We start from the raw sequence: 57,671 nt of genomic DNA on the forward strand, positions 1-57,671 counted from the left end.
CATACATATCCCCAAAAATCTTGATTTCCAGCTTTTCTTTCTCCTTCTTGTATAATTTTTGCTTCTCTTTCTAATTCATCCCATGTAGTAGGAACTTCTAAATTATATTTATCTAATAAATCGCTTCTATAATATAATAATCCTGCATCTGTAAACCAAGGAATAGCTACTAATTTACCATCAACTGTATTATTTTGAATGATTGGTTCAAAATGTTTTTTGGCTGCTTCTTTTCCTCCATATTGATTTAAATCTAATAAATGGTCAGCCATATCTCCTGGCCAAATTACATCAATTTGATAAATATCTACTTTTTTTGATTTTGCTTCTAAAAATTGTAAATATAACCCTAATCTATCTGAAGATGAATCTGGGGTATCCCAAAGTTGAATTTCTACATTTGGATGTTCTTTCATGTACATTTCTGCTGCTTTTTTATTAATTTCTAACTCTTGTCCTACTGCACCTGATGCTAAAGTAATTACTACTTTTTCATCTTTCATTTTTGGTTCTTCTGTTTTCTTTTTAAAAAATAATCCTGCTTCTGCCGAAGTTGCCATTGTCCCTAATAATGCCGCTGTCATTAAACCTGTCATTAATTTTTTGTTCATAATGTCCTCCTTATATTTTTTTGTTTATATCAGTTTTCTTTTAGAAAATTATGTTTATTTAACAAATTATCCTTTCACTGCACCTGCTGTAAGTCCCGCAACAATTCTCTTTTGGAAATAAAGAACTAAAATAATTATTGGTATCGTAACGATAACTGCTGCTGCCATTATTTCTCCAAATGGTTCTTGTCTCGAAACTGCACCTGTAAATAATGCTATCGCTACTGGTATTGTTCTTGCGCTTGGCTCTATTGAAGTAAATGTTAATGCAAATAAATATTCATTCCATGCAGCAATAAACGCTAAAAGTCCTGTTGTTACAAGTGCCGGCGCTGTCAACGGTAATAAAATATATTTAAAACTTTGAAATGGTGTAGCTCCATCTACTTGTGCAGATTGCATAAGTTCTACTGGTAATTCTTTAAAAAATGATGTGAGTACCCATGTTGTAAATGGCAATGTAAATAACATATAAGATAGTATCATACTTGCCATTGCTGGTAATCTAAGTGCATTAATTACTGCATATAATCCTGTAAGTACTGTTACTTGCGGAAACATTGTCATAGCTAATATTATGTAAAGAGATGCATTTTTCCCTTTAAATCTAAGCTTTCCTAGTGCAAATGCTGAAAATGAACCAACTGCTAAAGCAAGTAATGTAACCGAAGTTGCAACTATTGTACTATTTAATAATCCTCTTAAAAATGTCCCATCATTAAATATAGATCTATAATTCTTTAAATCAAAGAATATTTTATTTGTCACTGGATCTCTTGGTAAAAATGTTGCTGGTACCATTTGTAATTGAGCTTCATTTTTAAAAGATGAAACTACTGCCCACCAAAATGGAAATAACATATAAAATGCAATAAATATAACTAATATATAAAGTAATAGTTTATTTAAAAATTTTTTTGTTTCTTTATTAATCATTTGCATCAACCCCTAAAAACTTGATATATCCTATTGCAAATCCAAAGATAATAATAAATATAATCACTCCAATAGCTGATGCCATTCCCATATTTTTATATTTTATAAGTTGTGTATAGTTATAACTTGCCATCGAATACCTTCTATCAGCTAATAATACTTGGAATACATCAAATGCTCTAAGTGCATCTAAAGTTCTAAATATAAGCGCCACTGCAATAGTTGGCTTCAATAAAGGCAGTGTTATTGAAAAAAACTGTCTAATCGGACCTGCTCCATCAACTCTAGCTGCTTCATATAATGATGTAGGTATAGTTTGTAATCCTGCTAATAATAACAATGCCATAAATGGTGCTGTTTTCCATACATCAACTGCAATGATTGCTGGAAGTTGTAATGCTTGATCTGTTAAAAATGATGCTTGCCCATCTCCTAAACCCAAATTTGATATAACTGTATTAAATAATCCCGTTCTATTTGCTTTAAACATCCATTCCCAAATTCTAGCACTTACTACTGTTATTACTGCCCACGGTACAAGCATTATGGCTCTCATTGGACCTTTCCCTTTAAAATTTGAGTTTACAACAAGTGCTATAATTAATCCTATTATTAATTCTAATAATACAGACCAAAGAGTAAAATAAATTGTATTTCCTACTGATATTAAAAAGTCAGGATCTGATGCTCCTATTACATAATGAGTATTACCAATATTAAACCTTTTTAACTCTTTATATCTTATTGGTTTTTTTGGAAGAACTTCTCTAGAACTTTGATTCTCGTTTTCTAATTTTTTTATAGTAACTGAAAGTAATTTTTGATAATTTTTTAATCCTATTACTTTTGTTTTTACTGTAGAAGCAAAACGTTTATTTGTAAAACTTGTATAAAAAACATTAAATAGTGGATATGCTGCAATTAAAAGCATTATTAAAAAACTAGGAAAAAGAAGCTTATATGCTAATATTTGTTCTCTTTCAGCTAGAGTTTTCTTAAACTTTCCCATTTGACTCCTCCTTAAATATTTTTTGTGCACACGTTAGCACAACTCTTACATTAGTAACTATACCCCAAAAAAATTATAAAGTCAATATTTTTTTGTTTTTTGTTTTGTTTTTTTACATTTTTTTCTTTTTACGCTTATTTTTTAATTATTTTTTAATTATAAACTTTTATTTTGATTGTTTTTTTTAAAAAAATATAGTATAATTTATTTGTGTGCACAAGTGTGCATAAATATGGAGGTGAAAAATGGCTATAACAATTAAAGATATTGCTAAAATTGCTGGAGTTAGTCATTCTACAGTTTCTCGTAGTTTAAATGACAATCCTAGAATTTCAAAAGCAACAAAAGACAGAATTAAAAAAATTGCTAATGAACTTGGCTTTGAATACAATTCAAATGCAAGAGGCCTTAGCTCTTCAAATATAACAAATACTATAGGAGTTATTTTCCCTAAAACCTTTGATGATGTTGTTTCTGGACTTTTCTTAAATTCAATGGTTAAAAGAGTACAATATAACATTGAAAAAAATAATTTCGATACTATTATTGAATTTGCTGAAAATAGATTTAATAGAAAAAGCAATATTCAGAGATTAATTGATAGAAAAAAAATTGACGGTCTCGTACTTACTACCCCTGAAATTACTCATGATGATTATAAATATATTTTATCCCATAATATTCCTCATATATTTTTACATAATAAACCAAAATATTTTTCTCAAAAATCAACTATAGTTTTTACAGATCATAAAGAAGGTGGTTATCTCGCTACAAACCATCTTATAAAAAATAATCATAAAAATATTCTTACTATTACAGAAAAAGCTCAAGAAATAGAATTCCAAGAAAGATGTCAAGGATATGAAAAAGCATTAAAAGAAAACAATATTAAAATTGATAAAAATCTTATGCTTTATTGTGATATTACTTTTTATGACGGGTATAATATTATTATGGAAAACAAAGATTTATTAAAAAATATTTCGGCAATTTTCTTCCAATCTGATATAATAGCATTAGGAGGTATAAAAGCTCTTAAAGAGTTAGGATATTCTATTCCAGAAGATATTTCTGTAATTGGGTATGATAACTTAGAATTAGGTACTTATTATCATCCTTATCTTACTACTGTGCATCAACCTAAAAATGAGATTGTTGATATTGCTATAGAAAAACTTTTTCATTTTATTAATACAAAAGAAAAAATAAAAAATGAAGAGATTATAGCTGAACCTACTTTAGTTATAAGAGAATCTGTAAAAAAAATATAGTGAGGTTATTTTATGAATATAGATATAGTAGATATTCAAAAAAAATATGAAAAAAATTTCAATGATTATGAAAAATTTGCAAATTTTTTAAAAGAACGGTTAAATTATCTTTTTTTAATTAATAATTTTACACCTGCTAAATTTGAAACTCGAGTAAAATCTATAAAAAGTTTTATCAAAAAAGTTGAAAAAAAATATCCTAAATATAAAGATCCTTTTCATGATATCACTGATATTATCGGACTTAGAATAATAACTTATTATAATACTGAAATTGATGATGTTATTAAAATATTAAAAGATAATTTTGAAATAGACTATGAAAACTCTTCTGATAAAGAAAATCTTTTAGATTATGATAAAATGGGATATATCTCTGTTCACTATGTATGTAAATTTTGTGACAATAATAATAGTTTCCCTTATAAATTTGAAGTCCAAATAAGAAGTTTACTACAACATGTTTGGGCATCTATTGATCATAAACTTCGTTATAAAACATATATAGAAATCCCGAAACAAATAAAAAGAAAACTTTTTAGACTTAGTGCTCTATTAGAAGTAGCTGATAGCGAGTTTACAAGTATAAAAGAAGAAATAGAAATGCTTGAAAAATTTTATGAAAACAAATTTGATAATAAAAAATATAATTTAAGAATTGATATTTCTTCTATTAATTATTATTTGAAATATAATAACGACAGGATTAAAAATATTGCAAAAAATTTTAATATAGAAAGATTCAAATCTTTTGAATCTGCTAAATTAGATAATTTAGAAAGAAAACTTTTACACTTTTTATTAAAAACAAATAGACATTTTATTTATGATTTAGATGATTTTTTAAATATCATTGAATCAAATCAATCATTAATAGCTGATTTATTAGATAACGAAATTATAAAAAAATTAAGTATCATGATTAATTCTAGTTGTTCTTTTTTAATTGCTTTTATTATTTTAATTGATTTAGAGATAGATCGAGTTAAAAAAATATTAAATCTTACAGAGACACAACTATTAAAAATATTAAAGCTAAGAGAAACTCTTAACTCTTTAAAATGTAGAGATATTGTTATAAAAAAATGAGGTGTTAATATGGATAAAAAAAATATATATGAAAATATTTTAGTTTTTATAGAAGGTATAATTGCTGATGAGAAAAATTATATTGCTAATCTTGCTAATATATCTGCTATACTTTTTGAAAATCTTCCTAATTTAAACTGGGCTGGATTTTATTTATATGATGGAAAAGAATTAGTTCTTGGTCCTTTTCAAGGAAAATACGCTTGTATTAGAATTCCTATTGGAAAAGGAGTATGTGGTAATAGTGCAAAAGATAAAAAAACTTATATTATCGACAATGTACATGAATTTAAAGGCCATATCGCTTGTGATTCTGCTTCGAATTCTGAAATAGTTGTCCCTATTATTAAAGATGATAATTTAATTGGTGTTCTTGATATTGATAGTTATAAATTTTCAAATTTCGATAAAATAGATAAATTATACTTAAAAAAAGTTATTGAAATATTTTTAAAATATAGTGAGATTTAAAAAATAAAAAGGCTTCTTAAATTAAGAAGCCTTTTTATTATTGTTTGAATCTATGAAGCATATTATCTAAATGATTTGATGTTTCTGTAAGTTCTGTTGCTCCTTCTCCTAAGGTATTTATTACTTCCGATGTTGACATAACAGCATCATCAATTTCTTTTACTCTTGTATTAATTTCTTCAAATGAGTTTGTTATTTCATTTGAATTGTTAAGTAATTGTCTTAAATCTTCTGTTTGATTAGATATTCCTAAATGAATATCATTTAAATCATTTATTAGTGTCTCAAATGAAGAAACTATTTTTTCTATTGTAGATGATACACTATTTACTTCTTCATTTGTTTCTGATAATTTTTCTACATTTTGATTGGATATGTTTACTGTTTCATCAATTTTTTCAGTTATATGGTTTATTTTCCCTTCTATGTCTTCTGCTGTTTCTCTTGAAGTATTAGCTAATTTTCTAATTTCTTCTGCCACCACTGCAAATCCTTTTCCAGCTTCTCCCGCTCTAGATGCTTCTATTGCAGCATTTAATGCAAGCATATTTGTTTGCTCTGTTACTTTATAAATTTTATTTATAAATACATGTATTTCTGATGATAATTCTTTTAAAATATTTATCTCTTTAGCGCTATTTTTAATATCTTCTCCAATTAATGATATTTTTTCTAATGTTTTTAATAAATTTTTCTTTTCACTTAAAGTTTCTTCTAATACTAAACTATTGTTTGTACTTATATTATCTACTAAACTAAGCATCCCTTGTGCATTTTCTGATATAGCTTTTACTTTATTATCTACTTCGTGTAAATTATTAAATGATACAGATACTGAATCTGATATATTATTTATTGTAGCAGATAATTCTTCTGTTGTAGCAGCTGTTTTTAGTGCTGAATCTGATATATTTCCTGATTGATGTTTTACATTTTTTGATACTTCTTTTATTTCAGCTATAGTTTCTTTTAATGTATCAACCATTGTTTTAAATGATAAAGTTAAAACTCCTGTTTCATTTTTCTCTATTTTTTTAGGAAATACTACTGTTAGATCTAAATCAGATAATTTTTTACCTACAGTTGTTAAATTTTTAAGTGGTTTTGCTATACTTCTAACTAGTATTATAAATACTAGAATAGAAAATAATACTATTACAATTATATATACTCTATTTCTTATTGCTACTGATTTTATTAGCTCAACATTTCCTTCTGAAATACTTTTTACATTATCTATCGTCCAACTATTCTCTTTATTTTTCTTATCTACATATGGAGCTAAAGAATTATATACTGAATCCATACTTATAGCTACTTTTCCCAAATACGTATACTTTTCTTCTCCTAATATTTTCATAAACTCTTTATTTTTTTCTTCTAAAATATTTATTAACTCTTTTGATTTATTTATATTCCCATCATTTATAACTTTTTTCAATTCTTCATTTAAAAGAAAAATTTCATTTCTTATTTCTAATTCTTTTTCTTTTTTTTCTATTAATACGTCTACATTTTTTCTAAGTGATTTTATAACTAAATCTAATGTCCCTTTTAATCCTAAACTATCTGATACTTTATACACATTATCTATATTTTTTTTAAGTTTTTTTATCAACCTATTTTTTTCTTCTTTATTTTCAATATAGATAAATTCATTAGCTGATGCAAACAATTTTATCAATGAATCTTGAATTTTTTTTACTTCTATACTTTCATTTGATATTTGTTTCAATGTTTCTACATTTTGATTTATTTCATCACCTTTTTCTGCAAATAACTTTGTATTTACTGAAAGATTGTACGAAATCCCAGCTAATCCTAAAAAAATAAATAAGAACCCTATAAATAACTTTGTACTAATTTTCATATCATACCTCCTAAATAATATAGCACTCTATATCTATTATATTCTATTTTATCTGCTATTTCAAATTATATATTTTTTTTTATCAAATATTAATTTTTTGTAAATAAAAAAGAGTAAAACTCTTAATTAAGTTTTTACTCTTTTTTATTTAAGATTATTACTTATAAGTATATCAATAAGTTCCGAATATGCTATACCTTCTTTATTCCAAAGTTTTGGATACATGCTTATTTTTGTAAAGCCTGGTAAAGTATTTATTTCATTAACATAAATATCCCCATTTTTACATAAAAAACTATCTATTCTAGCTATATCTTTGCATTCAAGGATTTTAAAAACTTCTTTTGCTATCTCTTGCACTTTATTTACTATTTTTTTTTCTAATTTTGCTGGTATTTCTAAATTTGCACCATTTTCATCTATATATTTAGCTTCATAAGAATAAAATTCATGTTTATCTAAATTTGGAACAATTTCTCCTATTCCACTGGCTAACACTTCTCCATTTTTTTCTAAGATAGCACATTCTATTTCTCTACCTTTTATAAATTCTTCTATAATTATTTTATTATCATATTTAAATGCTTTTTCTATAGATTCCTCTAATTCTTTTTTGTTTTTTGCCTTACTTATTCCTACGGATGAACCCATATTTGCTGGTTTTACAAACATTGGGTATCCTAGCGTCTCTTCCAATTTATTATAGTCAATAAGTTCATATTTTCGTATTGTTATATATTTTGAGGTTTTTATTCCTGCATTTACTAATAATCTTTTCATTATCTCTTTATCCATACCTACAGCAGATCCTAATATCCCTGCTCCTATAAAAGGTATATTTAAAATTCTTAGCATTCCTTGAAGTGCTCCATCTTCTCCTATTGTTCCATGAATTATCGAAAAAACTATATCTATATTTATCTCTTTATAAGTTCTTAAATCTATTAATTTACTATTTTTACCTTTTAAAGAAAATCCTAATTCTATTCCTGTATTTTTTAATTTTATATTTTTAGGATTATTCTCATTTTCTAAAAAATTTTTATTAAATAAAAACCAATTCCCTTTTTTATCTACACCTATAAGTTTTACATCATATTTATTTTTATCTATCGCATCATAAATATTTTTTGCTGATTGAAGTGAAACTTCATGCTCTTGTGATTCCCCACCAAAAATAAGTCCTAATGATATTTTTGACATATCTCCCTCCTAGTAAATTTTATTTTAAAAAATTTGCTACTCCTACTAAAATCATTTGTGCTGACATAGCTGATAAAATAAGTCCTGTAAGTTTTATTAATATATTTAATCCTTTTTGCTTTAATAACTTCTCTATTATATTACTTATATATAATAATATTCCTAATGATACAATTGATAAAATCAATGATATAAATAATAATATTTTTTCACTATATTTTGTAATTTCTGCTCCCATTACAAGTAAAGTTCCTACAGTAGCAGGCCCTACTGCTACTGGAATAGCTAACGGTACTACTGCTATATCTTCTGTTTCTGTATTTGGAGTTTCTATATTTCCCTTTACTAAATTAATTGAAGATAATAAAAGAAGTATTCCAGCTCCTACTCTAAATGAATCTACTGTTATTCCAAATAATTTAAATATTGCATTTCCTGCAATTAATAAAATAACTGTAGTTATAGTTATTGCTATTGTTACTTTTACTGCTAATGCTTTTCTATCATGTTTAGTCCATTTACTTGTTAGTGATAAAAAAGTTGATAAAATAAAAAAAGGTGTTAATATAAAAAACAATTTTAAGTAATTTTCAATTATAATTCTAAACACTTTTCCTCCTTAAATATAAATATTCATATTTTATAAAAATATCTCTTGTTGTCGTAATTACTTAATTTCATTTGATTTTACAAAAAAATAAGAGGCTTATTTTGCCTCAATTAAAAATAGCTTATCTCCTTTTTTTACTGCTTGTCCATCTTCTATAAGAATTTTTACTATTTTTCCTGATATATTTGATTTTACTTCATTCATTAGTTTCATGGCTTCAACAATACAAAGTGTATCGCCTTCTTTTACTATATCCCCCTCTTTTACAAATGGTGCTGCTCCTGGAGAAGGTGCTTTATAAAAAGTTCCTACCATTGGAGATATTATTTCATCATAATTTTCATTATCTTGATCAAGTATTTCTTCTGTTTCTAGGTCATAATTTGTGACTTCTTCTACATATTCAACTTTCTGTGGTACAACTGTCTTTACTACCTCAGAACTACCTCTTTTTAATATTACTTTTGCTTCCTCTGTTTCTAGAATAAATTCAGAAATATTATTTTTTTCCACACTTTTAGCTAGTTCTTTTAAATTTTCAACAGTAATTTTCATAAAAATCCTCCGTTTTAGTTATTTCCAATTATCCTTAAATCTTTCACTCCTTTTATACCTCTTATTTCTTCAAGAGTTATTTCAATATCACGAAGTTTTTCCTCTCTTGCTTGTAGAGATATAGTGGCAGCTGCTAGATTGTCTATTGGTATATTTTGAATAATTGTTAAAATATTCAAATTTGATTCTGCTATTGCATCAAGTATTTTTGATAAAATACCTGGATGATCATCCATAAGTAAATAAAGATTAAAAACTGTATCTCTTCCACTTTCAAAAAATGGTCTAATATAATCTTTATATTTATAATACGTACTTCTACTTATACCAACTCTTTGAATAGCTTCATATTTAGATATTCTTTCACTTTGAATAAGATCATTTACTTCTATAACTTTTTGAATAGAAGTAGGAAGTATCTCTCTATCTACAATAAAATATTCTTTTTTATTTTTCATCATATCACCCTATAGTATTATTTTTTAATACAATACTATCATTTTTTTAATATTTTTTCAAGCTTTTATACATTAAATAAAAATTCCATTAAATCTCCATCTTGTACAATGTATTCTTTTCCTTCTATTCTAAGAACTCCTGCTTCTTGAGCTCCTTTCCAACCTTTATTTTTTATAAAATCATCATATGCTACTACTTTTGCCCTAATAAAACCTTTTTCAAAATCTGTATGTATTTCTGAAGCCGCTTTTGGAGCTGTTGCACCTATTTTTATAGTCCATGCTCTCACTTCTTTTACTCCTGCTGTAAAATATGTTTGAAGTCCTAAAAGTTTATATCCTGCTTTTATTAGTCTATTAAGTCCTGCTTCTTCTACTCCTAATTCTTCTAAAAACATTTGTTTATCTTCTTCTTCCATTTCTGCTAATTCTGCTTCTACTTTTGCAGATACTATAACTACCTCTGAATTCAGAGCTTTTGCATATTCTTTTACTTTATCTACATATTTATTTCCAGTAGCTAAGTCATCTTCTGATACATTGGCAGCAAACATCATTGGCTTTAAAGTTAAAAATTGATATACTTTTATTAAATTATATTCTTCTTCTGTTAATTCAAGTGTTTTTAATAACTGAAAATTTTCTAAATGATTTTTACATTTTTCTAATATTGGCATTATTTGAAGTGCTTCTTTATTTTTAGCTCTTACTAATTTACCATATTTAGTAATTGCTCTTTCTACAGCCTCTAAATCAGATAATATCAATTCTGTGTTTATTACTTCTATATCTCTAATAGGATCTACACTTCCATCTACATGTACTACATTTCCATCATCAAAACATCTTACAACTTGACAAATTGCAGCAGTATTTCTTATATTACTTAAAAACTGATTTCCTAGTCCTTCTCCTTTTGATGCACCTTTTACAAGTCCTGCTATATCTACAAACTCAACTGTTGCATTTACTACTCTTTGTGGATTTATAATTTTAGCTAATTCTTCCATTCTTTCATCAGGTACAGTTACCATTCCTACATTGGGCTCTATTGTACAAAATGGATAATTTGCAGCTTCTGCTGCTCCAGCTTTTGTTATTGCGTTAAAAAGTGTTGATTTTCCTACATTGGGCAATCCAACTATTCCAATACCTATCATTACTTATTTTTCCTCCTAATTTTTTAAAATTACACTAAATATTATCATAAAACACTCTTTTTTGCAATTAATTAAAAAAGTTATATCTAATTATTAGATATAACTTTATTTCTTTTTAAATTTATTAAACAGTCCTGATAATCCTGATATTTCTTTTGGTGTTTCTGCTGCTTTTCTATTTTCTGCTTGAATTTCCTCATAAACTTCTGCTCTGTGTACACTTACACTTCTTGGAGCTTTTATACCTAATTTTACTTGATCTCCCTTTATATCTACTACAATTACTTCTATATCGTCACCTATAATTATACTCTCATTTTTTTTCCTTGATAATACTAACATATCTCCTCCTACCCTAAATATTTCTGCATTTCTTCTAAAATATAGTGCTTCAACTTATGTTTTGGATTAGTTGAAATCACTTGTTTACCTATTTTTTTCTTAGTATTTATAACTATAGGTCCTTGAAGATTTGCAGTCATTTTTGAAGGATCCTCTGGCACTACTACAATAGCAAATATATCAGAATCTTCTGGCGCTTCTAAATCTAACTCTTCTGCATCTTTATCAGCTAGATTTAAACTGTAATTAGGATTAAATTCAAAAGGTCTAATTATAACAAAAGCAAGTTCTGGATCATCTATAGCTAAGAGCCACATTAATGGATTATTTTCTTCTATATTTAATATAGTAAATCTTTTTATATTTTCAAATCCGAAAATTCCATCTTTAAAAATTACTATATCATCTTCTAATATTTCTATTTCTCCAAATCTTGAAGTATTTAGCTTCATATATTCCTCCTATATTTTTGTATCAATTTTATTATCATATGTAGTTATTTCAACTTTTGGATATCTATCTACTCCAATATTTAATGTTCCTTTTTTACTATTAATATTTAAATTTTTTTTAACATTCAAATCAATTTTATAAGGTTTATAATTTATATTTACATATCCTTTTTTTACTCTAATTCGAATAGGTTCTTTTGGAAAATATCCTACATTTATCTCTTTTTTACCATTTCTATAAAGTTTTTCAAGAGATATATTTGCAATAGCATTTTTTTCGTTATTTTCTATTTTCATCATTCTATCGCCATCTTGAACATATTCACTAATTGCTTGATTTCCTTTTTGAAGGCTATAGTTTGATATATCTTTTTGTAAATCTACTGGATTTTTTCTATATAGTTGCTTATCTGCTGGATAATTATGTATTTCTACTGTATCTGATTTAGTTTTTATATTAAATTTAGCTTTAGTTTTTCTAAGATTCATAGTAGCATCTTGACCTCTTATTTTCATTTGTGGTCTTGTACTACTAATTCTTATATTACTATTTATAGTATTTATTTGTATCATTTTTGACATAATTATCACAACCTATTATTACAATGTTAAAATTATTTTACAAAATCTACTAAAGTTGGTTGAATAACTTTTGCTCCAACAGAAAGTGACATTCTCTGTACATTTTCTTGTGTTTTTAAATCCATTATAGATTTAGTTATATCTGTATCTTGTGTTCTTGACAATAAGTCACTCATACTTATTTTGTTATCTTCAAGTCTCGCCTCTACTTGCTCTATTCTTCTCATTTTTGCTCCAACTTGAGATCTATATTTCATTATCATATTAAAAATTCTATCTAATTCACCTATCTGTGATTCTATTGTATGTCCATCATTATCTTTATCGCTATTTACATCACCTTTATATATACTATCTCTTAAATATAATAGTTCCTTAAAAAGGTCTCCTTCTTTATTTTTAAAAATTTTATCACCTGTAACATTATACTCTAATGTTACTCCTTTGTCTACTTCTGTCATCATCATTCCTTGATCACCAGTATAATCTATTTTAACTGGAACATCTTTTAATATGTTTTTTCTAAGGTTACCTTCTACGTCTGTTAAATCAAGTGTCGCTTCTTCTCCTTCTTTTAATAAATCATTCCCTGTGAATATTTTAAAAGGCTTTTCTTGGGTATTATATCCCGCAAAAATATATCTTCCCCCTATACTTGAATTTCCTACGACAACTAATTGCTCTATTAATTCATTTATTTCTGATGCTACTGCGTCTCTAGCAGTTTGCTCAAAACTATCATTTGCTGATTGTACCGCTAATTCTCTTATTCTTTGAAGTATTTCACTTACTTGAGTTAATGATACATCTGTTGAGTTAAGATAAGTTTTTGCATTATCCACATTTTCTAAATATTTTTCTATTTCTGTCAATGCTGTTTGATAAGACATAACTTTTACAGCACCAATTGGATTATCTTGAGGAAGATTAATTTTAGTTCCTTTTGACAATCTATCATTAGTAATATCCATTTTTTCCATATTATTTTGTATATTACTAATTGCATTTGTTGACATCATTTTTCCCGTTACTCTCATTTTTTACACCTCTATAGTTTATTAATAAGTGTATCCATCATCTCATTAACAGTAGTTATATATTTTGCTGCAGCATCATATCCATGTTGATATTTTATCATATTAGCCATCTCTTCATCTAATGATACACCTACAACTGCTTCTCTTCTTTTTTCTAAATTATCTATCATTACCTTTTGATTTTTCATAAACTTTTTAGCTTCTTGTGAACTAACTCCAAGATCTGAAATAACTGATTTAAAAAATTCTGCATATGTAAAATCACCAATTGATTTTTTATCTTTTAAAGAAGCTATTCTAAGTGCATTTCTCCCATCACCCTCATTTCCTGGTGAATCCGGTATTCCGTCTCCATCACTATCTACTCCTATAGATGCTGCTATTTCATCTACATTTTCAATAGCAAATCTCATCCTAAAAGCAGCTCCTTCTCGCGGCTGTCCTGTTATTTCCTGACTCAAACTACTTATACTATCCGCTTTTCTAAAATCAAAATCTGCATTTTCTGTTGAAAGAATTCCTAATTTATTTAACAATGTTCCTGATTTTTGATTTAATGTTTTTATATAATAATCTTCATCTTTTAAAGCTCTTAATTTTAATTTACCATTTGGCCCAGCTGATGCTACTACTCCTGCTTTTGATTTATTTATTTCTTCAATAATATCTGTTAAACTATCTTGTGATGTATTATAACTTATTCTGACACCATTTATTTCAAAAAAACCTTCTTCTTCAAATGGCGCATTAGTTGTTACTGTATTACCATTTGCATCTGTTGTCTGAGTTTCTATTTTCAAAACTTCAGAAAGAGGCTTTTTTAATTCTGCAATCTCTTTTGTCCCAGATAATTTATATACTAAAGCTTCATTTCCACCATCATTATTTATATCTCTTATCAAAGGATATGTTGAAAAATCTTCAAAAAAATCTTGTCCTTTTCTACCTTTTAAATCAAATCCTGCTCTATTCATTTCATTTGTAGTATCTATTATTCCTATTGCTAATTCATCTAAATACTTCATGTATTTTACGCTTTCTTTATCTCTAAGGTCTATTAACCCTTTTAAATTACCATTTTCTACTCTTACCGGTTCTTCCAAATCTGCCCACAATAATTGCGCCATACCATTATTTATTTTTGAATCTCTTTTTACTGTTATCTCTTTATATTGATCTTTTTGAACAACTACTCTTCCACCTAAAGAAACAACATTCTCTCCATCTTTTCTTATTACTTTTATACTTACTATTTTCGAAAGTTCTTCTGTTAACAAATCAAATTCATCTCTTAAATCATTAGCATTTTGCCCTCCGGCTTCTGCTCTTTGTATTTGTGAGTTTATTTCTGCTAATCTTTTTAAATAGGAATTTATAGAAGTCACCGTTGATTCTATATCACCATCAAAACTTGTTTGAAGAGCTTGAAATCTTTCATAAGATGTAGAAATTGCTGTCGCCAATTCTTCTGCTCTCTCTTTTACGTTTGCTCTAATAGCCATATCTTCTGGATTTTTACTAAGCTCTTGCATAGCTCCCCAATATTCATCCAAAGTATTTCTTATACTTTGTTCAGAAGGTTCATTTATTATGTATTCCATATGCTTTAAATTCAATTCTTTTGTTTCCCATTTACCACTTTCTGATTTTTCTTTCATTATTCTATCATCAATAAAGCTATCTCTTACTCTTTTTATTGTTTCTACTTCTGAACCTATTCCTACTCTACCATATCTTGGATCTTGCATGCTTACAGTTTCCATATCTACCATTTGTCTACTATATCCTTCTTTATTCGCATTTGATATATTATGACCAGTAGTATCCATGGCTAACTTATGACTAACTAAACTTCTTTTCCCTATTTCTAAACTATTAAACATTCACGTTCACCTCTATTAAAAAAGCAGCTCAATTAGCTGCTATATTTTAGTGTTTAATAAATTGTTACTTGATACATTTTCTTTTTTCTTATATTTGTTATATCCTATTTCTTTTTTTCCCGATAATTCTTTTAATACTTTTTCTAACATCTCATTAGAAATCTCTATTATATTTTTACAGTCATTATTTTTTTGAACAATATCTTCAATAATAGATTTTAATTCAGTTCTTATATTTAATAACTTTTTTTTAATTTCTTCATCAGCTAAATCATTAATATAATCTATTAATTTAATATGTTTTTTATCTTCAAAAAGTTCTAATCTCTGGTTTTCAAGGTTTTCTATATTTTTTGTAAGTTCACGCTCTTCTAATATAGTTTTATTTAACTTTTTTATATCATTTTTTTCTATTGCATCAAATCTATCACAAGCTAATTTATATTCTTTTTTGTGAAATTCTAATTGTTTTTGCAATATCTCAACTAATTTATCCAAAAATTATCCCCTCTTTGAATTTAAAATTGCATCGGCTAATTTATCTAATGAAACATTATAAGTACCAGCTTCAATTCTAGATTTAATATCTGCTATCTTATCTGATCTTTCACCAGAAGCATTTAATTTTGCTTTTAGATAATTTACTTCTGCTTTGTCTACTGTAGTTTTTTTAGCATTAAAAGAAATATCAACTTTATCTTGAATAACTTTTTTATTATTGTTTATTACATTAGCTTTTTTAGTCGATGTCACATCTTTTGTATATTTCCCATAAATGCTATTGATATTTCCTACAATTTTCATCATAATTCACCTCTCCTTCTAAAAAAGCCTATATATCCTCCTACTAAATATATCGACAATTCACTTTAAAACATTAGTATTTTATTTTCTTTTTTCAGCTATATGCATTGATAGTCTTTTAGCTTTATTTTCTTGTGTTGAAGACCCGCCTAAACCACTTTTCATTTCCTCTTGACATCTTTTACATATTCTTCCTGCAAGTATTGATCTACCACATATTTCACATTTAGATGCTGGGGTTACATCTGATTTTTCTATTCTTCCTTCTTCATACCATTTAAGTATAAGTTGTTCACCTACCCCTGTTTCTCTTGCTATTTCTTTTGCAGTAGCTCCTGGATAATCATATAAATAATCTTTTACTATTCTAAAATTAGCTTCTGCATCTTTCATACAATCTGGACATAAATCAAGATTTTTTCTCACTTGTAAAAAAGTTTTCCCACAACTAATGCATTTTGTATGTTTGTGTAACATTCTAATCTCTCCCATCATTTAATATTTTTTTTGCTGTCTTTGTTAATGATAGCGTAAAAATATAGACCTCTTTAATCATATATTTTTTATTAATTGTTTTTATTAATTCATTTACTGTTGTTCCTGTGGTAATTACATCATCAAATATTAAAATAATTTTATTTTCTAAATCACCTTCTATTTTAAAAGCATTTTTTATATTTTTTTCTCTCTCTTTTTTGTTTAAAATTCTACTCATTTTTTTAGTAGCTTTTATTCTTTTAGCTTTTAAATATTTAATATTTAATTTTTTTAAAATTTCCTCTGTTTGATTAAATCCACGTTCTCTAATTCTATTATTATTTATCGGCACAGGTATTATTATTTCTATATTTTTTTTATTTAAAATTTCAAAAAAATCATGTTTTATTAATTTAACAATAATATTTTCTAGATTTTTTATACGATTTAATTTATAATTTTTTAATAATTTACTAAATATAGTCTCATAATCCCATATATAATATATATTTTTTATGCTTCTTAGTTTAGCTATTGATTTTAATTGTTTAAAACAATTATAACATATATACATATTATTGTCAGTAGATTTTTGACATAAAATACATCGGTCATAAAAAAATCCTCTAAAAATTTTATTATAAAAATTTTGGTGTAAGTTGTTTATTATCATCAATAATTTTTGCATTATATACCTCTGTAAAACCACATTGAATACAAGTTTTAAAATAATATTTACCTAATTCTAGTTTTATTCCCGGTTCCTTTTCAGGTAAAAAAACTGTTTTTACAATATATTTTTCTGAGCCACATTTAATACATTTATAATCCAATATCATCACCCCAAAATGCATCTTTTATCCAATTTATTTTATTATTATTAATTGCTATTATATCAAATCTAATATAATTATTTTGTAGATTATTTTTTATTAAATAATTCATGGCTCCCTTTAATATTCTTTTTTGTTTTCTATAATCTACACTTTCTTCTGCATAACCAAATTTTTTATTTTTTCTATATTTCACTTCAAAAAAAATAATTTTATCATCTTTTTTTCCTATTATATCTATTTCAAATCCTTTTCCATAATAATTAGTATCCATTATTTTTATTCCATTATTTTTAAGATAATCTAAAGATAATTTTTCATACTTTTTCCCTACTTCTCTTTTATTCATTATATTTCATTTACCTCAAACTCTTCATCTTCATCCAACTCTTTTAAGAATTCTATCATTTCTGAAATTATTTTAAATATGTCTTCTTCCATAACTTACCCCTTTAAGTTCAGATTATCTATCTTTTGTATACTATCTATTTTTATAAAAATATCTTTTACAATTAAATTATACCCTATTTTTTTTAATTTCTCCTTAGTTATTTCTATTTTTTTTAATATTTCTGATTTTGATAACATTTTTTCAAATTCAAAATTTATATAAATATTTTTATTTTTAATTACAAGTTCTAATTTTATTTTTCCTAATTTTTCAAATTCTATTATAATTATAAACTCTTTATTTACTTCTTTCTCCTCTTTATTTTTTAGATTTATTTTTTCTTTTATTATTATAGGTTTATTTATTGTTTTTAATCCAAACATATATACTAAATAATTATACTTTTGACTATATTCATTATAACTTTTACAAGCTTTATACAATTCTTCATTATTTATTTTAAAATTACTATACTCTTTTTTTAAATTTTCAAATAATTTTTTATTTATATCTATTTTTTTTATTTCTAACTTTCCATTTTCATATAAAAAATATTTTCTTAATAATTCGATTTTATCATTATTGTTTAATTCATTTAATTCATTTGCTATTATAAGTGATTTTTGTAAATAAATATCCTGCTTTTCTTTACTAAATAATCCATATTTTTTTACTAATTTTTTTATTTCATCTGATTTTAAAAAAATTTTCTCTTTTACCAAAATAGTCATAAATTCTTTTTGAATATCTATATCTGTTTTAATTTTATTAATAAATTCTACATTATTTTCATCTATTATTTTTACAAATATCTCATTATTTTTTATATCTACTATTTTTAATTTTACCACACTATTTATTTTTATATTTTTATTACTTTTGGCTTCGATTTTTATCCCATTCATATATAAAATCACACTATTTTTGTTATTGTTTAATACTCTAGCATTTACTATCATTCCAGGCTTTAGATGTGTTATATCTTGTTTGTCAATTATTTTATTAGCTATTTGTTCTATAAATTTAAACATCTTACTCACCCTTCAAATGCAATATTATAATTTTTTTTAATATGAATGTTTTGAATTGATATATAAATAATTCGACTTAATTATTAAAAAAGTTTAAGATTTTCTTCTCCTTTATTTTTATTTTTCTCTAAAATTTTATTTAAAAAACTTTTCCTATGAATTGGAGATTTTCCATATTTCAATAATAACTCTCTATGTTCTTTCGTCCCATAACCTTTATGTTTTTCAAATTTATATATAGGATATTTTTTTGCTTCTTCTATCATTATTTTATCTCGTGTTACTTTTGCAATAATAGAAGCAGCTGCTATAGCTAAACTTTTACTATCACCTTTTACTATTGTTTTTTGATTATAATTACAGTTCTTTATTTTTTTATTTCCATCAACAAGAATAATAGAATTTTTTATCTCGATATGTGAAAGTGCTATATTCATTGCTAAAAATGTAGCATTTAATATATTTATTTCATCTATCTTTTTTTCATCTACTATTCCTATCCCTACTTCACAATTGGCTAATATTGTGTCAAAAAGTTCTTCTCTTTTTTTTTCTGTAAGTTTTTTTGAATCATTTATTAGCTCAAACTCTTCTATATAATTATTTATTCTAACACATGCAGCAACAACTGGACCCGCTAAAGGCCCTCTTCCCGCTTCATCTACTCCTATTGGATAATTATAATTATTGTCAAATTCATAAAGTTTATTCATCTATATCAGCTCTCATTTCTAATTTATTCAAAATTTCTTTGAAATCATTTGGTAACTTTGCTATAAAAGATATTTTTTCATTTGTAATTGGATGATTCATTTCTAATTTATAAGCGTGCAACATTTGTCTAGTAACTAAATTACTTTTTTTACCATATACTTCATCACCTAAAATTGGATGATTTAAATATTTCATGTGTACTCTTATTTGATGAGTTCTTCCTGTTTCAATATTTACTTTAATTAAAGTAAAGTCTCCTTTTTCATCTAATACTTTATAATTACTGATAGCTAATTTCCCATTTTTAGTTACTACTGTCATTTTTTTTCTATTTTTTGTATCTCTACCTATTAAATTTTCTATTCTTCCTTCTTTTTCTTTTAATCTTCCTTTTACAATGCATAAATAAGTTTTATTCATTTTTTTATTTGAAAATTTTTCTATTAACCTATCATATGCTATATTATTTTTAGCTATAACTATAACTCCACTTGTATCTTTATCAAGTCTATGAACAATACCTGGTCTTCTTTCACCTTTAACTTTTAATATTTCAGGATAATAGCTTATAACTGCATTTACTAAAGTTCCCGTCTCGTTGCCAGCTCCTGGATGTACTACTAAATCTGGTTGCTTATTTATTACTAATATATCCTTATCTTCATATATTATATCTAAATCTATATCTTCTCCTAATAATTCTTGTTCTACTTTTTCTGGTATCTTTATTATTATTTTTTCTATTCCTTTTAATTTATAACTAGCTTTTATTTTTTTATTTGTACCAATTACTTCTATATTATTATTCTTAATAAGTTCTTGTATTTCTCTTCTACTTATTTCTGAAATATTTATACTAATATACCTATCTAGTCTAATATTTTTTTCATTTTCTGTTACAATAAACTCTTTAATTTCTTTATACATTAAACTCCCTCATTCTAAATAAATGAGGCAGATAGAAAAGTGCCTTATATCATTAGACTATTCTATCTGCCATTTTTTATCTTCCACAACAATTTTTATATTTTTTACCACTTCCACAAGGACAAGGCTCATTTCTTCCTATTTTTTCACTTTTTCTAGGTTGCTGACGTTCTACTTCTCCTGTTTCATTTTGATGAATATAATTTATATTTTCAGCATTTCTATTATGTCTTAGTTCTATATCTTCTTCTTTCTTTATTCTAATTTTAAATAAGAATGAAGTTACTTCTTCTTTTATTGTTCCTATCATTTCAGCATAAATTTGTGATGATAATAATTGATAATGAACTAATGGATCACTTTGTCCATATGCTCTCAAGTGTATACCTTCTTTTAATTGATCAAGTGTTTTTAAGTTTTCTCTCCATCTAGAATCTGTTACTTCAAGTAATATATATTTTTCAAGTTTCCTAAAGATTTCATCGCCAAACTCTTTTTCTTTTAGCTCATATATTGCTAATAAATCATTGTATACTAATTCTTTTATTTCTGATATTGTTAATTTTAAAATTTTATCTATATCTAAATTATACTCATATAATTCATAAAGTCTATCATATAACTCTTTTGTTTTCCAATCTTCTGTTACATCTCCACTAAGTTTAGCAGATACTTCAGCATTTATTACATCTTTTAGCATATTAAGAACAGTATCTTTTAAATCATCTTTCATTATAGCTGCATTTCTACTTGCATATACCGCTTCTCTTTGTTTGTTCATTACATCATCATATTGAAGTAATGATTTTCTTATCCCAAAGTTTCTAGCTTCTACTTTCTTTTGTGCATTTCCCACCGCTCTTGAAATAAGAGGATGTGTAATAGGTTCATCTTCTGGTATATTTAATCTTTCCATTACACTTGCTACTCTATCAGAACCAAAAAGTCTCATCAAATCATCTTCTAACGAAAGATAAAATTCCGATGCTCCAGGATCTCCTTGTCTCCCAGAACGTCCTCTAAGCTGATTATCTATCCGTCTACTTTCATGTCTTTCAGTACCTAGTATAAATAATCCACCTGCTTTTAAAACTTTTTCTTTTTCGGCTTCGCATTGAGCTTTATATTTTTCAAATACTTCCTTATAATTTTCATGGTCTCTACTTCCTAATTCCCCTAAAGCCATGTATTCTGGATTACCTCCAAGCATGATATCTGTACCCCTACCAGCCATATTTGTAGCAATAGTAACAGCTCCTAATCTTCCTGCTTGAGCTACTATTTCTGCTTCTCTTGCATGATATTTAGCATTTAATACATTATGAGGAATTTTTCTTCTTTTTAACGCTTCAGATAACATTTCAGAATTTGATATTGATATAGTTCCCACAAGTACTGGTTGCCCTTTTTTATGTAATTCTTCTATTTTATTAACAATAGCTCTTACTTTTGCAGCATGATTTTTATAAATTATATCTTCTCTATCTTCTCTTATTACTGGTTTATTTGTAGGAATAACTATTACTCCTAATTTATATGTATGCATAAATTCTGCCGCTTCTGTTTCTGCTGTCCCTGTCATACCTGACAGTTTTTTATACATTCTAAAGTAATTTTGTAATGTTATAGATGCTAAAGTTTGATTTTCACCAGCAATATTTACATTCTCTTTTGCTTCGATCGCTTGATGAAGTCCCTCAGAATATCTTCTTCCTTCTAATGCTCTTCCTGTAAATTCATCTATTATTATTACTTCACCATCTTTTACAAGATAATCTTTATCTCTTTTAAATAACTCTTTTGCTCTTAATGCTTGATTTAAGTAATGTGTAAGTTCTACATTTTCTGGTGAATATAAGTTATCTATTTTTAATATTTTTTCTACTTTTTTTACTCCTTTTTCAGTAAGTACTATTGTATGTCCTTTTTCATCTACTTCATAGTCACCCCATTTTTCATCAGGAATATTCATCTCTTTTTTTAATTTTGGATCTGTAATTTTTTCTGTTTCATAACTTCTTACAAGTTGTTTTGCCACTTCATTAAATATAGTATACCATTTTGTAGTTTGTTCACTAGGTCCTGATATAATAAGTGGTGTTCTAGCCTCATCTATTAATATAGAATCCACCTCATCAATAATAGCATAATTAAGTTCTCTTTGTACTTTTTGTTCAATTGAAGTAACCATATTATCTCTTAGATAATCAAATCCAAATTCACTATTTGTTCCATATAATACATCACATGCATACATTGCTTTTCTTTCTTCTATTGGTAGTCCATTAGTAACAACTCCTACTGTTAGTCCTAAAAACTTATATATTCTACCCATCATATCACTATCACGTGTAGCAAGATAATCATTTACAGTTATTACGTGTACCCCTTTACCTGGTAATGCATTTAAATATACTGCAAGAGTTGCAACAAGAGTTTTTCCTTCTCCAGTTTTCATTTCTGCTATTTTACCTTCATGTAGTACAACTCCACCTATTAATTGTACGTCATAATGTCTCATGCCAAGTACTCTAACAGAAGTTTCTCTAACTACTGCAAATGCTTCTGGTAAAATTTGGTCTAATGTCTCACCTTTATTTAATCTTTCTCTAAATTCTACTGTTTTTTGTTTTAAGTCTTCATCACTTAATTTTTGCATTTCTGGTTCTAATTTGTTAATTTCGTTAACAATTTTTCTTATTCTTTTAATTTCTCTATCATTTTTTGTCCCAAAAATTTTAGTTATTGTTTTAAGCATTGTTTCTCTCCTATCTACATAAAATATAATACTCCAAAAATATACTATCATAACTAAGACCTTTAGTCAATTTGAAATATTTTATTTTTAATTCGATTCTACTACTCCATTTAAATTCTATTTTCTATATTAATAAACTTATGAAATTTTCTTTTAGAATTATTGACAATTATAATAAATTAAAGCTATACTTTTATTACATAGGTTATCATAGAAAGAGGTAGATATTATGTATGATATTATAATTATAGGAGCTGGTGTAATAGGAAGTCTTATCGCTAGAGAATTATCAAAATACAATATAAAAATTGCTTTATTAGAAAAAAATGATGATGTAAGTTGTGGAGCTAGTAAAGCAAACTCTGGTATTATTCATGGTGGATACGATGCAAAACATGGTACTTTAAAATCTAAACTTTCATATAAAGGGAACCAAATGTATGATAAATTAAATTCTGAATTAAATTTTGGTTTTGAAAGAATAGGAAGTTTAGTTGTTGGATATAATGAAGAAGATTTAAAATCGCTTAAAAAACTTATAGAAAATGGTGTTAAAAATGGTGTTAAAAATCTAAAATTATTAACAAAAGAAAAAATAAAAGAAATTGAGCCAAACATAAATGATAATGTTCAATATGCTGTATATTGTAGTGATGTAGGAATTGTTTCTCCTTACGAAGTAACTATTGCTGCTGCTGAAAACGCCATTAAGAATGGAGTTAAATTATTTTTGAATAGTGAGGTTATTTCTATAAAAAAAGATGAATTTTTTATAGTTGAAACTCAAAAAAAAATATTTAAAACAAGATATATAATAAATTGCGCTGGTTTATATAGTGATAAAATAGCTAATATGGTTGGAATTGATGATTTTTATATTATTCCACGAAAAGGTGAATACATGTTATTTGAAAAATATTATGGCGATATTGTAAATCATGTAATATTTCAAGTTCCTACAGTTCATGGAAAAGGGGTATTAGTTACAAAAACTTATCATAATAATTTAATGATTGGTCCAAATGCACAAGAAATTAATACAAAAGATGATAAATCTACATCATTAGAAAATTTAAAATCTATATATATAAAATCTAAAAATTCTATACCTAATATTGACTATAAAAAGATAATTCGTTCCTTTGCAGGTATAAGAGCTACTAGTAATAAACATGATTTTATTATAGAAGAAAGTAAAATTAAAAATTTTATAAATGTAGCGGGTATAGAATCTCCAGGTCTTACAAGCGCTCCTGCTATTGCACAAATGGTTGAAAATATTTTATTAAATAAAGAATCTTTTAAAAAAAATAAAAAATATAATCCATATAGAAAATTTATTGTAAAGAAAAAAACAAAAGATGAATTACTTTCAAACACTGAATTAAAACCTTTATTAGATAATGAAACATATATATGTAGATGTGAGCAAGTAAGTAAAGAAATTATTTTAGACGCCCTTTCTAGAGGAATAGAGGTAAAATCAGTAGATGGTATAAAAAGACGTACTCGTGCAGGGATGGGAATATGTCAAGGAAATTTCTGTAGTTCTCGTGTAAAAAAAATAATCAGTAAATATTATAACATACCAATTGAAACAGTAAAAGATAGAGAAGAGGCAAGTGGTATTATAAATGAAAGAGTAAATAGAATAGAGATTTTAAAAAATTTCAAATAAAATTTAATTTTTTATTTTTTAGTAAAAAAAGCCAGAATTAAAATCTGGCTTTTTATCTTTTTCTTTAAAAATTTTTCTTTAAAAATTTTTGTTCGAATTCTTCATAACCTTTTTTTCTAAGTACACATGAAGGACATTCTCCACATCCATCACCTTTTATTCCATTATAACAAGTGAGTGTATCATTTTTTATAATATCTAGTACTCCTAGCTCATAAGCCATATTCCATGTTTCTGCTTTATCAAGCCACATAAGAGGTGTTTCTACAACAAATTGATAATCCATGGCAAGATTTAATGTAGTATTTAACGATTTTATAAAGTGATCTCTACAATCTGGATATCCACTAAAATCACTTTGTGATACTCCTGTAATTATAATATTTATATCTCTTTGTTTTGCAAATACTGCTGCAAAAGTAAGAAAAATCATATTTCTACCATCAACAAATGTATTTGGAATTCCTTCTACTTCACCTTTCGGTACATTTACATCTACTCTAGTAAGTGCATTTGGAGCTAGTTGATTTAATAAACTCATATCTAATATATGATGCTCTATTCCATGTTTTTTAGTTATTTCTTGTGCACATTCAAGTTCTAATTTATGTTTTTGACCATAATCAAAAGACAATGCTATAACTTCTTTATACTCTTTTTTCGCTTTAAATAAAAGTGTTGTACTATCTTGACCACCACTAAATACAACTACTGCTCTATTTTTGTTAATTCTTTCTTTCACTTTTTTCCTCCCTAAATTTCTTTTGAATTTTTTATAACATTCCAAGTAGATTATTTAATAACTCTTTATCTTCTTTAAATTTTCCTCTAAGAGTTGTTGTCATGGTTTTAGTTCCTGGCTTTTTTATCCCTCTTGTTGTCATACAAGCGTGCTCACCTGTTATAATTACTGCTACATCTTCTGTTTCGGTAATTTTTTGCATGATTTCAGCTATATCCTTACCTATTCTTTCTTGTAATTGAGGTCTTCTTCCTACCATATCAGCAATTCTTACTACTTTACTTAATCCAATGATTTTTTCTTTTGGAATATATGCTACTGCAACCTTCATATTATACATAAGAGCCAAATGATGCTCACACATAGAAAAAATTTCTATATCTTTTAATAAAACCATATCTTTATTGTTTTCTATATAACAATCCTCTTCATCAAATGTTACTCCAAACATTTTTACTATTTCATCATTTGTATATTTTAACCCTTCAAAAATTTCCTCATACATTCTAGCTACTCTCATAGGTGTCCCTTGTAATCCTTCTCTCTCAGGATTTTCACCTATTAATTTTAATATTTCTTTTACATGATAAGCTATTTTTTCTTTATTCATCGTATCTTTATACCCCTCTTTCATCAGGATTCCATATAATTTTGTGCATTTGTAACTGCAATCTCACATCAGTTAATTTATGTTCTTTCATAAACTCTACTATATATTTTGGCTCTATCTCTTTAAATACAGGGCTAAAATATACTTTACCCTCTTTTATATAATTTTTTATTATATTTTTAGCTCTAATAAGATCATAGTTACTTCCTATAACAAATTTTATAGTATCTTTATGAGTTAGTTTATCAAAATTCTCAATTTTCATCAACCCTTCCATTTTACTTGTAGGTAATTTATAATCCATAGTAATATATACTCTTTCTCTATTTATCTTTTCTAATTTTGATAAATCTATACTTCCATTTGTCTCTATTTCAATATTTATTTTATTATTAATAGATAATATTTCTTGTATAACCACACTAATATCATCTTGTAAAAGAGGTTCTCCACCTGTTAAAGTAATATTTTTAATATTATACATATTTATATCATTTTTTATATCTTCTATTGTTATATAAATAGTATTTACATTTTTTTCATTCGCCCACATTGTATCACAATAAGTACATTTTAGATTACAACTCGGAAATCGAATAAATAAACTAATTTCTCCTGCTCTTTGTCCTTCACCATTTATACTAATAAATTTTTCTACTATTTTATATTGTTTCATCTCTGCTCCTCATAAATAGCACTATTATTTGGTGTTTCATATACTATTACTCTTTTTACATCAAATTTTTTATTAAATTCATCATAAAAATATTTTGAAAAATTTTCTGCAGTAGGTCTAAACTCTACTTCAATCAATCTAAAATTTTCTCCTTGAAGCATATTAAAAAGCTCTTTTGATAAACTGTTTTTTTCTACAATTAAAGCATGATCATGAAAATCTACAAATTCTTTTACAACTTTTTTTAAATCACCAAAATCTACTACCATTCCTCTAAGATGGCCATTTTCTACTAATGCATCTGATTTTATTTCCACTACTACTCTCCATCTATGGCCATGAATATTAGCACACTTCCCTTTATATCCTTTTAAAAAATGTGCACTATCAAAACTATGTTCTGTCTGTAAAATATACATATTTTTTACTCCTTTTCTATAAAATTCATTCCATAATAGCAACAACCAATAGCTCCATTAAATTGTGGTTCATCTAATATTAAAATGTCATTATAATCATTTTGTAAATATTCTTTTATTGCCTTATTTTTCGCTACGCCACCACTTATTATCAATTCATCAGATAAAAATTTTGTAAGCATAGGTCGAAGTCTTTTATACATAGAATAATTTACTCCTGCACAAAGAACTTCTACACTATTTCCTTCAGCAATTTTTCCAATTAGCTCTGATTCTGAAAATACTGCACAAGTTGAATTAAGTTCAACAGGATTTATGTAATGATTTGATAATTCATCTAAAGATATTTCAAGTACATTGCTCATATTTTCAAGATATCTTCCGCATGAAGCAGCACATTTATCATTTAAATCAAGATCTGTTATTATTCCTTTTTCTACTTTTATTATTTTTACATCTTGACCACCCACATCAAGTAAGATAAAATCTTTTTTCTCTGTTTGGTACATAGCTCCATATGCATGAGCTTTTATTTCATTTATAGGCATAAACATTTTTAAATCTGTATTATTTCTACCATAACCTGTAGATATTCCTATATCTATATTTTTTATTCCTAGCTTTTCTAAATCAACTGTTATTTTTTCATTATAATTACAATAATTTTTATAAAATTTAACTGTACTCATTTTAAATTTTTCAATAATTTTATTGTTTTCCATAAGAACAATTTTTACTTCTCTACTACCTAAATCTATACCTAAGATTCTCATCTATTACTCCTTTTTTTTAAATCTAATAACATATCTAAAAATGCTTCTATTCTTAATTTTGTTCTAGCATCTAGTCTATCATCCTTATCTCCTTCAATATTTAATACAGGAATATTTAATCTATTTTTTATAATAATATCTTCCATCGCTCTATGACAAAAACTTTGAGTATAATGTATTATTCCGTCTATTTTTCTTTCGTTTATCTGTTTTTCTAGTTCTTTTATTCTATAATCTATATCATATGGATAAGTATAATCATAGTATTGTTCATAAATATTGTCATATTTAAACGCTCTCGGAAATGCAAACTCTCTTGGAACTTCATTATAAACTATTTTTGAATCAAATTTTTCTACAAATTCATGTAAATCACTAAACATTGTAGGTACTCCAATTAATCCTAAATTTAATTTCTTAATATCTGGAGTTCTTTTAATTATTTCTTTTAATTTCTCATCTAAAAATTTTGAATAATTATCTAAATCACCATCAAAATCGCTTAAACAAAGTTGTAAAATATGATTTTCAAATCCGCTTACTTTTCCTTGTAATGTTAATTCATCTATTTTTCGAGCTTTTTCTCTAATATTGTTTATTTCCCATCTTATATTTTCTACTTCTTCCAATGTAACATTAAAAAGACTCATAAATTTATCTATCTCTTTTTTTATATCTTCAAGGTTATGCGAATGCGGATAAGAAAATGGATAAAGCTTTATTCCTTTTTCTTTAAAAAGTTCTAATAATACTTTTGTATTTGAACAATCTCCTTCCAACACTGCTACTACCTCTTTTATTCCTTCACTTATACAAGCACTATAAATGCCTTTTATCCATGCACACATACTTTTAGGAAAACCATATTTTTCTGCATCATGTATATATTCTCTATAGTCATCAGATACTATAAAAACATTATTTAAATCAACTACTTTATATCCAGCAGCTAACAACACTTCAATTGGAACTGTTGTTGTTATTCCTATTTTCTTCATCTTCTTTACTCCTTAAATTTCTTCAAAAATCAAAAAAAAGATAGACTTTGCCTATCTTAACAAAGCCCTAGTTTTATTTATAGACAGGATGGTGCAACTGAACTGTCTTATTTAATTTGAGAAAAAAATTATATCATATTTTTAATAATTTGTAAAAATTTTTTTGAAATTTTATAAAAATTATATAATTAAATACATAAAAAAATATTTAATAAAACTTATACTAAGAATATAAATAATTAATAATAAATTAGCTAGTATTTTATAGATTATAAAAAGGTTAAAGCAGAGCTTTAACCTTTTTATAATCTTATTTTAGATATATTTAATTTAAAATTATACTATTAAATGCTAATTAATCATTTTTAACTGCAATTGATAAACAAACTCCAAATCCACCCCATAAAACTATCATACTAAATACTGCCATAACTATAGAACTATTACTCATAATTTATCTCTCCTTTCACTTCTCTAATCAGATAATTTATCAAATATTTTTGCCAATACAACAGTCGCTAATACAAAACCAGCACCATATAAACCTATTGCACTTAAAGAATATCCTTCATAAGGATTTTTAATATCTTGAATTATATTTAATATTGTCATAATCCCTAAAATTGCAGGTGTTAAATATTTTATTGTAAAATTCCACCAATTTCCAATTTTAAAATCTGATAACGGATTTACATATTCCCTTACTGACTCTAAATTGTAAAACCAAGCAAGTATTATTATTTCTATAAGTCCTGATAATGCTACACCATAATTATTTATATAATGATCAGCTATATCAAGTATATAAAGTCCTGCACCTGTTGCAAATATTAACGATACAAGTCCACCAATTAATACAACATAGTTTATCGCTTTTTTTCTTGTTATATTAAAATTATCTATAATAGCTGCTACTACTGTCTCTATTATTGATATACTTGATGATAATCCTGCAAATAATAAAGATGAGAAAAAAATTACACCAAATAAAACATTCATTCCAGGAAGAGCATTTATTGCTTTAGGAAATACAATAAATGCTAATCCTACTCCTGCACTAGCTACATCTTTTACATCTACACCTTGCGATTGTGCCATATATCCTAATATAGCAAATACAGCTATTCCAGAAAGCAAACTAAAACTAGAGTTTCCAAGCCCTGTAATAAACGCATTATTAACTATATCTGAATCTTTTGGTAAATAACTAGAATAAGCTAACATAATACCAAATGCTATACTTAAAGAATAAAATATTTGTCCATAAGCTGCTACCCATACTCTTGCATCTAATAATTTTACAAAATCTGGTTTAAAGAAATATTCTAATCCTTTTGCTGCACCAGGTAATGTTAATCCTCTAACTACCATAATTAACAAAGATATTATAAGAAGTGGCATAAAAATTTTACTAGCTTTTTCTATACCATCTTTTATTCCAAATGATAAAACTATATAATTAATCCCCCAAACAATAACTAATGGAATTAATACTGTAAAATTTAATCCACCAATATGTAATGGAGAACTACTTAATTTTAAATAATCTCCAAATAAAAACGCTTTTGGATCATTTCCCCATGCTAAAGTAAATGAATTAATCAAATACCCAAATGCCCATGCTATAACCATAATATAGTATACTGTAATTGCAAAAGCTATTGCAGTTTGCCACCAACCTAATATTTTCCATTTTTTGTTTAGTTTACCAAATACTCCTGGCGCACTACTTCTAATTTTATGACCTAATCCAAATTCTAAAATCAAAATAGGAATTCCCGCTGTTAATAAAGCAATTAAATAAGGAATTAAAAATGCTCCTCCTCCATTACTTGCTACAGTATAAGGAAATCTCCATATATTTCCTAATCCTATTGCTGACCCTATTGCAGCCATAATAAATCCTATTCTCGAGCTCCATTCACCACGATTGTTATTACTCATTGTACCTTCCTTTCATCTCTACCTTAATTTTCTAATTTTTCTAAAAAGACTTTTAGTGTCTTTTTTATATAAAATATATAATTTATATAAAATTGTACTAAAATATAGGTATAATATTACACTTTTTTTAATATTTTGTCAATATTTTTTTGTTTAATTATAACTATTAATTCTTCTAATTTTTAATATCTTATTTTAATATATATTACAACATATTAAATATATGTATTTATTTTTACATAGAATTTGTCTTAAAAAAATAAAAGCTTTTTTAACTTGATAACGTTTCCAAAAAATATGTTGATTTTTGGAAATTTATGTTGTATATTTATATTGTATGTATTAAAATTAAATTAAGGAGTGATTATGATTATGAAAAGTAATTCTAAAAAATTAGTTTTTTCTCTAATTTTTTCTTCTTTATTAATAGCTGGTTGTTCTTCTAATCAAGAAAATAACCCTGTAGAAAAAGTTTCTACTGCATCTATTTCTAAAGATTTTTCCAATCTTACTGTTCATTACCAAAGAGGAAATAGTGATTATGATAATTTTACTATTTGGGCTTGGGATGATGTAGATTTTACTGGTGATTGGCCTCATGGTATAAAATATAGTGGAATCGATAATTATGGTGCTGTTTATTCACTTCCATTAAAACCTAATCCAAAAAAAGCTAGTTTTCTTTTTGTTGATGAAACAGATGGCGATAATGGAAAAGATGGTAGTGATAAAATTATTGATGTAACTAAAACAAACGGTTCTGTATGGGCTATGCAAGGTAGTGACGTTGTGTATTATAGTGAACCAGATCCTATTGAAGATAATGAGATAAGAGTGCATTACAAAAGAGATGATGGTAACTATGATAATTTTACTGTTTGGGCTTGGAATGATGCAGATTTTACTGGTGATTGGCCTCATGGTATAAAATATAGTGGAATCGATAATTATGGTGCATATTATGATATACCTTTAAAAACAAATAGAGATGAAGCTAATAATTTAGGTTTCTTATTAGTTGATGAAACTCAAGGTGACCCCGGTAAAGACGGTAGCGATAAAGCATTTACTAAGCTAGCAAAATATAAAGAAATATTTGTTGTTCAAGGTAGCGATGATGTATTTATTGGACCAAATATGGAAACTCCAGATGGTCTTGAAGCTGCTGATATTATAGATGATAATAAAATTTCTCTTAAATTTACAAATACAGAAGACATTAATGAAGAAAATTTAATCTTAAAAAATAAATATAGTATTTCTACTGATATAAAAGATATTAAAATAATTGATAACAAAAAGGTGGTTATTACTGCTGATCTAAGAAAAGATTGGTATCCGTACACTATAGAATATGAAGGATTTAAAATAACATTAAAACCAGGACTTGCTTATTTTGATAGCAAATTTAGTTATACAGATGATGATTTAGGTGCTATATTCAATTCTGATGGTAGTATCACATTAAAAGTATGGGCACCAACTTCTGAAGATGTTCAAGTAGCAATATTTAAAAAGTCTAATCCAGAAATTGAAGCTGAAACTATTCCTATGAATTTAACTGAAAAAGGAGTATGGGCTGTAACTTTATCATCTGATTATAAAGGTGATTTTTATCAATATAAACTAAAACATCAAGGTGAAAAAAAGTATACTTATGCTTTAGATCCTTACGCAAAATCTATGTATGAATTTAAAATAAATACAAATGCTTCTAATAGAGCTATAACTGATGCTATTGGTAAAGGTGCTTTAGTAAATCCTAGTGAAATAGCTCAAATATCAAGTTTTGCTCATATTGATGGATATACAAAAAGAGAAGATGCTATTATATATGAAATGCATGTAAGAGATTTCACTTCTCATATTGATGCAAATACTTCTGCTCAATTTGGAACATATAAAGCATTTATTGAAAAACTCGATTATCTAAAATCATTAGGTGTTACTCATATTCAATTACTTCCTGTACAATCATTTTATTATGGCGATGAATCTAAAAATAGTGAAAGAGAATGGAATTATTCTGCTAAAAACAACAATTATAACTGGGGATATGACCCTCATAGCTATTTTGCTCCAGAAGGAATGTACTCTGAGAACCCAAAAGATCCTGCTTTAAGAATTAAAGAATTAAAAGAATTAATTCAAGCGATTCATGATAAAGGTATGGGAGTTACATTAGATGTTGTATATAATCACACTGCAAACTCTGAAATTTTTGAAAGATTAGTTCCAGGATATTATGGATTTTTAAATGCTGATGGTACTCCTAAAACTAGTTTTGGTGGATTACAAATGGGTACTACTCATGCTATGACAAGAAAGTTAATTATTGATTCTATTAAATATTGGACAAAAGAGTTTAAAGTAGATGGATTTAGATTTGATATGATGGGAAATCTTGATGCTAAAACAGTACAAATGGCATATAACGAAGCTGCAAAATTAAATCCTAATACTTTATTTATAGGAGAAGGTTGGAGAACATTTAATGGTGATGCTGGAGTAACTGGTATAGTTCCTGCTGACCAAGATTGGATGAATAAAACTGATGACGTAGCTGTTTTTTCTGATGAAATAAGAAATGAGCTGAAATCAGGATTTGGTAGTGAAGGTGAGCCTAGATTTATTACAGGTGGAGAAAGAAATATAAATACTATATTTAATAATATAAAAGGACAGCCTAGTAATTTTAATGCTGATGATCCAGGTGATGTAGTACAATATATTGCTGCACACGATAATTTACCTTTACATGATGTTATTTCTCAATCAATAAGAAAAAGTGTAGCTACACACGAAGATGAAATTCAAAAAAGAATTAGACTAGGTAATACTATTATTTTAACTAGTCAAGGTATAGCTTTCTTACACGGTGGACAAGAATATGGAAGAACAAAACAATGGAAAGGTACTGGCAAACCAGAAGATAAATATACTGTAGTTCCTCAAACTAAAGAAATATTTATACATGATTCTTATGATTCGTCTGATAGAATTAATGCATTTGATTGGACTGCTGTAGAAAAAAATGGAAGAGGATATTTAACAAAAGAATATACAAAAGGATTAATAGCAATAAGAAGAAGTACTGATGCATTTAGACTTGGTTCAAAAGATTTAGTTGATTCTAATGTATCTTTATTATATCCAAATGCAAATAAATCAGCTAAAATGATAGCTTATAAAGCTACTGCTACTAATGGTGATGAATACTACGTATTTATTAATGGTTATGCAAATGGTGAAACTCCGAGAGATTCATCTTTAAAAGCTGGTGTATTTGAATTAAATGAAGATTTATCAACTGGTCTTGTACTTGCTGATAATGATGAAGCTAATGTTAATGGTGTAAATGAAATTTCAGGTGTTACTTTTGATGGAAATAAAGTAATCTTAGATCCATTAACTGCTGTAATTATAAAAAAATAAGCATTCCCTCCTTTTTTAAGATAAATAAAAACTATAGCTTTTATATTTGAAAATCTCAAATATATCTGCTATAGTTTTTTTATTTTAATATATTATTTATATTTCTAATAATGCTGCTGCTCCAACTACTCCTGCATCATTTCCAAGTTTTGCTTGCACTATCTCTACTCCTTCTAATGTTACTGAAAGAGCATATTTAGAAAGTTCTTTTTTTACTTTATCGAATAAAAAATCTCCTGCAAGGGCTACTCCTCCACCTACTACTATTACTTCAGGATTTAATACATTTAACAAGTTTCCTATTCCTAAAGCTAAATATCTTGCAGCAAAATCAACTATATCTTCTGAAAATTTATCTCCTTCTTTTGCAGCATCAAATATATGTTTTGCTTCTAATTCATTTATATTTCGATTTATTTTTTCCCATAATAGATTGTTTTTATTTACTCTAAGTCTTAAAACAGCTTCTCTAATTATTCCTGTAGCAGAAGAATATGCTTCCCAACATCCTTTTTGTCCACATCCACAAAGTCTACCATCTGCTTCAAGTTTTATATGACCTACTTCAGCCCCTGCTCCGGTAAATCCCTCAACCAATTTTCCTTCAACTACTATTCCTCCTCCAATTCCTGTTCCTAAAGTAAGTCCTAATACATTTTTATATCCTTTAGCTGCTCCCATCCAAGCTTCTCCAAGTGTTATAACATTTGCATCATTTCCTACTTTTACAGGAAGTTCTAATTTTTCTTCAAGTATTTTAGCAATATTTAAATTTCTCTCCCAAGGAAAATTTGCAAAAAAAGTAACAGTTTCAAAATTTATAACAGGCCCTGGAATCCCAAGTCCAGCTCCTTTTACTTCTGACTTATCAATATTTTTTTCATTTAATAACTCATTGATAAGGTTTGCTATTCTATCAAAAGTATCTTCTACACCTTTTTCAGAATTAGTTTTTATAGATTTTGATACTACCACTTTTCCAGTAGCTTCATCTACAATTCCTGCTTTTACATTTGTTCCTCCTAAATCGATTCCAACAACATACTTATTCATAATAACTCCTGCACCTCCAAATTTTTTAATAATTATATATAAAATAATAACATTTATCAAGCCTTTTTCAATATATTTATAAAAAAAGGTCAAAAAAACCATTTTCTTCAGAACGATGTATTGTTTCGCCACTTTTTAATTTATCTATTCCTGTAAAATCAATTTCTTCCACTTTTGACATAATTCTACAATTTCTTTCTATTACCATATTAGCAGGAATTCTTGCAAATTTTCCTATTACATTTAATCCTGAATAAAGTTTATCTGGTATTTCTTTATTGGGAGTCATATTTTCTCCTACTCCTATTTGACTATTTTCTCCTATATATACTTTTTTATCTATAATTCCTCTATCTACATAAGCATTTTTCCCAACAATAGTATCATTTAATATAATAGAATTTTTTACAATAGCTCCTTTTTCAATAATTACTCCTGGGGAGATTACAGAATTTTCTACATACCCCTTTATTACACAACCATTTGATATAAGCGAATTTTTAGTTCTTCCATCACCTATAAATTTTACCGGAGGTCTTTCTTCACTTTTTGTTCTTATCATAAAATGCTCTTCATATATATCTATAGGTGGTTTTTCTGATATTAATTCTAAATTAGTTTTCCAATATTGATCTAAAGTCCCTACATCTCTCCAATATCCTTTAAATTCAAATGCTTTTATCTTGTATTCATCTATATTTTCTGGAATAATATCTTTTCCAAAATCACTTTTTCCATTTGGTCCACAGTTATTTAGTAACAACTCTTTTAAAACTTCAAATTTAAAAATATATACTCCCATTGATGCTAATTCACTTTTAGGATTTTCTGGCTTTTCTTCAAATTCTAAAATATTTTTATCTTTATCTACTGATAATATACCAAAATGATGAGCTATTTTTCTATCTACTTTTTTTACAGCTATTGTTATATCCGCATCTGTTTCTTCATGTCGCTTTATCATATCCCTATAATCCATTTTATAAACATGATCACCAGCCAAAATAAGTACGTATTTTGGTGAATAATCTGCTACATAATTTAGATTTTGATACACAGCATTTGCAGTCCCTACATACCATTTACCATTTGTTCTTTGGTACGGAGGTAAAAGAGTTACTCCACCATACGATCTATCTAAATCCCATGGCTTACCTACCCCTATGTGATCACTAAGTGATCTTGGTAAGTATTGCGTTAATATTCCTACTGTATAAATATTTGAATTTATACAATTACTCAATACAAAGTCAATTATTCTATACTTCCCAGCAAATGGAACTGCCGGTTTTGCTCTATGATTTGATAAAATATCAAGTCTTGTCCCAGCTCCTCCTGCTAAAATCATGGCTATTACTTTTTTTCCCATACTTCTCACCAGCCTCATTTTATTGTTTCAAATATCTTATCTACATTAACTATAGATATTTCTTTTGTTTCTTCAATTTGTACTTTAGCGTTAATATATGGATTAATTTTACAAAATTTTATAATTTTTTCTTTCTCAATTATTAAAGTATCATAAATTTCATCTACAATCAACGCAAAATTTTTCTTTTTATTAGAAATTATTATATAAATTTTATGTTTTTTCTTTTCTTCTATATTTTTAACATCTAATTTTTTTTTAATATTAAACACTGGAACTATTTCTCCTTTTAAATTAATTATTCCTAAAATGTACTCTGGTAATTCTTCTATTTTTTTTAATTTTAAGTTTATTATTATTTCTTGTATATGATTTATATGAATTAAAAATTTCTCTTCTCCTAATCTAAATAATATAAACTCTTCTCCTGATTTTGAAAATTTTAACATTTCTTCATAATTAATATCATTTGACATATTCATCACCTAATTTTCTTTCTTTTCGCCTGTTACTTTAAATTGCTCTACTTGCATTATAAATTCTTGTATTTTTTGATAAAATACTGTCATTGCTGTAGAAACCTCTTCAGCAGTTGAGGCATTTGATTGTGTTGCTGCTTCTAAATCTGCAATTATTCTATCTACAACTTCTATATCTAGTCTTTGCTCATCTACACTATCTCTAATATTTTGTATTATTTTATTCATTTCATGTATTTTTTCTGATATTTCACTTATAGAATTAGTTGTTTCATTTACTAATTCATTTCCTTTTTCTATTTTATCTACTGTAACTTTTATTCTTTTATTTATTTTTTTAGCAGATTCACTACTTTTTTTAGATAAAGCTCTTATTTCACTTGCAACTACAGCAAATCCTCTTCCTTGTTCTCCTGCTCTTGCAGCTTCTACTGCTGCATTGAGTGCCAAAATATTTGTTTGGAATGCTATTTCATCTATAATCTCTGTTATATCTTCTATTTGTTTAGAGCTTTCATTTATATTTTCCATAGAGCTTTTTAACTCTTTTGAAGCTTCTTCAATTCTCAATGTATTTGTAACTATTTCTTTTACTTTTTCTGTTGCTAAAATAGTTTGTGCAACGTTGTTATTTACTCTTATTCCTATTTGTTTCATTGTGCTACTATTATCTTCTAATGATGCAGCTTGTTCACTTGTTTTTTTAGCTAAGTCTTCATTTGCCATATTCATCTCTTCGGCAGAATTCCCTATACTTTGTGCTTCATTTTTTATTACTGATATCACTTTATCTAATTTTTCTATAAAAAAGTTAAAATTACTAACTAATGCCATAAATTCATTTGTTGTACTACTTTCTATTCTTACACTTAATTCCCCTTTTGCAGCTACTTTTATTTTATTTACAATATTAATTATAGGCTTTGTAAATTTTCTAGAAAATCTATCTACTATAAAATAAGTAAATAATACTATTAAAATTACTATTAATAATGTTGTATTTTGTAAATTTTTTAAATCTTTTTTTAAATCAGATGTTTCCACTGCCCCTATAAGAATCCAATTATTTTTTAACTTACTATAAAATAGTGTTTTGTTTTTCCCTAAATATTTGTATTCTAATATATCTCTAGTTTTTAAAAATTGTTTTTTTTCTAAACCTTCTATTCCATTGACATTAAAAATATTTTTATTATTAAGATCGATATTGGGATGATATATAAAATTAAATTTACTATCTAATAATGCGTAATATCCACTTTTATAAAATTCTCTTTTTTTTAATTCTGTATAAATTTTATCATAATCAAATTCTATTCCTATTACTCCATATTCTCTCCCATTTAAATACAATACTCTTTGATATTTTATTTCTGTTATCCCTTTGTCACTCTCAGGTAAACTCCAACCTTCAAAATAATCAATATTTTTATCTATTTTTTCTTTTGTATATATCCCATCTTTATCATAATCACTTAACATCACTCCTCTACCGTCTTTCAATTTTATATAAATTCCTAATTTTTTTTCTAAATCTAAATATTTCAGAAAAAATTTTTCTAAATCTTGTATTTTTTTATTATCTACTATATTTTCATTGTATAAATTAAAGTATGTATCTATTATATTAGTATCTTGAAAAAGTTCTTTTTCAAATAATAATTCTTGTTCATTTATTTTAGAATCTAATATTATTTTATAATTTCGTTCAAACATATTTTTACTTATAATGTTTATAGAAAATATCATTAATGTTGACATTATTAAAATTGATATCATTACATTCAAAGTAATTTGTTTCGTTATTTTCATTTATATACCTCCAAATTTTTTTAATAAATTTATATTAATTTTTTTTATTTTATAGTAATTTTGGATTAATAACTGGAACTAACTCTCCATTTCCTAATATAGTTACTCCTGAATATTTTCTTAATTTATCATAAGTTACATTTATATCCCTAATAATATATTCTCTCTCATCTAATATGTCCTTTATAAAATATCCTTTTTTTTGATCTCCATTTTTAAGTATCATTATTACTCTATTTACTATATCTTTATTCGAGTCAATATATCCTACTTCATACTCTTCGCCTTTATATTTTATTTTATCCTCTATTAATTCTACGTTATTTACATCTATTATTTTTTCTACACTTGATAATGGTATTATATATTTTTCGTCTGTTTTTACTAAAAATCCTTCTATTATAGATATTGTATTTGGTACTTTTAATATAAACCTTGTGTATTTATCTGTTTCTGTTTCTATTCTTATTTCTCCACCTAATTCTTCAATAGTTGATTTTACTACATCCATCCCTATTCCTCGTCCTGATATCTCTGTAACATAGTCAGATGTTGAAAAGCCAGGTAAAAATATAAGTTGTAAAATTTCTTCTTTTTCCATTGTTTTATTTATATCTACAATTCCTTTTTCTAAAGCTTTTCTATATATTTCATTACTATCAAGTCCTACTCCATCATCTTCTATCTCTATTACAATAAAATCATTTTCTTGATATGCTTCTACTCTTATGTGACCTGTTTCTATTTTCCCTTTTCTTCTTCTTTCACCTCTGCTCTCTATTCCATGATCTAACGAATTTTTTATCATATGCTTTAATGAAGGAGCTATTTTTTCTAATATAGTTTTGTCTATTTTTGTTGTTTCTCCTAATATTTCGAGTTGAACATCTTTATCTAATTCTATACATATGTCCTTTACTATTTTATTTAATTGATAAAACAAAACATTTGCTTGAATTAATCTAATTTGAAAAATATCTTCTTGTAATTCTTTTGTAATGTTTTTTATTTTACTCAATAAATCTATATATTGTTCTCTATATTCTTCATTAACTTTCTCTTCAAACATATATAATCCTGATTGCTTTATAGAAAGTTCTGTTATTGAATTAAGTAAACTATCCAATATATTTGTTTCTATTCTTACAAATTGTATATTTTTCAATTCTTCAATATTACTACTTAATTTTTTCTCTTTATTTTTTTTCTTTATTTCTCCTTTTTGTACACTATATTCCCCTTCACCAGATAATAAAACTTCTAACATTCCTTTTATTTCATCTAAATTTTCCAATAAAACTACTACTTTATAATTTCCTTCTTTTTCTTTATCTATCGATATTAATTTCCCATAAAAATCAAATAATTGTTCTATCTCTTTTATTTTCAAACTTCTTTCTTCATAAAACTTTAAATGGAAAGTATATACCTCTTTTCCTAATTCTTTTTTTGTATCAATTTTCTGAGTTACTAAATTTATTTCCTCTTCTTTTTTATTCCTTTTGCAACTTTTTTTATTTTGATTTTTTGAAAATTCTGTCGAAAGAGCTTTTTCAAAACCTTCATTTTCAGCTACTTTTATAAATTCTCTTACTTCATCCAACTTATCTAATACTTCTCTTACTATTTTTTCTTTTTCTTTTCCTTCTTTCCACCTATCCTCTATTTCATGAAAAAATTTTGAGTACTCATCAATATCAAAAGTAGCAAAGTCTCCTTTTAATGTATGAAAATGTCTTCTAATTTGAACATCTGTTTCCTCATCAATATCAGAATTATATTCATATAATATTTTTTCCAAATCTTCTACTATATCATAAACTTCCTCAAAAAATATCTTTATATATGAATTATCCATAACTCCTCCTTTAGAGAATTATTTATCAGCTTATTATGAAATTTCTCCTATATTCTTTATACAAAAAAAAATCAAAATTCTTTTTATTTTTTTTATTTTTTTATTCTTTACAAACTTCAATTAAATTGATAATATATATATTCTATGATATAATAAAAAATAGAGGTGATGAAAATTGCATTTGTTTTTAACTGAAGGAATGGGTTGGTTAGAAGTTATAACTGGTAGTATGTTTTCTGGAAAAAGCGAAGAGTTAATAAGAAGATTAAGACGTGCAAAATATGCTAATCAAAAAGTTATTGCTTTTAAGCATTCAAGTGATAAAAGATATGATAATACAAAAGTAGCTTCTCATTCGAAAAATTTTATAGAAGCTATTCCTGCAAGTAATGCAAAAGAGATAGAAGAATTAGTATTTGAAAAATACTATGATGCTGAAGTTATAGGAATTGATGAAGTTCAATTTTTTGGTCTTGATATAGTACCCGTTGTAGAAAGATTTGCAAATATAGGAAAAAGAGTTATTGTAGCCGGTCTTGACCAAGATTTTAGAGGTGAACCATTTCATCCTATGCCAGAATTATTAGCTAGAGCAGAACATACAGATAAGTTAAATGCTATATGTATGGTATGTGGAAGTCCTGCTTCTCGTACTCAAAGACTTGTTAATGGAGAACCTGCTTATTATGATGACCCTATTATCCAAGTTGGTGCTTCTGAATCATACGAAGCTAGATGTAGAAAATGTCATATAGTAAAATATAGAGAAAAAAAAGAAGGAAAACTATATTTTATAGTTGGTACAAGCACTGAAATAGGAAAAACATATTCTACTATCAATTTAATAAAAGATGATTTAAAAAACAATAAAAATATTATTGCATTAAAGCCAATAGAAACTGGATTTAAAACATTTAATTCAATAGATGATTCTGATAGTGGAAAATATGCTAAATTATTAAATAAAGAACTTTCTGAAATTAATGAATATTTTTTCAATAAACCATTATCTCCACATTTAGCTTCTATTGCTGATAATACAATTATTAATCTAAATAACATTAAAACTAAAATTAATAATGCTCTTAATAAATATGATACAGTTTATATCGAGGGAGCTGGTGGTTTATTAGTTCCTTTAAAAGATAAATTTACTTTTTTAGATCTTATTATTGCTTATAGACAAAAAGCTGAAGTTATTTTAATCTCTGCAAATACATTAGGAACAATTAATCATACATTACTTACTGTTGATGTCCTCAAAAGAAATGATATAAAAATAAAAGGTATTATTTTTAATAATATTGATAATATAAAAGATGAAAAATTTTTAAATGATAATATAGAAACTATAAAATCATTTACAAATATTGAAATTTTAAAAACTATAGATTATAAGGAAATTTGAAATGATAAATATTAGAAAATTAGAAAAATCTGATAAATTCGGCTATTTTTTTTGGATAAAATACAATGGTAAATTTTTTGATGCTTTTGATAAAATAAAAAATAAAAAAACTATAAAAGAAGAATTTGAAATTTCTCTAAAAAAACTTGGAATATCTTGGGCTAAAGGTATACAGCAAGGTGGTAGAACAGATAGCGGTGTTAGTGCTAATAAAAATTTGCTCTATATTTCTACTTATTTTAATGGTGATTTAGAAAAATTAAAAAACGATTTTAATTATTTAAATAAACATTTAAAAATTATTAAAATCGAAAAAACTATACCAAATCTTGTTATTCCTGATATTATTCAAATGCGTGAATATATTTATACCTATCCAAAAGAAAAAATAGATATTTCGGAATATGAAATTATTGAAAAATGTAAAAGTCTTTCTGGAGAATATGATTTATCAGAATTTACAGATTTCAAAGGGAAAAAACTTAAAAATCCCATTAGAAAAGTTAATATTATTTATGAAAATAATTCTCTTGTTTTTAAAGGAAATTCATTTTTACCAAAACAAATTAGAATTATGAGTAGTTATATTTTTACTAATACAAAAAAAATCTTCCCTGCAAAATATCTTACATTAAATAATATTATATTAAAAAAAGAATATCAAAATTTAATTATAAAAGAGATAAAAGAGCTCTCTATAAATGATGTAACTAAAATTGAAAAGTTAAATGATATTTATATATTATATACTAATGATAAAAGTGCTTTAATTGGTAAACGTGGAAAAAATATAAAAAAATTAAGAAAAAAATTAGGAAATGTCATTATAAAAGGGAATTAAGTTTGTGGGAGGATAAATGCTTTACAAATTAAAACAGGTATTAAATATCATATACCCTAAAATTAGAGAAAAAGATTACCAACTTGTTATAAAATATTTAGAACCGCTTGAATTAAATATTTTCAACGAAATGTCAACTTATGATAAAAAACACTCAATAAACATTTTAAAAGATTGTTTGAAAAACGAGAAACTAAAAGATGATATTTTATATTTAAAGCTTGCTCTTCTTCATGATTGTGGAAAAGATAAAAAAACTAAATTTTATCAAAGAGTTTTTCATTCAATTACAAAAAAGGGAGTTTTACAATTTCATACAAAACGTGGTTTTGAAAAAATAAAAGATATAAATTATAAATTAGCTTTACTTATATTAAAACACCATAATAAAAATATACAAAATGAAAAACTAAAAATATTTAGAAAAATAGATGATAGAAATTAGAAAGGAAAACAATGGTAAATATTGAGAAATACCTTTTAAAAGTAGAAAAACCAGCTCAATATCTTGGTAATGAATTAAATACAGTTCACAAAACTGATTTTATTAGTAATATGTGTTTAATATTTCCTGATACTTATGAAATTGGTATGTCAAATTTAGGTATAAAGATACTATACACTATAGCAAATAAAGTAGATGGTTTTTCTTTAGAAAGAGCCTTTTCGCCTATGGAAGATATGGAAAATATACTTAGAGAAAATCATATTCCTATGTTTTCTTTAGAAAGTAAAACACCATTAAATGAATTTGATTTATTAGGTTTTTCTTTAGGCTATGAACTTTGTTATACAAATATACTAAACATATTAGAACTTGCTAACATTCCTCATAATAGAGAAGAAAGAGGTGAGGAGCATCCACTTATTATGGCAGGTGGAAGTTGTGTAGTAAATCCTATCCCTTTAGAAAAATTTATGGATTTTTTTATTATTGGTGATGGAGAAAATGCCATAAAAGAAGTAGCTGAATTATTTGTAAAAAATAAAAATTTATCAAAACAAGAAAAATTAAATTTATTAAAAGATATAGAGGGAGTTTATGTACCTTCTTTACATGATAAAACTAAAAAAATAAAAAAAGCAATTGTTAAAGATTTAAATAGCGTAGAATATCAAGGTGAACAAATAGTATCATATATTAATATTGTTCATGACAGATCTATTATAGAAATACAAAGAGGTTGTAGTAGAGGTTGTAGATTTTGCCAAGCAGGTATTATTTATAGGCCTATTAGAGAAAAAAGTTTATCTACAAATTTAAAACAAATTAAAAACTCTATAATGACTACTGGATATAATGAAATTTCATTATCATCTCTTAGCAGTTCTGATTATAGTAAAATAGATATTCTTCTTCAAAATATTCAAAAAAAATATTCAAAAGATAATATTAGTGTATCATTACCATCTCTTCGAATGAATCCTCACTCTGTAAAAGTAGCAGAAGAGATTCAAACAGGGAAAAAAACTGGCTTTACTTTTGCTCCCGAAGCTGGATCACAGCGAATGAGAGATATTATTAATAAAGGAGTTACAGAAAAAGAAATAATTGAAACAGCCATTGCTGCTACAAAAGCTGGTTGGAATAGCTTTAAATTTTATTTTATGATTGGACTTCCTTTTGAAACATATGATGACATTGAAGCTATCAAAACTCTTATCCAAAAAGTTTTATGGGAATGTAGAAAAATAAAAAAAGGAATAAACATAACTGTAAGTGTTTCTAATTTTGTACCAAAACCTCATACTCCTTTTCAATGGACCGAACAAATGAATTTAACTGAAATGGAAGAAAAACATAAATTTTTAAAAGAACTTTTTTCTAGAGTAAAAGGTGCTACACTAAAGCTTCATTATAGAGAAACATCTCTTCTTGAAGGAGTTATTTCTAGAGGTGATGAAAAAATAGGTGACCTTATTGAATTAGCCTTTAAAAAAGGTGCAAAATTTGATAGCTGGAAAAATAAATTTGATTTTGAATATTGGTTAGAATCAATGAAAGAATTAAATATTGATTATAATGATTATCTTAGACAGAGAGATGAAAACGAGACTTTACCATGGGATTTTGTAGATATCGGTGTTTCAAAAAAATTTTTATTAAATGAATGGGAAAAATCAAAACAGGAAATTCTTACTATTGATTGTAGAGAAAACTGCGCTGCTTGTGGTATCAAAAAATATGTCCCAGAATGTGGAAATATTTTATCAGATTAATATATAAAAGGGATACTTAAAAATCCCTTTTTTTATTTGATATATTTCTATTATTTTGATATAATTTTTTAATCTTAAACTAATAACTTAAAATTAAAAAATTTTTAAATATAAAAAAAATGAGGTATAATTATGATAGATTTACATATACACACTACTGCTTCTGATGGAACTTTATCTCCGATAGAATTGGTCAAATATGCTAAACAAAAAAATTTATCTGTTATCGCTATAACTGACCATGATTCAATATCTGCTTTAGAAGAAGCTATTTTAGAAGGAAAGAAAAAAAATATTACTGTTATACCTGGAATTGAATTTTCTACTGAATATAATTACAAAGAAGTTCATATTTTAGGATATTTTATAGATTATACAAATGAAGAATTAATAAAAACTATAAATTCTTTAAAAAATGAAAGAATCAATAGAACTTATAAAATTATAGAAAAATTAAATATTAATAATATAAATATATCTATGGAAGATATAGAAAAAGAAGCTAAAGGCGATGTTATTAGCAGAATGCATATATCTAATGTTCTTTTGAAAAAAAATTATGTATCTACAAAAGCAGAAGCTTTTGAAAAATATTTAGGCATTGGAAAATCAGCTTATATTAAAAGAAAATTAACACCTTTAAAAGCTATAGAAATTATTAAAAACTCTGGTGGTTTAGCAGTTTTAGCTCATCCAAAACTAATACATTTAGAAAATGAGAAAGAATTTATTTCTTTGTTAGCTCAAAATAAACTGGATGGAATAGAAAGTTACTATCCTGGATTTTCTTCTAGTGATGTTGATAGATATATTAATTTTTGTAATATTTATAATTTGATACCAACTGGTGGCTCTGATTTTCATGGTCATAATCGCTTGACTTCTGATCTAAATATGCTTAAATTACCACAAAAAATTTATTTGAATTTACTAAATAGATTAAATGTTTAGTAACTATTTTTCGGGAGGAAAAAATGCACATAAGTAATATGAACACATTAAATAAAGCTATTTTAATTAATTTTATTACTATACTCACTTTAATACTCTTAGATATAATTTTTTTTACAATTAATAATCAATATTTTCCTTTAATTTCTTTGACTCTATTATTTGGAATATATTCTTATATTTATTTTTCAAATAATATACTTATTAAAACTAAAAAATATAGCCTTTCTTTGGCTTTTCCGATTATTTTATTATTAACTATACCATTTATAAATATAAGAAATTTATTAATACAAAATATTATATTTCTAATGTTAATTATTAATAGTCTCTATTTAAATAGAAAAGTCTTAAGAACAAATTTTTTATCTATTTTTGTTTCTATTTTTATCTTATTTTTAATTGATAAAAACCATTTAATAATAACTTTTTTTGATTTAAATAATTTTATAACTTTTTCTTTAAATTTCATATTGATTTTCTTAACTTTAAGTACATTAATTAGATGGTACAATAAAAATATTGCTACTTTTAGAGATACTTTAGATGTATTAGAGCAATCGGAAGAAAAATATAAAAAAACTATTCAAAATATTCAAGATGGATTAATTATATTAGGAAATAACCGTATTGAAGAGTGTAATGATATTTTTGCTAATATGGTTGGATGCTCTTTAGAAAATATAATTGGTGAAAGACTTGAAACATTTATTGAAAAAGAACATTATGAAAAAATATCTAAATATTTTTTAGAACTTATTTTTGATGAAGTAGATACTATAAGTTTTGAAACTAATTTTATAAATAAGAAAAATAACGAGATTATTAGAATTATATTTAGTGCTGCTAAAGTAGAATTTTTTTCTTCCTATAAAATACTCGCAACATTAAAAGATATTACTATACAAAAAAATGTAGAAACTCTTTTAAAAAATAATGCAAAATTATTAGAAGAAAAAGTTAAGGAAAGAACTTTAGAATTAGAAGAAGCAAATAAAAAATTAAATGATCTTATTCAAATAGATGGGCTTACAAAATTATACAACTACAAATTCTTGACAACAAAAATAAAAGAAAAAATAGATAATTCTTTAAAAACTAGCAAACCTTTATCTATTATTTTACTTGACCTAGATCATTTTAAACTTATTAATGATAATTTTGGACATCTTACTGGTGATGAAGTCTTAATTAAACTAGGAAAATTAATGAAAAATATCATCGGAAATAACGGTTATGTTGGAAGATATGGAGGTGAAGAATTTTTAATTCTTTTACCAGATTGTATTTTGGAAAAAGCTGTTGAATATGGTGAATTAATCCGAAAAAAGGTAGAAAAATATAATTTTGAAGAATTTAATGTAACTATAAGTGGAGGAATAGCTACATTTTCAAAAGAAGATAATAGTTATTCTTTAATTGATAAGGCAGATAAAAAATTATATGAAGCTAAGAAAAATGGACGAAATAAGATTATCCATTAATATTGTAAATTTAAAATAAGAAAGGAAGATTTTATGAAAAAAACATTGATTTTTATGACATTTTTATTAATAACAAGTTTCTCTTTTGCAAGTGGACTTTTTATTAAATCTGGCCCTGCTTGGAAACCTATAAAAAAAGAAAATAATACACAAACTGAAACTTTTAATAGAAACTGGCATTTAGAACTTGATTTAATGGGAAAATTAAGTGAAACTTGGGATATTGGTGCTGGTATAGAATTTAATAAAAGATATGAAAATGAAAATGGTAAAGAAGACCTTGGATACCTCCCTATTTATATATCAACACGATATAAATTAAGACAAGTAAATACCGCATCTTTTCCTTATCTAATAGGCCGAATTGGTTTATCTTTTCCAATAAAATATACAGATAATATTGAAACTGTAAGTGGTGGTGGATATGTAGCACTTGGAATAGGTTTAGAGCTTGACCACATGATTATTGAGCTTGTGTCTTCAGCTGCATCTATACAGCAAAGCGAGCTTTTAACATCAAATAAAACTATAAAGTTTGAAAAAGTTTCATTAATGTTTGGATATAGATTTGGAGAAAATTATTATACTCCTAGAGCTCTTTATAAAGCTCCTGTGCAAAAACAACCTATAATAAATACAAAAAATACTCCTATTAACGAAACTCCAGAATATAGTAAAGATGTCAAAGAAAGACTTGATAATTTAAAACAACTTCGTATTGACGGGTATATTACAGAAGAAGAATATTATGAAAAAAGAAAAGAAATATTAAGTGATATTTAAGAGCTTGATTTACAAGCTCTTTTTTTATAGGATTTTTTATTGAGTAGTGATATAATATAATAAAAAAAGGAGTTTTAATTATGGTTGATGCAATATATATACACATCCCCTTTTGTCAAAGAAAATGTTATTATTGTGACTTTTTATCTTTTTCAAATATGAATGATGAAATTGACAATTATGTAGAACATTTAATAAAAGAGATAAATTTATACCCTAAATACAACTTTGATACTATATATTTTGGTGGAGGAACTCCCTCTCTTTTATCTCCAAAACATATAAACAAAATATTAGAAAATTTAAACTTTAATTCTAATAGTGAAATTACTTTAGAAGTAAATCCTATTACTGTTAATTATGATAAATTAAAACAATTTAAAAATAGTGGAATAAATAGATTAAGTATTGGTATCCAAAGTTTTGATAATAAGATATTAAAACTTTTGGGAAGATTACATGATGATAAAAAAGCTATTTCTACATATTATGATGCTCGAAAAGCTGGATTTGATAATATCAGTGTTGATTTAATGTTTGCTATTCCTAATCAAACATTAAAAATACTAAATAATGATTTAAATATTTTAAAAAATCTAAATCCTGAACATATTTCAATATATTCTTTAATTTGGGAAGAAGGAACAAAATTTTGGGAAATGAAAGAAAAACATATTTTAATGCCATTATCAAATGAAATAGAAGCTGATATGTATAAAAAAATTATTGACTTCCTTACTAAAAATAATTATATACATTATGAAATCTCAAATTTCTCAAAACAAAATTTTGAAGCAAGACATAATTCTAAATATTGGGAAAATAAAGAATATATAGGAGTAGGTCTTGGATCTTCTGGTTATTATAATAGATTCCGATACAAAAATGTTTGCTTTTTGGATAAATATTATGGTATCATTAATATTAGTGACCTACCTATAATCGAAAAAGAAATTATTGATAAAAAGGATAGTTTTAAATATATTTTAGGTCTTAGACTACTTAATAAAGGAATTTCTCCAAGAGAGGATAAATATATTAAAATATGTAATGACTTAGTAAAAAAAGAATTTTTAACAAATACTAATAATAAATATTTTTTAACTAAAAAAGGAATTTTTTATGCAAATGATGTATTTTTAGAATTTATTGATTAGGAGAGATTTATGAGTTTAAAAGATACTATTACTAAAAATTTTAATGAAATAAATGAAGATATTAAAAAATATTCTCCATATCCGGAAAAAGTAAAAATAGTTGGTGCTACAAAATATCTTGATAAATATAAACTTGAAGATTATTTTTATTCAGGAGCTAAGATTATTGGAGAAAATAGAGTCCAATCTTTAAGAGAAAAAAAAGAACATTTTGATAATTTAGATATAAGTAAAAAAATTGAATGGCATTTTATTGGTTCATTACAAAAAAATAAACTCAAATATTTTATTGATTATATTAATTTAATTCATTCAGTAGATAGATTATCTATTGCAGAAGCAATTGATAAAGAAGCTAAAAAACGAAATAAAATTATTAATTGTCTTTTAGAAATAAATATATCAAAAGAAAAAAGTAAACATGGTTTTTTTATTGAAGATTTATATGAAAATATTAATAAATTAAAATCTTTAAATAATTTAAATATAATTGGTCTCATGACCATGGCACCATTTACTAAAGATAAGGAGATCATTTTAAACGTTTTTAAGAATTTAAAAACTTTAAAAGATGAACTAAATAATACACATTTTAATGGTGAATTAACGGAGTTATCTATGGGAATGAGTAATGATTATAAACTTGCTTTATCTCAAGGAGCAACTATGATCAGAATAGGAAGTAAACTTTTTAATTAATCAAGGAGTGATATTAATGAATATTTTTGACAATATTAAAAATCAATTCGGTTCTCATTCAAATAATTTTGATAGTGATGATTTTGAAAATAATGAGAATTCTGTAAAACAAGAAAAAAAAGATAATAAAATTATTTCTATAAATAATTATTCTGATCTTTCAAAATCTTATGGAAATGAAGATAATCAAGATACTCAAGAAAAGCAAATTGCAATGATTAAACCAAAATCTTTTGAAGAAGCAATTAAAATATCTAATTGGATTGAAGAAGAAAAAATTATAGTATTATCTGTTGAATTACTTACACCAAAATTAACTCAAAGACTTATAGATTTTATATCTGGTGCACTTTACATTAAAAAAGGCGAAATGTTTGAGATGACAAAAGGGGAAGTTTTTGTTTGTATACCTAATAAATATGGATCTATATTAGATATTAATAGTCTTACTGAGAATACAATTTCAAAATTAAATCTAAAATCTACAAATAATTATGAAGAAATCAAACCAAAATTTAATACAAAATAATAAATGAAATTTGTTTTTGATTCTTTTTTGTTTTATCCTGAAAAATTTATATAATAAAAAAATGACTCCAGATTTTTAAAAAATTAGTAGTCATTTTTTTATTATCTTTTTTCACTATAAACATATCTACTGATAATATTTAGCAAAAGGATCCTCTTCTGTTATAACTTCTCCAAAATTAGCTCCAGAAAAAGTACCATTAAATCTGTAACCTATATTAATTGATATTCTATTTGAAAACATACTCCAACCACTACTTCCTCCAAGTGATTGTGCTGCACTTAAATCAAATTGATATTCTCCTTCTAAAATAAAACTATTATATTCAAATCCCAACCCTACTGCTGCAAATGGAGAACTAACTTTTAATATATTTTGTACAGTATAATTAGCATTAGTTGCTGTCGTCCATTCTTTTTTAGCATATTCTATTGCTATTCCCAGTTTTATATTTAAAAACATATCCTCATCTGGATAAAATCCTGAATCAAATTTTTTCTGCATTAATAGATAAATTGGTAAATAATTAGCATACATATAACCAGAACCATTATTTATAGCTTTATTTAATTTTGAGCTTTGAATATAAGATACTCCTACTCCAAAAAATACCGACTCAAACCATTCTGTTCTGTTATGTAATTCAAAGCTATAAGTTCTCGAGCTCAACATTTTTATCGTTGTATTTGCTGTATCTACTGTTATTCCATCATTATCTTTTATTGTTTCGTAATAATTTCCACCTAAATGTGTTCCTATTTTTAATATATAACTGTTATCAAAAATTTCATATGCAGAAAAAGTATACGAAAACATTATAAAATAAACTAATATTAATTTTTTCATTTTAGACTTTGACTCCTTTCGTAACCTTTAATTTTATTATCGACTTATTTTTATATTTATTAAATCTAATTGTAAATATTTATCAGATATGATATAATTAAACTTAATAAAATTTTTAACAAGGAGTCTTTTTATGTTTGATAACCTAAAAAAACATGATACTGCTACTAAAAATATTGTTAATAAAATATTTTTCAAATTAAGCAAAGACATAGAAGGATACTATATTTCTATTGTTGATGAACATAATAACTATATAGAAAATATAGACCATCATAATTTTAATAAAAATACTCAAGATATCCTTGATATTATTGAAAGTATTGAAACAGAAAATTTATTTAGTATTTCATGGGAAAACAATGATAAAAAAGTTTATTTAAATGAACATCCTTTTTTATTAAATTTATTAAAAAATAGTAAAATTTTAATAGATGATAATTTTAATAAATTAAACTTTATAGATAAGATCTATGATTTAACTTTAGTTATTAAAAATAATAATACTGAACTAACATCTACATTATATTTAAACAATAATATAAAAAATTTTATTCTTATTACTGAAAATTGTGCTTTATTTGATAATAATCTTGTCTTCATTAAAGATATTGGTGAAAATTTTGAAAATATCCAAGATTTAAATTCAACTTTTATTTATGAAGAATTTGAAAAATTCTTAACAATAACATATTCTTATTTTAATAATATAATTATCAAATATAACAATTATTCTGTCGAAAATGGTCCACTTATAACTGCAAAACCATTAATAATAATAGAAAAAATTGATAAAGCTAAAAGTTTATATTTAAAATTAGGTACTTTTATTCCTAATTTTGATAATAATTTTATAGAAGAATATAATATTAAAAATATAATTACTGTCAATGATTTAGAACAAAAAATTTTAATCCATGATATAGAATTTTTTAATATTTCTAAAGAACTGGAATATTTACTAAAGATAATTGTCACATATCAAAGAGAATTAAAATTAAAAAATGGTTATTTTTTTGATGAAACTTTAATCATTCTAGAAGAAAAATTAGCACGTGAATTTATCAGTAAAGAGCTTACTAATCTTCTTACTAAATATCAAATTATTGGTACTGATAAATTTAAAAAATATAATATTAAAAATGTTAAACCAAAATTAATAACTAACTTATCTCATTCTATTGATTTTTTAGAAGGAGATGTTAGTATTCAAATAGAAAATGAAATTTTTTCCATTTTTGATTTGTTATCAATTTATAAAAAAAATTCTTATATTACGCTTAGTGATGGAACAAATGCATTAATCAATAAAAATTATATTGAAAAATTAGAAAGAATTTTTAGAAAAGATAAAACAAAAACAAAAATATCTTTTTTTGATTTACCTATTATACAGGATTTAATTGATGAAAAGATTTTAATAGATGCATTTCCTAAAATAAAAGAGATTTTTGAAGGTTTTAATAAAATTTCTTCTTTAGATCTCCAAAAGCCTGATATTAATGCTACTTTAAGAAGTTATCAAGAATATGGTTATAAATGGCTTGTATTTTTATATAACAACAATTTAAATGGATGCTTGGCTGATGATATGGGACTCGGAAAAACAATTCAAACTATATCATTATTATCATATATTTATCCAAAATCTAAAAAACCTACTCTTATTGTAATGCCTAAAAGTCTTATTTATAATTGGGAAAATGAAATTTTAAAATTTAATCCTAATCTTTATACAAAAATATATTATGGTATAACTAGAAATTTAGATAATGTTTTAGATGCTCAAATTATTTTGACAACATATGGTACTGTCCGAAATGATATAAAATTTTTAAAAGAAATAGATTTTGAAATGATAGTTCTTGATGAATCACAAAATATAAAAAATGTGAATTCTCAAATAACTAAGGCTGTTACGCTATTAAATGCTGACCATAAATTAGCTCTCAGCGGTACTCCAGTAGAAAATAATTTAGGTGAACTTTATTCTTTATTTCGATTCTTAAATCCAAATATGTTTGGAAGTGCAGAACATTTTAATAATTATTATTTATTACCTATTCAAAGAGACAATGATAAAGAAATAATAAAAGAATTAAAACAAAAAATATATCCATTTATTTTAAGAAGAACTAAGAAAGAAGTTTTAAAAGAACTTCCTGAAAAAATTGAACAAACATTATTTATTGAAATGAACCCAAAACAAAAGAAACTTTATGAAGAACAAAGAGATTTTTACTATACACTTATAAAAGAACAAATAAATACAAAAGGATTTACTAAATCTAAATTCTTTATATTACAAGCTTTAAATGAATTAAGACAGATCGCATCAGTTCCTGAAAATATAAGCAATAACGCTATAAAATCAAGTAAACGTGAAGTATTAATAGAAAATATTAAAGAAGCTGTTTCAAACAATCATAAAATATTAATATTTTCAAATTTTATAAAAACAATTGAAAATATTTGTGAAGATTTAAAAAAGGAAAATATAAAGCATCTTTCTATGACTGGTTCTACTAAAAATAGACAAGAACTAGTTGATGAATTTCAAAATAATAGCAACATAAAAGTTTTTGTAATGACATTAAAAACTGGTGGAGTTGGATTAAATCTTACATCTGCTGATACTATATTTATTTTTGACCCTTGGTGGAATAAAACCGCTGAAGACCAAGCTATTGATAGAAGTCATCGAATGGGTCAAAAAAATACTGTATTTTCATATAAACTTATTAGTAAAGGTAGTATTGAAGAGAAAATCCTCCAATTACAATATGAAAAAAGTAAATTATTTGAAAGTTTAATATCTGATGATAGCAATTCTATCAAAACACTTTCAAAAGATGATATTGATTTTATTTTAAATACTTAATAAGGAGTTAATAAAATAATGGGTATTACTAAAAATGATTTATTAAAAGCTTTAGATAGATTTTATTCAAAAGAAACGTTATTAAAACTTTTTAAAAAATATTTCTTGAATTGGATAGCAGATGGATATATCGGTGGTAATTTAGGACTTTTTGAAGTCTCATTAATCGGTCATACCTCAAAGAAACAAATTTTTTTAGATCTTATTTTTGAAATTTATTCAAAAGAAGAAATATTTTTAACTATTTATAATAATCTTGATAAAGATATCCAAAATATTTTTTTAGAAATTGCTTGGAATGAGAAATTTATTATTGATGACAAAAATAAATACCTTACTGAAAAAACAAATGGTTATAGAAAAATATTAATCCCTAAAACTAAATATATGTTTTTTAACTATAATTGTTCTGATGAAAATTTATGGGTAAAATCTAAAAAAGAAAATGGTTATTTTTATTTACATAAGGATATTATAAGATGGATAAGAAAATATTTACCAAAACCTAAGGAATATGATTTAATTCCTATTAATAAGCCTTCTACTACATTTTTTTTAAGTAGTGAAAAAGAAGTTATAAATAAAATATCTACTTACTATAATTTTTATTCTTTAGGACATATTGAACTATCTACAAGTAATAAAGTACTAAAAAAAAGTAAAAGAGAAATGAGAAAATATTGTAAATTAATTGAGTTTTACAATGATTTTGGTGATTTAGATTTTTTAAAAACTGAAACTTTATCTCTATTTTTATTAAGCTTATCTAAAAAATATCAAGATCAAAAATATTTTAAGCCTCAAAATTTAAAATTTTTAATTATTGGACTTTTAGATGGAAAACTTATTTCCGATGAAAATTTTAATTATACTACAAAATTTTTAAATTATTTAAAAGGAGTAAAATATATTTGGAATGAAAAAGAACAAACAAAAAAAGCCTTTAGAACAATAAAAACTGTATTAGAAAATATGCCCAAAGGTAAAGCTGTAAGTATCGATAATATTTTAAAATATATAGACTATCGAGATATGGATATAGAAATTTTATCTCCTGAAAATATCTATAACTATGTATATATAAATGAAGCTGATTATGGTAGAACTAAAATATCCACTTATGAAAATTATTATAATTATGTTGTTGTCCCTTTTGTAAAATCTATTTTTGCTATACTTGGTTGTTTAGGAGTATTAGATATATACTACGATGTCCCTTCTAATAAAAATGGACTATACTTAAAAAATGGATATCTTACAAAATATGATGGTTTTAAATATATTAAACTTTCAAAATTAGGTGAGTATATTTTTGATAAAATAAATAACTATAATTTTGGAGAAGATAACGAAAATAGTGAAGTTTATTTAGATTCTAATAGACTTATAATATCTATTGTCGGAGACTCTCCTATAAGAATAATGTTTTTAGAAACTATTGCAGAAAGAATATCAGAAAGTAAATTTAAAATATCCTATAAGTCATTTTTTAAAAATATTGAAACAGAAAAAGATATTTTAGAAAAAATAGATATCTTTAAACAAAAAATATCAAATAACTTACCTAAATTATGGGAAAAATTTTTTGAAAAATTAATAACTCGTTCTTCTTCTATTACTCCAGTTAATGATTATCAAATAATCAAATTAAAAGAAGATAAAGAACTTTTTGAAATAATATTAAAAAACAAAAAGATAAAAAGTAAAATACTTAAAGCAGAAAATTTTCATATTTTAATAAAAAAAGAAGATATTTCCGAACTTAGTAATTTTTTAAAAGAAAATGGTTATTTTAATAAATTAATATAATCTAATATATTGCCTATTATACTTTATTTCCAGTATAATAGGCTTTTTTTGAACTAAAAAAACCTTGTTTTTTTTTTACTTGAATGATAAGATATACTGACAAGACAATAATTTTAATATAATAAATAATTTTTATATAGATTTAGGAGGATTTTATGAGTGATATTTTATCTCAAATTGAAAAATTAAAAAAAGAAAAAAATGCTATTATCTTGGCTCACTATTACCAAAATGCTGATATACAAGATTTAGCTGATTTTGTCGGTGATTCTTATTTTTTAAGTGAAAAAGCTAGAGATTCCAATGCTGATTATATAATTTATTGTGGAGTGAAATTTATGGCTGAAAGTGCTAAAATTCTCTCGCCAAATAAAAGAGTTTTTTTCCCAGCGTATGCAAACGCAGAATGTTGTATGGAATATATGGCAACCCCTACTAAAGTTCAATCTTTAAAAGATGAATACCCCGAAGCTAAAGTTGTGTGTTATATAAATTCTAGTAGTGAAGTAAAAGCTCTTAGTGACGCTTGTTGTACCTCTTCGTCTGCTGAAAAAATAGTAAATAAAATTGATGCAAAACAAATTATTTTTGTGCCTGATAAAAACCTTGGCTCTTATATTCAAGAAAAAACTGATAAAGAAATAATTTTATTTGATGGATGTTGTAATGTTCATGATAAAGTAACTCCTAAGCATATTAAAGAATATAAAGATAAATATCAAAATATAGAAGTGGTTGCC

56 protein-coding genes (2 of these 56 cut by a window edge) are annotated in these 57,671 nt (G+C 25.2%); 18 read left to right on the plus strand and 38 right to left on the minus strand.

Translation table 11 applies throughout. The features are described from left to right. From EV215_RS08805 to EV215_RS08815, 3 genes are all read right to left on the minus strand, one after another. Nucleotides 1–611: the 5' portion of an ABC transporter substrate-binding protein gene (locus tag EV215_RS08805; protein WP_134113644.1), read on the minus strand. 715 nt of this gene lie to the left of the window's left edge; only the first 611 of its 1,326 coding nucleotides appear in the window; its start codon is at nt 609–611; the stop codon falls past the left edge of the window. Nucleotides 612–677: 66 nt separating this feature from the next. Beyond that, nucleotides 678–1,547 carry a carbohydrate ABC transporter permease gene (locus EV215_RS08810; RefSeq protein WP_134113645.1) on the minus strand — a complete coding sequence of 290 codons (870 nt, stop codon included), beginning with the start codon at nt 1,545–1,547 and terminating at the stop codon, nt 678–680. Further along, the gene (locus EV215_RS08815) at nt 1,540–2,556 is read right to left on the minus strand and encodes a carbohydrate ABC transporter permease (RefSeq protein ID WP_134113646.1); all 1,017 of its coding nucleotides are present in this window, start codon (nt 2,554–2,556) and stop codon (nt 1,540–1,542) included. Before EV215_RS08815 ends, EV215_RS08810 begins: the two co-directional genes overlap by 8 nt. Before the next feature lie 245 nt (nt 2,557–2,801). Here EV215_RS08815 and EV215_RS08820 point away from each other — a divergent pair, with 245 nt between their 5' ends. Genes EV215_RS08820 through msrC form a run of 3 tightly spaced genes read left to right on the plus strand, consistent with a single transcriptional unit; the run spans nt 2,802 to nt 5,390 of the window. Beyond that, nucleotides 2,802–3,830 (plus strand): LacI family DNA-binding transcriptional regulator, encoded by a 1,029-nt coding sequence (locus tag EV215_RS08820; protein ID WP_134113647.1) that lies wholly within the window; start codon nt 2,802–2,804, stop codon nt 3,828–3,830. Between the two features lie 12 nt (nt 3,831–3,842). Further along, the gene (locus tag EV215_RS08825) at nt 3,843–4,919 is read left to right on the plus strand and encodes a GTP pyrophosphokinase (protein WP_134113648.1); all 1,077 of its coding nucleotides are present in this window, start codon (nt 3,843–3,845) and stop codon (nt 4,917–4,919) included. Between the two features lie 9 nt (nt 4,920–4,928). Continuing rightward, nucleotides 4,929–5,390: a free L-methionine (R)-S-oxide reductase MsrC gene (gene msrC / locus EV215_RS08830; protein WP_134113649.1), complete on the plus strand. Its 462-nt coding sequence runs from the start codon at nt 4,929–4,931 to the stop codon at nt 5,388–5,390. A gap of 37 nt (nt 5,391–5,427) precedes the next feature. On the opposite strand, the gene EV215_RS08835 is transcribed toward msrC, so the two are convergent. The 21 genes from EV215_RS08835 to secA all read right to left on the minus strand — a co-directional run bounded on the left by EV215_RS08835 (nt 5,428) and on the right by secA (nt 23,477). Then, nucleotides 5,428–7,260 (minus strand): methyl-accepting chemotaxis protein, encoded by a 1,833-nt coding sequence (locus tag EV215_RS08835; protein WP_134113650.1) that lies wholly within the window; start codon nt 7,258–7,260, stop codon nt 5,428–5,430. A 144-nt stretch (nt 7,261–7,404) separates the two neighbouring features. Further along, on the minus strand, nt 7,405–8,463 hold the full coding sequence (locus EV215_RS08840; RefSeq protein WP_134113651.1) for a D-alanine--D-alanine ligase family protein: 1,059 nt from the start codon (nt 8,461–8,463) through the stop codon (nt 7,405–7,407). A 19-nt stretch (nt 8,464–8,482) separates the two neighbouring features. Further along, a complete protein-coding gene (locus EV215_RS08845; RefSeq protein ID WP_134113652.1) occupies nt 8,483–9,073 on the minus strand; it encodes a MarC family protein in 591 nt (196 codons plus the stop codon). Nucleotides 9,074–9,169: 96 nt separating this feature from the next. Beyond that, the gene (accB, locus tag EV215_RS08850; RefSeq protein ID WP_134113653.1) at nt 9,170–9,628 is read right to left on the minus strand and encodes an acetyl-CoA carboxylase biotin carboxyl carrier protein; all 459 of its coding nucleotides are present in this window, start codon (nt 9,626–9,628) and stop codon (nt 9,170–9,172) included. Nucleotides 9,629–9,642: 14 nt separating this feature from the next. Continuing rightward, entirely contained in the window at nt 9,643–10,086 is a 444-nt protein-coding gene (locus EV215_RS08855; protein ID WP_243832414.1) for an ACT domain-containing protein, read from the minus strand. Between the two features lie 65 nt (nt 10,087–10,151). Continuing rightward, nucleotides 10,152–11,246 carry a redox-regulated ATPase YchF gene (gene ychF / locus EV215_RS08860; protein WP_134113655.1) on the minus strand — a complete coding sequence of 365 codons (1,095 nt, stop codon included), beginning with the start codon at nt 11,244–11,246 and terminating at the stop codon, nt 10,152–10,154. Nucleotides 11,247–11,351: 105 nt separating this feature from the next. Next, complete coding sequence (csrA, locus tag EV215_RS08865) at nt 11,352–11,588, minus strand: carbon storage regulator CsrA (protein WP_134113656.1); 237 nt, start codon at nt 11,586–11,588, stop codon at nt 11,352–11,354. Between the two features lie 8 nt (nt 11,589–11,596). Further along, nucleotides 11,597–12,040, minus strand: a complete 444-nt coding sequence (gene fliW, locus EV215_RS08870) for a flagellar assembly protein FliW (protein ID WP_134113657.1) — start codon at nt 12,038–12,040, stop codon at nt 11,597–11,599. Nucleotides 12,041–12,049: 9 nt separating this feature from the next. After that, the gene (locus EV215_RS08875; RefSeq protein WP_134113658.1) at nt 12,050–12,622 is read right to left on the minus strand and encodes a DUF6470 family protein; all 573 of its coding nucleotides are present in this window, start codon (nt 12,620–12,622) and stop codon (nt 12,050–12,052) included. Nucleotides 12,623–12,654: 32 nt separating this feature from the next. Next, nucleotides 12,655–13,659, minus strand: a complete 1,005-nt coding sequence (flgL, locus tag EV215_RS08880) for a flagellar hook-associated protein FlgL (protein ID WP_134113659.1) — start codon at nt 13,657–13,659, stop codon at nt 12,655–12,657. Between the two features lie 11 nt (nt 13,660–13,670). Then, nucleotides 13,671–15,542, minus strand: a complete 1,872-nt coding sequence (flgK, locus tag EV215_RS08885; RefSeq protein WP_134113660.1) for a flagellar hook-associated protein FlgK — start codon at nt 15,540–15,542, stop codon at nt 13,671–13,673. A 39-nt stretch (nt 15,543–15,581) separates the two neighbouring features. Then, the gene (flgN, locus tag EV215_RS08890; protein ID WP_134113661.1) at nt 15,582–16,040 is read right to left on the minus strand and encodes a flagellar export chaperone FlgN; all 459 of its coding nucleotides are present in this window, start codon (nt 16,038–16,040) and stop codon (nt 15,582–15,584) included. A gap of 3 nt (nt 16,041–16,043) precedes the next feature. Further along, the gene (locus EV215_RS08895) at nt 16,044–16,349 is read right to left on the minus strand and encodes a flagellar biosynthesis anti-sigma factor FlgM (RefSeq protein WP_134113662.1); all 306 of its coding nucleotides are present in this window, start codon (nt 16,347–16,349) and stop codon (nt 16,044–16,046) included. A 78-nt stretch (nt 16,350–16,427) separates the two neighbouring features. After that, nucleotides 16,428–16,823, minus strand: coding sequence for a flagellar protein (locus tag EV215_RS08900; protein ID WP_134113663.1), 396 nt, complete (start codon nt 16,821–16,823; stop codon nt 16,428–16,430). A gap of 1 nt (nt 16,824) precedes the next feature. Beyond that, nucleotides 16,825–17,397, minus strand: a complete 573-nt coding sequence (locus EV215_RS08905; RefSeq protein WP_166667392.1) for a ComF family protein — start codon at nt 17,395–17,397, stop codon at nt 16,825–16,827. A 64-nt stretch (nt 17,398–17,461) separates the two neighbouring features. Continuing rightward, on the minus strand, nt 17,462–17,662 hold the full coding sequence (locus EV215_RS08910) for a zinc ribbon domain-containing protein (protein WP_134113665.1): 201 nt from the start codon (nt 17,660–17,662) through the stop codon (nt 17,462–17,464). Beyond that, nucleotides 17,646–18,005, minus strand: coding sequence for a YraN family protein (locus EV215_RS08915; RefSeq protein WP_134113666.1), 360 nt, complete (start codon nt 18,003–18,005; stop codon nt 17,646–17,648). The genes EV215_RS08910 and EV215_RS08915 overlap by 17 nt, the downstream gene beginning before the upstream one ends. 95 nt (nt 18,006–18,100) lie before the next feature. After that, nucleotides 18,101–19,078 (minus strand): hypothetical protein, encoded by a 978-nt coding sequence (locus EV215_RS08920; RefSeq protein ID WP_134113667.1) that lies wholly within the window; start codon nt 19,076–19,078, stop codon nt 18,101–18,103. A gap of 83 nt (nt 19,079–19,161) precedes the next feature. Further along, complete coding sequence (rnhB, locus tag EV215_RS08925) at nt 19,162–19,791, minus strand: ribonuclease HII (RefSeq protein ID WP_134113668.1); 630 nt, start codon at nt 19,789–19,791, stop codon at nt 19,162–19,164. Further along, nucleotides 19,784–20,719, minus strand: a complete 936-nt coding sequence (locus EV215_RS08930) for an RluA family pseudouridine synthase (RefSeq protein WP_134113669.1) — start codon at nt 20,717–20,719, stop codon at nt 19,784–19,786. The genes rnhB and EV215_RS08930 overlap by 8 nt, the downstream gene beginning before the upstream one ends. Nucleotides 20,720–20,795: 76 nt before the next feature. Further along, on the minus strand, nt 20,796–23,477 hold the full coding sequence (gene secA / locus EV215_RS08935) for a preprotein translocase subunit SecA (protein WP_134113670.1): 2,682 nt from the start codon (nt 23,475–23,477) through the stop codon (nt 20,796–20,798). A gap of 229 nt (nt 23,478–23,706) precedes the next feature. On the opposite strand from secA, the gene EV215_RS08940 reads away from it, so the two are divergent. Further along, complete coding sequence (locus tag EV215_RS08940; RefSeq protein WP_134113671.1) at nt 23,707–25,155, plus strand: NAD(P)/FAD-dependent oxidoreductase; 1,449 nt, start codon at nt 23,707–23,709, stop codon at nt 25,153–25,155. Nucleotides 25,156–25,219: 64 nt separating this feature from the next. Here EV215_RS08940 and queC read toward each other — a convergent pair whose 3' ends face one another. From queC to EV215_RS08980, 8 genes are all read right to left on the minus strand, one after another. After that, a complete protein-coding gene (gene queC / locus EV215_RS08945) occupies nt 25,220–25,897 on the minus strand; it encodes a 7-cyano-7-deazaguanine synthase QueC (RefSeq protein ID WP_208320362.1) in 678 nt (225 codons plus the stop codon). A gap of 31 nt (nt 25,898–25,928) precedes the next feature. Further along, on the minus strand, nt 25,929–26,507 hold the full coding sequence (folE, locus tag EV215_RS08950; protein WP_208320363.1) for a GTP cyclohydrolase I FolE: 579 nt from the start codon (nt 26,505–26,507) through the stop codon (nt 25,929–25,931). A 7-nt stretch (nt 26,508–26,514) separates the two neighbouring features. Further along, entirely contained in the window at nt 26,515–27,183 is a 669-nt protein-coding gene (queE, locus tag EV215_RS08955; protein WP_134113673.1) for a putative 7-carboxy-7-deazaguanine synthase QueE, read from the minus strand. Next, nucleotides 27,180–27,602 (minus strand): 6-carboxytetrahydropterin synthase QueD, encoded by a 423-nt coding sequence (gene queD, locus EV215_RS08960; protein ID WP_134113674.1) that lies wholly within the window; start codon nt 27,600–27,602, stop codon nt 27,180–27,182. The genes queE and queD overlap by 4 nt, the downstream gene beginning before the upstream one ends. 5 nt (nt 27,603–27,607) lie before the next feature. Further along, entirely contained in the window at nt 27,608–28,375 is a 768-nt protein-coding gene (locus EV215_RS08965) for an acyl-CoA dehydratase activase (protein ID WP_134113675.1), read from the minus strand. Next, nucleotides 28,372–29,373: a 2-hydroxyacyl-CoA dehydratase family protein gene (locus EV215_RS08970; protein WP_134113676.1), complete on the minus strand. Its 1,002-nt coding sequence runs from the start codon at nt 29,371–29,373 to the stop codon at nt 28,372–28,374. Before EV215_RS08970 ends, EV215_RS08965 begins: the two co-directional genes overlap by 4 nt. 355 nt (nt 29,374–29,728) lie before the next feature. Continuing rightward, nucleotides 29,729–29,824: a MetS family NSS transporter small subunit gene (locus EV215_RS08975; protein WP_134113677.1), complete on the minus strand. Its 96-nt coding sequence runs from the start codon at nt 29,822–29,824 to the stop codon at nt 29,729–29,731. 23 nt (nt 29,825–29,847) lie between these two features. Next, entirely contained in the window at nt 29,848–31,317 is a 1,470-nt protein-coding gene (locus tag EV215_RS08980) for a sodium-dependent transporter (protein WP_134113678.1), read from the minus strand. A 366-nt stretch (nt 31,318–31,683) separates the two neighbouring features. Between EV215_RS08980 and EV215_RS08985 the strand changes: the two genes are divergently transcribed. Then, a complete protein-coding gene (locus EV215_RS08985) occupies nt 31,684–34,752 on the plus strand; it encodes a pullulanase (RefSeq protein ID WP_134113679.1) in 3,069 nt (1,022 codons plus the stop codon). Between the two features lie 96 nt (nt 34,753–34,848). Here EV215_RS08985 and EV215_RS08990 read toward each other — a convergent pair whose 3' ends face one another. From EV215_RS08990 to EV215_RS09010, 5 genes are all read right to left on the minus strand, one after another. Continuing rightward, nucleotides 34,849–35,805 (minus strand): ROK family protein, encoded by a 957-nt coding sequence (locus EV215_RS08990; RefSeq protein WP_134113680.1) that lies wholly within the window; start codon nt 35,803–35,805, stop codon nt 34,849–34,851. A 76-nt stretch (nt 35,806–35,881) separates the two neighbouring features. Continuing rightward, nucleotides 35,882–37,174 (minus strand): glucose-1-phosphate adenylyltransferase, encoded by a 1,293-nt coding sequence (locus tag EV215_RS08995; RefSeq protein ID WP_208320364.1) that lies wholly within the window; start codon nt 37,172–37,174, stop codon nt 35,882–35,884. A gap of 14 nt (nt 37,175–37,188) precedes the next feature. After that, nucleotides 37,189–37,650, minus strand: coding sequence for a chemotaxis protein CheW (locus EV215_RS09000; protein ID WP_166667393.1), 462 nt, complete (start codon nt 37,648–37,650; stop codon nt 37,189–37,191). 9 nt (nt 37,651–37,659) lie between these two features. After that, nucleotides 37,660–39,465 carry a methyl-accepting chemotaxis protein gene (locus EV215_RS09005; RefSeq protein WP_134113682.1) on the minus strand — a complete coding sequence of 602 codons (1,806 nt, stop codon included), beginning with the start codon at nt 39,463–39,465 and terminating at the stop codon, nt 37,660–37,662. Nucleotides 39,466–39,514: 49 nt separating this feature from the next. After that, a complete protein-coding gene (locus EV215_RS09010; RefSeq protein WP_134113683.1) occupies nt 39,515–41,323 on the minus strand; it encodes a chemotaxis protein CheA in 1,809 nt (602 codons plus the stop codon). Between the two features lie 175 nt (nt 41,324–41,498). On the opposite strand from EV215_RS09010, the gene EV215_RS10695 reads away from it, so the two are divergent. The 10 genes from EV215_RS10695 to sepF all read left to right on the plus strand — a co-directional run bounded on the left by EV215_RS10695 (nt 41,499) and on the right by sepF (nt 51,395). Next, nucleotides 41,499–42,731 carry a thymidine kinase gene (locus EV215_RS10695; RefSeq protein WP_134113684.1) on the plus strand — a complete coding sequence of 411 codons (1,233 nt, stop codon included), beginning with the start codon at nt 41,499–41,501 and terminating at the stop codon, nt 42,729–42,731. Between the two features lies 1 nt (nt 42,732). Next, the gene (locus EV215_RS09020; protein ID WP_243832415.1) at nt 42,733–43,572 is read left to right on the plus strand and encodes a KH domain-containing protein; all 840 of its coding nucleotides are present in this window, start codon (nt 42,733–42,735) and stop codon (nt 43,570–43,572) included. A 16-nt stretch (nt 43,573–43,588) separates the two neighbouring features. After that, a complete protein-coding gene (locus EV215_RS09025; protein ID WP_134113685.1) occupies nt 43,589–44,017 on the plus strand; it encodes an HD domain-containing protein in 429 nt (142 codons plus the stop codon). Between the two features lie 11 nt (nt 44,018–44,028). Continuing rightward, a complete protein-coding gene (locus EV215_RS09030) occupies nt 44,029–45,792 on the plus strand; it encodes a TIGR03960 family B12-binding radical SAM protein (RefSeq protein ID WP_134113686.1) in 1,764 nt (587 codons plus the stop codon). A 132-nt stretch (nt 45,793–45,924) separates the two neighbouring features. Then, entirely contained in the window at nt 45,925–46,743 is an 819-nt protein-coding gene (locus tag EV215_RS09035) for a PHP domain-containing protein (RefSeq protein ID WP_134113687.1), read from the plus strand. 23 nt (nt 46,744–46,766) lie between these two features. After that, nucleotides 46,767–48,227 (plus strand): sensor domain-containing diguanylate cyclase, encoded by a 1,461-nt coding sequence (locus EV215_RS09040; protein WP_134113688.1) that lies wholly within the window; start codon nt 46,767–46,769, stop codon nt 48,225–48,227. Between the two features lie 33 nt (nt 48,228–48,260). Then, a complete protein-coding gene (locus EV215_RS09045; protein WP_134113689.1) occupies nt 48,261–49,010 on the plus strand; it encodes a hypothetical protein in 750 nt (249 codons plus the stop codon). An 80-nt stretch (nt 49,011–49,090) separates the two neighbouring features. After that, the gene (hemW, locus tag EV215_RS09050) at nt 49,091–50,167 is read left to right on the plus strand and encodes a radical SAM family heme chaperone HemW (RefSeq protein WP_134113690.1); all 1,077 of its coding nucleotides are present in this window, start codon (nt 49,091–49,093) and stop codon (nt 50,165–50,167) included. Between the two features lie 9 nt (nt 50,168–50,176). Further along, nucleotides 50,177–50,866: a YggS family pyridoxal phosphate-dependent enzyme gene (locus EV215_RS09055; protein WP_134113691.1), complete on the plus strand. Its 690-nt coding sequence runs from the start codon at nt 50,177–50,179 to the stop codon at nt 50,864–50,866. Between the two features lie 16 nt (nt 50,867–50,882). Then, nucleotides 50,883–51,395 (plus strand): cell division protein SepF, encoded by a 513-nt coding sequence (sepF, locus tag EV215_RS09060; protein WP_134113692.1) that lies wholly within the window; start codon nt 50,883–50,885, stop codon nt 51,393–51,395. Nucleotides 51,396–51,521: 126 nt separating this feature from the next. Here the strand turns inward: sepF and EV215_RS09065 are convergent, their stop codons facing one another. Continuing rightward, complete coding sequence (locus EV215_RS09065; protein ID WP_134113693.1) at nt 51,522–52,241, minus strand: hypothetical protein; 720 nt, start codon at nt 52,239–52,241, stop codon at nt 51,522–51,524. A 133-nt stretch (nt 52,242–52,374) separates the two neighbouring features. On the opposite strand from EV215_RS09065, the gene EV215_RS09070 reads away from it, so the two are divergent. The 3 genes from EV215_RS09070 to nadA all read left to right on the plus strand — a co-directional run. Next, nucleotides 52,375–55,122 carry a DEAD/DEAH box helicase gene (locus tag EV215_RS09070; protein ID WP_134113694.1) on the plus strand — a complete coding sequence of 916 codons (2,748 nt, stop codon included), beginning with the start codon at nt 52,375–52,377 and terminating at the stop codon, nt 55,120–55,122. An 18-nt stretch (nt 55,123–55,140) separates the two neighbouring features. After that, nucleotides 55,141–56,931 (plus strand): hypothetical protein, encoded by a 1,791-nt coding sequence (locus EV215_RS09075; protein WP_134113695.1) that lies wholly within the window; start codon nt 55,141–55,143, stop codon nt 56,929–56,931. Nucleotides 56,932–57,086: 155 nt separating this feature from the next. Then, nucleotides 57,087–57,671 carry the 5' portion of a quinolinate synthase NadA gene (gene nadA, locus EV215_RS09080; RefSeq protein WP_134113696.1) on the plus strand. The gene runs 324 nt beyond the window's last position, so only the first 585 of its 909 coding nucleotides appear in the window; the start codon lies at nt 57,087–57,089; its stop codon lies off the right edge, out of view.

This window comes from Hypnocyclicus thermotrophus (genome assembly GCF_004365575.1).
GTDB lineage: Bacteria > Fusobacteriota > Fusobacteriia > Fusobacteriales > Fusobacteriaceae > Hypnocyclicus > Hypnocyclicus thermotrophus.

What these genes read in the sequence shown, in the direction of transcription:
- EV215_RS08810 (WP_134113645.1), bottom strand. Translation starts at nt 1,547, where the DNA reads ATGATTAATAAAGAAACAAAAAAATTTTTAAATAAACTATTACTTTAT.
- EV215_RS08815 (WP_134113646.1), bottom strand. Translation starts at nt 2,556, where the DNA reads ATGGGAAAGTTTAAGAAAACTCTAGCTGAAAGAGAACAAATATTAGCA.
- EV215_RS08820 (WP_134113647.1), top strand. Translation starts at nt 2,802, where the DNA reads ATGGCTATAACAATTAAAGATATTGCTAAAATTGCTGGAGTTAGTCAT.
- EV215_RS08825 (WP_134113648.1), top strand. Translation starts at nt 3,843, where the DNA reads ATGAATATAGATATAGTAGATATTCAAAAAAAATATGAAAAAAATTTC.
- msrC (WP_134113649.1), top strand. Translation starts at nt 4,929, where the DNA reads ATGGATAAAAAAAATATATATGAAAATATTTTAGTTTTTATAGAAGGT.
- EV215_RS08835 (WP_134113650.1), bottom strand. Translation starts at nt 7,260, where the DNA reads ATGAAAATTAGTACAAAGTTATTTATAGGGTTCTTATTTATTTTTTTA.
- EV215_RS08840 (WP_134113651.1), bottom strand. Translation starts at nt 8,463, where the DNA reads ATGTCAAAAATATCATTAGGACTTATTTTTGGTGGGGAATCACAAGAG.
- accB (WP_134113653.1), bottom strand. Translation starts at nt 9,628, where the DNA reads ATGAAAATTACTGTTGAAAATTTAAAAGAACTAGCTAAAAGTGTGGAA.
- EV215_RS08855 (WP_243832414.1), bottom strand. Translation starts at nt 10,086, where the DNA reads ATGAAAAATAAAAAAGAATATTTTATTGTAGATAGAGAGATACTTCCT.
- ychF (WP_134113655.1), bottom strand. Translation starts at nt 11,246, where the DNA reads ATGATAGGTATTGGAATAGTTGGATTGCCCAATGTAGGAAAATCAACA.
- csrA (WP_134113656.1), bottom strand. Translation starts at nt 11,588, where the DNA reads ATGTTAGTATTATCAAGGAAAAAAAATGAGAGTATAATTATAGGTGAC.
- fliW (WP_134113657.1), bottom strand. Translation starts at nt 12,040, where the DNA reads ATGAAGCTAAATACTTCAAGATTTGGAGAAATAGAAATATTAGAAGAT.
- EV215_RS08875 (WP_134113658.1), bottom strand. Translation starts at nt 12,622, where the DNA reads ATGTCAAAAATGATACAAATAAATACTATAAATAGTAATATAAGAATT.
- flgL (WP_134113659.1), bottom strand. Translation starts at nt 13,659, where the DNA reads ATGAGAGTAACGGGAAAAATGATGTCAACAAATGCAATTAGTAATATA.
- flgK (WP_134113660.1), bottom strand. Translation starts at nt 15,542, where the DNA reads ATGTTTAATAGTTTAGAAATAGGGAAAAGAAGTTTAGTTAGTCATAAG.
- EV215_RS08895 (WP_134113662.1), bottom strand. Translation starts at nt 16,349, where the DNA reads ATGATGAAAATTGTAGGAAATATCAATAGCATTTATGGGAAATATACA.
- EV215_RS08900 (WP_134113663.1), bottom strand. Translation starts at nt 16,823, where the DNA reads ATGTTACACAAACATACAAAATGCATTAGTTGTGGGAAAACTTTTTTA.
- EV215_RS08905 (WP_166667392.1), bottom strand. Translation starts at nt 17,397, where the DNA reads ATGTATATATGTTATAATTGTTTTAAACAATTAAAATCAATAGCTAAA.
- EV215_RS08910 (WP_134113665.1), bottom strand. Translation starts at nt 17,662, where the DNA reads ATGATATTGGATTATAAATGTATTAAATGTGGCTCAGAAAAATATATT.
- EV215_RS08915 (WP_134113666.1), bottom strand. Translation starts at nt 18,005, where the DNA reads ATGAATAAAAGAGAAGTAGGGAAAAAGTATGAAAAATTATCTTTAGAT.
- EV215_RS08920 (WP_134113667.1), bottom strand. Translation starts at nt 19,078, where the DNA reads ATGTTTAAATTTATAGAACAAATAGCTAATAAAATAATTGACAAACAA.
- rnhB (WP_134113668.1), bottom strand. Translation starts at nt 19,791, where the DNA reads ATGAATAAACTTTATGAATTTGACAATAATTATAATTATCCAATAGGA.
- EV215_RS08930 (WP_134113669.1), bottom strand. Translation starts at nt 20,719, where the DNA reads ATGTATAAAGAAATTAAAGAGTTTATTGTAACAGAAAATGAAAAAAAT.
- secA (WP_134113670.1), bottom strand. Translation starts at nt 23,477, where the DNA reads ATGCTTAAAACAATAACTAAAATTTTTGGGACAAAAAATGATAGAGAA.
- EV215_RS08940 (WP_134113671.1), top strand. Translation starts at nt 23,707, where the DNA reads ATGTATGATATTATAATTATAGGAGCTGGTGTAATAGGAAGTCTTATC.
- folE (WP_208320363.1), bottom strand. Translation starts at nt 26,507, where the DNA reads ATGAATAAAGAAAAAATAGCTTATCATGTAAAAGAAATATTAAAATTA.
- queE (WP_134113673.1), bottom strand. Translation starts at nt 27,183, where the DNA reads ATGAAACAATATAAAATAGTAGAAAAATTTATTAGTATAAATGGTGAA.
- queD (WP_134113674.1), bottom strand. Translation starts at nt 27,602, where the DNA reads ATGTATATTTTACAGACAGAACATAGTTTTGATAGTGCACATTTTTTA.
- EV215_RS08965 (WP_134113675.1), bottom strand. Translation starts at nt 28,375, where the DNA reads ATGAGAATCTTAGGTATAGATTTAGGTAGTAGAGAAGTAAAAATTGTT.
- EV215_RS08970 (WP_134113676.1), bottom strand. Translation starts at nt 29,373, where the DNA reads ATGAAGAAAATAGGAATAACAACAACAGTTCCAATTGAAGTGTTGTTA.
- EV215_RS08975 (WP_134113677.1), bottom strand. Translation starts at nt 29,824, where the DNA reads ATGAGTAATAGTTCTATAGTTATGGCAGTATTTAGTATGATAGTTTTA.
- EV215_RS08980 (WP_134113678.1), bottom strand. Translation starts at nt 31,317, where the DNA reads ATGAGTAATAACAATCGTGGTGAATGGAGCTCGAGAATAGGATTTATT.
- EV215_RS08985 (WP_134113679.1), top strand. Translation starts at nt 31,684, where the DNA reads ATGATTATGAAAAGTAATTCTAAAAAATTAGTTTTTTCTCTAATTTTT.
- EV215_RS08990 (WP_134113680.1), bottom strand. Translation starts at nt 35,805, where the DNA reads ATGAATAAGTATGTTGTTGGAATCGATTTAGGAGGAACAAATGTAAAA.
- EV215_RS08995 (WP_208320364.1), bottom strand. Translation starts at nt 37,174, where the DNA reads ATGGGAAAAAAAGTAATAGCCATGATTTTAGCAGGAGGAGCTGGGACA.
- EV215_RS09000 (WP_166667393.1), bottom strand. Translation starts at nt 37,650, where the DNA reads ATGTCAAATGATATTAATTATGAAGAAATGTTAAAATTTTCAAAATCA.
- EV215_RS09005 (WP_134113682.1), bottom strand. Translation starts at nt 39,465, where the DNA reads ATGAAAATAACGAAACAAATTACTTTGAATGTAATGATATCAATTTTA.
- EV215_RS09010 (WP_134113683.1), bottom strand. Translation starts at nt 41,323, where the DNA reads ATGGATAATTCATATATAAAGATATTTTTTGAGGAAGTTTATGATATA.
- EV215_RS09020 (WP_243832415.1), top strand. Translation starts at nt 42,733, where the DNA reads ATGATAAATATTAGAAAATTAGAAAAATCTGATAAATTCGGCTATTTT.
- EV215_RS09025 (WP_134113685.1), top strand. Translation starts at nt 43,589, where the DNA reads ATGCTTTACAAATTAAAACAGGTATTAAATATCATATACCCTAAAATT.
- EV215_RS09030 (WP_134113686.1), top strand. Translation starts at nt 44,029, where the DNA reads ATGGTAAATATTGAGAAATACCTTTTAAAAGTAGAAAAACCAGCTCAA.
- EV215_RS09035 (WP_134113687.1), top strand. Translation starts at nt 45,925, where the DNA reads ATGATAGATTTACATATACACACTACTGCTTCTGATGGAACTTTATCT.
- EV215_RS09040 (WP_134113688.1), top strand. Translation starts at nt 46,767, where the DNA reads ATGCACATAAGTAATATGAACACATTAAATAAAGCTATTTTAATTAAT.
- EV215_RS09045 (WP_134113689.1), top strand. Translation starts at nt 48,261, where the DNA reads ATGAAAAAAACATTGATTTTTATGACATTTTTATTAATAACAAGTTTC.
- hemW (WP_134113690.1), top strand. Translation starts at nt 49,091, where the DNA reads ATGGTTGATGCAATATATATACACATCCCCTTTTGTCAAAGAAAATGT.
- EV215_RS09055 (WP_134113691.1), top strand. Translation starts at nt 50,177, where the DNA reads ATGAGTTTAAAAGATACTATTACTAAAAATTTTAATGAAATAAATGAA.
- sepF (WP_134113692.1), top strand. Translation starts at nt 50,883, where the DNA reads ATGAATATTTTTGACAATATTAAAAATCAATTCGGTTCTCATTCAAAT.
- EV215_RS09065 (WP_134113693.1), bottom strand. Translation starts at nt 52,241, where the DNA reads ATGAAAAAATTAATATTAGTTTATTTTATAATGTTTTCGTATACTTTT.
- EV215_RS09070 (WP_134113694.1), top strand. Translation starts at nt 52,375, where the DNA reads ATGTTTGATAACCTAAAAAAACATGATACTGCTACTAAAAATATTGTT.
- EV215_RS09075 (WP_134113695.1), top strand. Translation starts at nt 55,141, where the DNA reads ATGGGTATTACTAAAAATGATTTATTAAAAGCTTTAGATAGATTTTAT.